General features: G+C 47.6%; 46 protein-coding genes and 1 rRNA gene (2 of these 47 only partly in view). 33 read left to right on the plus strand and 14 right to left on the minus strand.

Features of this window, described 5'->3' with window-relative positions:
• From NYE28_RS04230 to cyoE, 6 genes are all read left to right on the plus strand, one after another.
• Window positions 1-1221, plus strand: partial view of a peptidase G2 autoproteolytic cleavage domain-containing protein gene (locus tag NYE28_RS04230; protein WP_012117098.1) — the 3' portion only. 1107 nt of this gene lie to the left of the window's left edge; the window shows 1221 of its 2328 coding nt (coding positions 1108-2328); its start codon lies beyond the left edge, outside the window; its stop codon occupies window positions 1219-1221.
• Window positions 1222-1516: 295 nt separating this feature from the next.
• Entirely contained in the window at window positions 1517-3250 is a 1734-nt protein-coding gene (locus NYE28_RS04235) for an ABC transporter ATP-binding protein (protein WP_012117099.1), read from the plus strand.
• The gene (locus NYE28_RS04240) at window positions 3231-5048 is read left to right on the plus strand and encodes an ABC transporter ATP-binding protein (RefSeq protein WP_160223430.1); all 1818 of its coding nucleotides are present in this window, start codon (window positions 3231-3233) and stop codon (window positions 5046-5048) included. Before NYE28_RS04235 ends, NYE28_RS04240 begins: the two co-directional genes overlap by 20 nt.
• Before the next feature lie 167 nt (window positions 5049-5215).
• The gene (locus NYE28_RS04245; RefSeq protein WP_012117101.1) at window positions 5216-5620 is read left to right on the plus strand and encodes a DoxX family protein; all 405 of its coding nucleotides are present in this window, start codon (window positions 5216-5218) and stop codon (window positions 5618-5620) included.
• A gap of 16 nt (window positions 5621-5636) precedes the next feature.
• Window positions 5637-6494: a VOC family protein gene (locus NYE28_RS04250; protein WP_072588908.1), complete on the plus strand. Its 858-nt coding sequence runs from the start codon at window positions 5637-5639 to the stop codon at window positions 6492-6494.
• Between the two features lie 365 nt (window positions 6495-6859).
• Entirely contained in the window at window positions 6860-7807 is a 948-nt protein-coding gene (gene cyoE, locus NYE28_RS04255) for a heme o synthase (protein WP_342490312.1), read from the plus strand.
• A 37-nt stretch (window positions 7808-7844) separates the two neighbouring features.
• Here cyoE and NYE28_RS04260 read toward each other — a convergent pair whose 3' ends face one another.
• On the minus strand, window positions 7845-8396 hold the full coding sequence (locus NYE28_RS04260; RefSeq protein ID WP_012117104.1) for a PadR family transcriptional regulator: 552 nt from the start codon (window positions 8394-8396) through the stop codon (window positions 7845-7847).
• A gap of 232 nt (window positions 8397-8628) precedes the next feature.
• Between NYE28_RS04260 and NYE28_RS04265 the strand changes: the two genes are divergently transcribed.
• From NYE28_RS04265 to bstA, 5 genes are all read left to right on the plus strand, one after another.
• Window positions 8629-9231, plus strand: a complete 603-nt coding sequence (locus tag NYE28_RS04265) for an NAD(P)H-dependent oxidoreductase (RefSeq protein WP_012117105.1) — start codon at window positions 8629-8631, stop codon at window positions 9229-9231.
• Complete coding sequence (locus NYE28_RS04270; protein WP_015239419.1) at window positions 9222-10310, plus strand: acyltransferase family protein; 1089 nt, start codon at window positions 9222-9224, stop codon at window positions 10308-10310. Before NYE28_RS04265 ends, NYE28_RS04270 begins: the two co-directional genes overlap by 10 nt.
• 322 nt (window positions 10311-10632) lie before the next feature.
• Complete coding sequence (locus NYE28_RS04275) at window positions 10633-13044, plus strand: PEP/pyruvate-binding domain-containing protein (RefSeq protein WP_043020686.1); 2412 nt, start codon at window positions 10633-10635, stop codon at window positions 13042-13044.
• Window positions 13045-13066: 22 nt separating this feature from the next.
• Window positions 13067-13339, plus strand: coding sequence for a ribonuclease inhibitor Barstar (locus NYE28_RS04280; protein ID WP_007408543.1), 273 nt, complete (start codon window positions 13067-13069; stop codon window positions 13337-13339).
• A gap of 25 nt (window positions 13340-13364) precedes the next feature.
• A complete protein-coding gene (gene bstA, locus NYE28_RS04285) occupies window positions 13365-13907 on the plus strand; it encodes a bacillithiol transferase BstA (RefSeq protein WP_025284442.1) in 543 nt (180 codons plus the stop codon).
• On the opposite strand, the gene NYE28_RS04290 is transcribed toward bstA, so the two are convergent.
• Together NYE28_RS04290 and NYE28_RS04295 are read right to left on the minus strand one after the other, a co-directional pair.
• Entirely contained in the window at window positions 13867-15459 is a 1593-nt protein-coding gene (locus NYE28_RS04290; RefSeq protein ID WP_160222920.1) for an MFS transporter, read from the minus strand. The genes bstA and NYE28_RS04290 overlap by 41 nt on opposite strands.
• A gap of 108 nt (window positions 15460-15567) precedes the next feature.
• Window positions 15568-16050, minus strand: a complete 483-nt coding sequence (locus tag NYE28_RS04295; RefSeq protein WP_160222921.1) for a MarR family transcriptional regulator — start codon at window positions 16048-16050, stop codon at window positions 15568-15570.
• 168 nt (window positions 16051-16218) lie between these two features.
• On the opposite strand from NYE28_RS04295, the gene mprF reads away from it, so the two are divergent.
• The 3 genes from mprF (at window position 16219) to NYE28_RS04310 (ending at window position 20429) form a co-directional block, all read left to right on the plus strand.
• Entirely contained in the window at window positions 16219-18789 is a 2571-nt protein-coding gene (gene mprF, locus NYE28_RS04300) for a bifunctional lysylphosphatidylglycerol flippase/synthetase MprF (RefSeq protein WP_012117111.1), read from the plus strand.
• Window positions 18790-18883: 94 nt separating this feature from the next.
• Window positions 18884-19768 (plus strand): PhzF family phenazine biosynthesis isomerase, encoded by an 885-nt coding sequence (locus tag NYE28_RS04305; protein ID WP_025284444.1) that lies wholly within the window; start codon window positions 18884-18886, stop codon window positions 19766-19768.
• 76 nt (window positions 19769-19844) lie between these two features.
• A complete protein-coding gene (locus NYE28_RS04310) occupies window positions 19845-20429 on the plus strand; it encodes a nitroreductase (RefSeq protein WP_007408549.1) in 585 nt (194 codons plus the stop codon).
• Between the two features lie 40 nt (window positions 20430-20469).
• Here the strand turns inward: NYE28_RS04310 and NYE28_RS04315 are convergent, their stop codons facing one another.
• From NYE28_RS04315 to NYE28_RS04325, 3 genes are all read right to left on the minus strand, one after another.
• Entirely contained in the window at window positions 20470-20661 is a 192-nt protein-coding gene (locus tag NYE28_RS04315; RefSeq protein WP_003155508.1) for a YfhD family protein, read from the minus strand.
• A gap of 70 nt (window positions 20662-20731) precedes the next feature.
• Complete coding sequence (locus tag NYE28_RS04320; RefSeq protein WP_003155504.1) at window positions 20732-20842, minus strand: YfhE family protein; 111 nt, start codon at window positions 20840-20842, stop codon at window positions 20732-20734.
• 57 nt (window positions 20843-20899) lie between these two features.
• Window positions 20900-21799: a TIGR01777 family oxidoreductase gene (locus NYE28_RS04325; protein WP_025284445.1), complete on the minus strand. Its 900-nt coding sequence runs from the start codon at window positions 21797-21799 to the stop codon at window positions 20900-20902.
• A gap of 91 nt (window positions 21800-21890) precedes the next feature.
• Here NYE28_RS04325 and recX point away from each other — a divergent pair, with 91 nt between their 5' ends.
• The 3 genes from recX to NYE28_RS04340 all read left to right on the plus strand — a co-directional run bounded on the left by recX (window position 21891) and on the right by NYE28_RS04340 (window position 24340).
• Window positions 21891-22682 carry a recombination regulator RecX gene (recX, locus tag NYE28_RS04330; RefSeq protein ID WP_342490313.1) on the plus strand — a complete coding sequence of 264 codons (792 nt, stop codon included), beginning with the start codon at window positions 21891-21893 and terminating at the stop codon, window positions 22680-22682.
• 6 nt (window positions 22683-22688) lie between these two features.
• The gene (locus tag NYE28_RS04335; RefSeq protein ID WP_007408553.1) at window positions 22689-23003 is read left to right on the plus strand and encodes a YfhH family protein; all 315 of its coding nucleotides are present in this window, start codon (window positions 22689-22691) and stop codon (window positions 23001-23003) included.
• A 143-nt stretch (window positions 23004-23146) separates the two neighbouring features.
• On the plus strand, window positions 23147-24340 hold the full coding sequence (locus tag NYE28_RS04340) for an MFS transporter (protein ID WP_160223385.1): 1194 nt from the start codon (window positions 23147-23149) through the stop codon (window positions 24338-24340).
• A gap of 39 nt (window positions 24341-24379) precedes the next feature.
• On the opposite strand, the gene NYE28_RS04345 is transcribed toward NYE28_RS04340, so the two are convergent.
• The 3 genes from NYE28_RS04345 to NYE28_RS04355 all read right to left on the minus strand — a co-directional run bounded on the left by NYE28_RS04345 (window position 24380) and on the right by NYE28_RS04355 (window position 25943).
• Window positions 24380-24769, minus strand: a complete 390-nt coding sequence (locus tag NYE28_RS04345; protein ID WP_043020687.1) for a DUF2606 family protein — start codon at window positions 24767-24769, stop codon at window positions 24380-24382.
• Complete coding sequence (locus NYE28_RS04350; protein ID WP_160222922.1) at window positions 24732-25643, minus strand: serine protease; 912 nt, start codon at window positions 25641-25643, stop codon at window positions 24732-24734. The genes NYE28_RS04345 and NYE28_RS04350 overlap by 38 nt, the downstream gene beginning before the upstream one ends.
• Before the next feature lie 147 nt (window positions 25644-25790).
• A complete protein-coding gene (locus NYE28_RS04355) occupies window positions 25791-25943 on the minus strand; it encodes a small, acid-soluble spore protein K (RefSeq protein WP_003155495.1) in 153 nt (50 codons plus the stop codon).
• Between the two features lie 123 nt (window positions 25944-26066).
• Here NYE28_RS04355 and NYE28_RS04360 point away from each other — a divergent pair, with 123 nt between their 5' ends.
• The 6 genes from NYE28_RS04360 to NYE28_RS04385 all read left to right on the plus strand — a co-directional run bounded on the left by NYE28_RS04360 (window position 26067) and on the right by NYE28_RS04385 (window position 32083).
• Window positions 26067-26336: a YfhJ family protein gene (locus tag NYE28_RS04360; protein WP_003155492.1), complete on the plus strand. Its 270-nt coding sequence runs from the start codon at window positions 26067-26069 to the stop codon at window positions 26334-26336.
• Window positions 26337-26468: 132 nt separating this feature from the next.
• Complete coding sequence (locus tag NYE28_RS04365) at window positions 26469-26996, plus strand: SH3 domain-containing protein (RefSeq protein WP_015417063.1); 528 nt, start codon at window positions 26469-26471, stop codon at window positions 26994-26996.
• An 85-nt stretch (window positions 26997-27081) separates the two neighbouring features.
• The gene (locus NYE28_RS04370; RefSeq protein ID WP_043020688.1) at window positions 27082-27417 is read left to right on the plus strand and encodes an SdpI family protein; all 336 of its coding nucleotides are present in this window, start codon (window positions 27082-27084) and stop codon (window positions 27415-27417) included.
• A complete protein-coding gene (locus NYE28_RS04375; RefSeq protein WP_043020689.1) occupies window positions 27410-28270 on the plus strand; it encodes an alpha/beta hydrolase in 861 nt (286 codons plus the stop codon). The genes NYE28_RS04370 and NYE28_RS04375 overlap by 8 nt, the downstream gene beginning before the upstream one ends.
• Window positions 28271-28480: 210 nt before the next feature.
• Window positions 28481-29461, plus strand: coding sequence for a glycosyltransferase family 2 protein (locus NYE28_RS04380; RefSeq protein ID WP_003155484.1), 981 nt, complete (start codon window positions 28481-28483; stop codon window positions 29459-29461).
• 36 nt (window positions 29462-29497) lie between these two features.
• The gene (locus NYE28_RS04385; protein ID WP_136396220.1) at window positions 29498-32083 is read left to right on the plus strand and encodes a YfhO family protein; all 2586 of its coding nucleotides are present in this window, start codon (window positions 29498-29500) and stop codon (window positions 32081-32083) included.
• Here NYE28_RS04385 and NYE28_RS04390 read toward each other — a convergent pair.
• Entirely contained in the window at window positions 32080-33063 is a 984-nt protein-coding gene (locus NYE28_RS04390; protein ID WP_003155481.1) for a metal-dependent hydrolase, read from the minus strand. The two genes, NYE28_RS04385 and NYE28_RS04390, sit on opposite strands and share 4 nt — an antisense overlap.
• A gap of 225 nt (window positions 33064-33288) precedes the next feature.
• Between NYE28_RS04390 and mutY the strand changes: the two genes are divergently transcribed.
• Window positions 33289-34386 (plus strand): A/G-specific adenine glycosylase, encoded by a 1098-nt coding sequence (mutY, locus tag NYE28_RS04395; RefSeq protein WP_043020691.1) that lies wholly within the window; start codon window positions 33289-33291, stop codon window positions 34384-34386.
• Window positions 34387-34392: 6 nt separating this feature from the next.
• Here mutY and NYE28_RS04400 read toward each other — a convergent pair whose 3' ends face one another.
• Window positions 34393-34617 carry a hypothetical protein gene (locus tag NYE28_RS04400; protein WP_122503796.1) on the minus strand — a complete coding sequence of 75 codons (225 nt, stop codon included), beginning with the start codon at window positions 34615-34617 and terminating at the stop codon, window positions 34393-34395.
• A gap of 81 nt (window positions 34618-34698) precedes the next feature.
• Here NYE28_RS04400 and fabL point away from each other — a divergent pair, with 81 nt between their 5' ends.
• The 5 genes from fabL to NYE28_RS04425 all read left to right on the plus strand — a co-directional run bounded on the left by fabL (window position 34699) and on the right by NYE28_RS04425 (window position 38605).
• Window positions 34699-35451 (plus strand): enoyl-[acyl-carrier-protein] reductase FabL, encoded by a 753-nt coding sequence (gene fabL / locus NYE28_RS04405; protein WP_003155478.1) that lies wholly within the window; start codon window positions 34699-34701, stop codon window positions 35449-35451.
• Window positions 35452-35517: 66 nt separating this feature from the next.
• Window positions 35518-35688, plus strand: a complete 171-nt coding sequence (locus tag NYE28_RS04410; protein WP_015417068.1) for a gamma-type small acid-soluble spore protein — start codon at window positions 35518-35520, stop codon at window positions 35686-35688.
• A gap of 160 nt (window positions 35689-35848) precedes the next feature.
• On the plus strand, window positions 35849-36115 hold the full coding sequence (locus NYE28_RS04415) for a YgaB family protein (RefSeq protein WP_003155476.1): 267 nt from the start codon (window positions 35849-35851) through the stop codon (window positions 36113-36115).
• A 135-nt stretch (window positions 36116-36250) separates the two neighbouring features.
• On the plus strand, window positions 36251-36781 hold the full coding sequence (locus NYE28_RS04420; protein WP_003155475.1) for a DUF402 domain-containing protein: 531 nt from the start codon (window positions 36251-36253) through the stop codon (window positions 36779-36781).
• An 81-nt stretch (window positions 36782-36862) separates the two neighbouring features.
• Entirely contained in the window at window positions 36863-38605 is a 1743-nt protein-coding gene (locus tag NYE28_RS04425; protein WP_014417243.1) for an ABC transporter ATP-binding protein, read from the plus strand.
• A gap of 79 nt (window positions 38606-38684) precedes the next feature.
• On the opposite strand, the gene NYE28_RS04430 is transcribed toward NYE28_RS04425, so the two are convergent.
• Both NYE28_RS04430 and NYE28_RS04435 read right to left on the minus strand, forming a co-directional pair.
• Window positions 38685-39749: an aromatic acid exporter family protein gene (locus NYE28_RS04430; RefSeq protein ID WP_007610190.1), complete on the minus strand. Its 1065-nt coding sequence runs from the start codon at window positions 39747-39749 to the stop codon at window positions 38685-38687.
• A gap of 209 nt (window positions 39750-39958) precedes the next feature.
• Complete coding sequence (locus NYE28_RS04435) at window positions 39959-41248, minus strand: glutamate-1-semialdehyde 2,1-aminomutase (RefSeq protein WP_007408567.1); 1290 nt, start codon at window positions 41246-41248, stop codon at window positions 39959-39961.
• Between the two features lie 157 nt (window positions 41249-41405).
• Between NYE28_RS04435 and bcp the strand changes: the two genes are divergently transcribed.
• On the plus strand, window positions 41406-41879 hold the full coding sequence (gene bcp, locus NYE28_RS04440; RefSeq protein WP_003155466.1) for a thioredoxin-dependent thiol peroxidase: 474 nt from the start codon (window positions 41406-41408) through the stop codon (window positions 41877-41879).
• Window positions 41880-42003: 124 nt separating this feature from the next.
• A complete protein-coding gene (gene perR / locus NYE28_RS04445; protein WP_003155465.1) occupies window positions 42004-42441 on the plus strand; it encodes a peroxide-responsive transcriptional repressor PerR in 438 nt (145 codons plus the stop codon).
• Window positions 42442-42475: 34 nt separating this feature from the next.
• Here the strand turns inward: perR and NYE28_RS04450 are convergent, their stop codons facing one another.
• Window positions 42476-42829 (minus strand): YgzB family protein, encoded by a 354-nt coding sequence (locus tag NYE28_RS04450; protein ID WP_007408568.1) that lies wholly within the window; start codon window positions 42827-42829, stop codon window positions 42476-42478.
• A 202-nt stretch (window positions 42830-43031) separates the two neighbouring features.
• Between NYE28_RS04450 and NYE28_RS04455 the strand changes: the two genes are divergently transcribed.
• Both NYE28_RS04455 and NYE28_RS04460 read left to right on the plus strand, forming a co-directional pair.
• The gene (locus NYE28_RS04455) at window positions 43032-43916 is read left to right on the plus strand and encodes a nucleotidyltransferase-like protein (protein ID WP_337681371.1); all 885 of its coding nucleotides are present in this window, start codon (window positions 43032-43034) and stop codon (window positions 43914-43916) included.
• Window positions 43917-44145: 229 nt separating this feature from the next.
• Window positions 44146-44926, plus strand: a 16S ribosomal RNA gene (locus NYE28_RS04460) (it continues 769 nt past the right edge of the window).

Here is a 44926-nt window from a genome sequence, read left to right on the forward strand (position 1 = left end):
AACGCGTTGCAAATCTCCGGATATGATGGTGTGAGTGTTGTGAATTTCCATGCTGTTTGTGATGATAGTTCAATTGATTATAAGGGTAATTCGGTAGTCAGCGTATTTTATAAAGGACGCTTAATTAGCTTAAAGAATATAACCATTCGCGGATTTAAGACTGCAGACAATGATTTATATATTGTCGGCGGGGATAACTCAGTAGGAAAAGTAATGGTGGATGGTGTCACCTTGATTGACTCCGGAAAAAAAGGAGTTGCATTTGGCAGCGGAATGTACGAGTCTGTTGTTAGTAATGTTTGGGGACAGAGATCTCCAAAAAATAATAGCGGGACAGTTGGAATTTATTCCTCAGATCCAGATCTTAATGTATCCAATTGTGATTTTTCAGGTTATGAAACTGACTTTAACATTGGAGGAGCAGTCACTCCTTATTTCTTATTCAAACATAAAGGAAGCGGGGTCATTGGCTCCCGTGAATCTCACGCTACAGGCAATAATAATTTTGTGGCTGGTTCTGTTCGGGGAAGAGCAACCGGAGCGGCTCAATCTTCAGTGCTTTCTTCGTACAATACAATTAATCCGAATTCAGATTCTGTAGCACTTGGCTGGGGTGCCGGCAGCACTCCGTCATCAGCCAACAGAAAGATTGAGCTTCACGCAAAAGAAGGAACAATTAAGGCTACGGGAGGCGTAACAGGTTCCTCGACATTCTCTGACTACGCCGAGTATTTTGAAAGCCTGAGAGGGGAAAAGATTCCGACGGGAACACTTGTCACACTTGAAGGTGATAAGATCAGACCGGCTGAAAAAGGTGACCTCATGCTTGGGGTCATTTCCGAGACCGCCGGAGTGATTCTTGGTGAGTCGAGTTTTCACTGGTCGGGACGATACGTAAAGAATGAATTTGGCGGCTATGTTTATGAAGAACAGAAAGATGCGAATGGCCATACGGTCATGGCGCCAAAGGAAAATCCGGACTTTCGGCCTGAAGAAGACTACGCTTCAAGAGAAGAGAGAGACGAGTGGAACATTGTCGGACTCATCGGCCAGGTATATGTCAGATGCGATGAGACTGTGAAAGCGGGAGATTTTATTCACGCTCATAATGGGATTGCAACAAAATCTGATGCTCCAAACCAGCGCTGGCAGGTCATGAAAGTGATCAATGAGTTTGATGCTGATAAAGGATTCGGGGTCGCTCTCGTTTTTATTCGTTAAATGAAATGACACGGTATGAATGATCATCTGACTAGCGGACGTCTTTTAAAGGCTCCGCTAGTCATTTTAAAATAAAAGGCTCCGGTTCAGGAGCTGGTAAAAAGAAAAGATAAGACAGTCTCCATATATCTGCACGCCTCATTCCCACAATTTTTATCCTCAATGATATTTCCGTTTTTTTTACACAAAGTACATAATAAAAGTGCAGGTTCAAGGGTTAATCCTTTATTCATTTAAGACAAACAAATAAAATAAATATACATACATATTGAACAAAGGATTTGGAGGCTTACACATGTCAAAGGCTTTATCATATGTAAAACCGTATTCTCTTTTGGCGGGAATCGCTCTGTTTTTCATGCTCATCGAGCTTGCGGTAGAGCTGCTACAGCCCCTGCTGATCGGGAAAATCATTGACGAAGGAATTTTAAAGCAGGATCTCGGAACGGTTTGGCTGTGGGGCGGCGTGATGATCGGACTGACCGCTGTTTCATTCGCATCGGGCATTTTAAATTCATTCTACTCCGCCCACATCAGCCAGAGCTATGCGTATGATACGCGAAAAGGGCTTTTTCAAAAAATTCAATCCTTCTCCTATTCGACGTTTGCGCAATTCTCATCCACATCGTTTATCACCCGGCTGACAAACGATGTGACACAGGTTCAGAATATGCTTTTCATGAGTCTCCGGTTTATGCTCCGGGCGCCGTTAATGATTGCGGGGGGCATTATTCTCTCGCTGACCGTCAATGCGAAACTCGGGTTTTTTCTGCTGATCACGGTGCCGATTTTGCTTTTGTTTTTGCTGTGGGTGCTGAAAAGAGGCGGCGCGCTGTTTCGGTCTGTGCAAAAGCGGCTTGATCAGGTCAACACGATCATGCAGGAAAACCTGACGGCGATCAAACTGATTAAAGCGCTCCTCCGTGCAAACCACGAAGTGAAACGTTTTTTGAAATCGAATACGAAGCTGATGGAAAAAACGGTCTCCGCTTTTCGTCTCGTGGAAGCGGCGATGCCGATTTTAATGCTGCTGATGAACATTTGTATTTTGTTTATCTTATGGTTCGGCGCCAAAAGCATTGCTCAGGGCGGAGCGCAGGTCGGCGATGTCGTTTCCGTCATTAACTATGCGACGCGGATTACAGGCGCGCTGTCCGTCCTTCCTTTTCTCATCATGGTATTTTCCCGGGCGAAGGCTTCCGGAGAAAGAATCGGCGAGGTGCTGGAAACAGAAGGCGGCGAGGGAACGGGGCAGGACCCGGCACGGGCGCTTGCAGGCGGGATTGAGTTTCGCGAAGTGTCCTTCCGCTATCCGGGCATGGAAAAAGACGCGCTGCATCACGTGTCCTTTTCAGCCAGCCCGAAAGAAACGGTTGCCATTATGGGCGCGACAGGTTCAGGAAAATCAACGCTTTTTCAGCTGATTCCGCGCCTGTACACGGCTGATTCGGGCAGTATTTTCATAGATGGCAAACCGATCGGTGAATTCTCCGCTTGCGGGCTGCGCAGGGAAATCGGCTATGTTCCGCAGGAAGTGCTTCTGTTTTCGGGCACCATCCGTGAAAATATCGCCTGGGGGCGGGAGGATGCTTCACTAGATGAAGTAATGGAAGCGGCCAAAGACGCGCAAATCCATGACACGATTATGAAGCTGTCAAACGGATACGACACGGTGCTGGGACAGCGGGGCGTCAATTTGTCAGGCGGGCAGAAGCAGCGGATTTCCATCGCGCGCGCTTTTATCAGAAAGCCGTCCCTCCTGCTGTTAGATGACAGTACGAGCGCGCTTGATCTTCAAACGGAAGCGAAGCTTTTACAAGCGATCAGATCCTATGAATGCACGACACTGATTATTACGCAGAAAATAACGACTGCGATGAAGGCTGACACCATCTTATTGCTTGAAGACGGCGAACTGCTGGCTAAAGGCACGCACAAAGAGCTGATGGCACAGTCTCATCTGTACCGGCAGATTTATGAATCACAATTCGGAAAGGAGGGAGCTGACAATGCAAAAAGACATTCGTAAACCTTTCCGATATCCGAAAATACCGCTCAAATCGAATGAAGGCGGCAGAAAACGCGCGAAAGCAAAAGATACAAAAGGCACGCTGCGCAGAATCTGGTCTTATGTAGCCGAGAAAAAAGGGCTTTTAACCCTTGTGATCATCATGGTAGTCATAAGCGCCATATTCGGCCTGCTCGGACCGTTCGTCATCGGGAAAGCGATTGATCATTTTATCGTCGGACAGACGACAGACGGATTGGCGGGGGTGCTGTTCATCCTGTTTGGGATTTACCTCGTGCAATCATTGTCCTTATGGTTTCAAAACTATTGGATGATCAATATCTCGCAAAGCACCGTGTTTAAAATGCGGAGCGAGCTGTTTACCCATCTGCATGAGCTGCCGATTCCGTTTTTTGATAAACAGCGGCTCGGGGACTTAATGAGCCGGGTCACCAATGATATCGAAAATGTCAGCTCCACTTTAAATACATCCGTCATTCAAGTGCTGTCGAGCGTCATTACATTCGTCGGCACAATCTCCGTCATGCTGTACATGAGTCCGCTTTTAACATTGATCACGCTTTTGATTATTCCGATCATGCTTTTGAGCATTAAATGGATCACCAACCGGACGGGATTGCTTTTTAAACAGCAGCAGAAAAACCTCGGCGAGCTGAACGGTTTTATTGAAGAGTCGATATCAGGGGCGAAGGTCATTAAAGCCTATTCGAGGGAAGACCGCGTCATGGAACAATTTTTAGAAAAAAACGCGGCGTTACAATCATCGGGGTTTTGGGCGCAGACGATTTCGGGATTCATTCCGAAAGTAATGAACTCTTTAAACAATTTAAGCTTTACGATTATAGCGGCGGTCGGCGGGCTGTTTGCGCTGAAGGGGTGGATTTCAATCGGTTCCATCGTCGTATTCGCCGAATATTCGCGGCAGTTCACGCGCCCTTTAAATGATTTAGCCAATCAGTTCAATACGATGTTATCGGCCATCGCCGGGGCTGAACGGGTGTTTGACGTGCTGGATGAAAAAGAGGAGCGGGAAGATGAAGAGCATGCGCTGTACCAGCCGATCAAAACGGGAGAGATTGAATTCCGAGATGTCTCCTTCGGCTATCAGGAAGACAGCCCGATCTTAAAACACCTGTCCTTCAGCGTTCCGAAAGGACAGTCCATCGCCTTCGTCGGACCGACCGGAGCGGGTAAAACAACCGTTACGAGCCTGATCGCCCGTTTTTACGAGCCGAATAACGGAAAAATCCTCATTGACGGAACGGATATCAAAAAACTGACGAGATCCAGTCTGAGAAAAAACATGGGGTTTGTCCTGCAGGATTCCTTTCTCTTTCAGGGCACCATCAGGGAAAATATTCGCTACGGCCGGCTGGATGCTTCTGACAAAGAGGTGGAGGAAGCCGCAAAAGCCGCCAATGCCCACGGGTTCATCGAACGGCTCCCGAAAGGCTACGATACCGTTCTTACCCAAAACGGCGCGGGCATCAGCCAAGGACAAAAACAGCTCATTTCCATCGCGAGAGCTGTGCTGGCGGACCCGGTGCTGCTCATTTTGGATGAAGCGACGAGCAACATTGACACAGTGACCGAAGTGAAAATACAAGAAGCGCTCGGCCGTTTAATGACGGGCAGAACAAGCGTCATCATCGCTCACAGGCTGAACACAATTCAAAAAGCCGACCAGATTCTTGTGTTGAAAGACGGCGAAATGGAAGAAAAAGGAACCCACGCCGAACTTCTCAGCCAGAACGGGTTTTACCGGGAATTATATGAAAGCCAGTTCCGGGAATCGTAGATAGGGAAAAAGACCTCCGACAGAGTGCGGAGGTCTTTTTTTCGCGAAGGCAAATAGTACTTTTAAGTTATTTTCGTTAAATGTAACAAAATTACTTGACGTAAATAAGTTATGTATATATACTAGCTTACATAAAGTAAGTGATAATAATTTTCAAGGAGGATTTTATGAATAAATCATTCGAAACAGGAACACTGCTTTTAAGGGTTGTAACAGGTATTATCTTTTTTGTTCACGGTTTATCCAAGTTTCAAGGGTTGGAAGGAACTGCGCAATTTTTCCAGAGCATCGGGATTCCGGCCTTTATGGTCTATGTCATCGCGACGATTGAGCTTGTCGGCGGGGTTCTGATCTTTTTCGGTTTAGCAACGCGCATTATCGGCGTTCTGTTTGCCGTCACATTAGTCGGCGCCATCTTCACGGCGAAGCTTTCCTCACCATTTATGGGCGGATCGGAATTTGATTTCATCTTACTGGTTGCGTCAATTCACTTAGCGCTTTCAGGAAGCCGTCTGCTTTCATTGGATCAGCTCCTTTTCAAATCAAAAAAGGGAGAAACTTTTTCAGCATAAGAAAGAAGGCGTTCAAATGACCGGCATTCATCAAGATACGGCAATCGGTTATGTCAAATTGACCATTAAAAATATGGAACGCTCGCTCGGCTTTTACCGGAATGTAATCGGCCTTCAAGTCATCTCGCAGACAGATCGTTCAGCAAGACTGTCAGCAGACGGAAAACGCGTCCTGTTGGTGCTTGAAGAAAATCCAAGCGCCGTCGTTCTGCCGGAGCGGTCTGTCACCGGCCTTTACCATTTCGCGATACTTTTGCCTGACCGGAAAGAACTCGGCATCGCATTGGCCAGGCTGATTGAAAACGGCATCGCGCTCGGTCAGGGGGATCACGCGGTCAGTGAGGCTCTTTACCTGTCTGATCCGGACGGCAACGGTATTGAAATATACGCCGATCGTCCCCGCAGCACGTGGCGCCGGGATGCAGAGGGCAATTATGTCATGCAAACGGCGCCCGTCGATGTGGACGGGCTTTTGGAAGAAGCCGGAGCTGAACGGAAAAGCCGTCTCCCAGAAGGAACCGTAATCGGTCACATCCATCTTCATGTGACGGATTTACAGGAAGCCAAAGCGTTTTACACCGATATCCTCGGTTTTGACATTGTCGGCAATTACGCGGGCATGTCCGCTCTGTTTGTTTCGGCGGGAGGGTATCACCATCACATCGGTCTGAATATATGGGCCGGAAAACATGCGCCGCCGAAACCGGGAAACGCAAGCGGGCTGGATTATTACACCATCGCGCTGCCGCATCAAGAAGAGCTGTCACGTGTGACAAAAGCGCTGACCGATGCCGGCTTTGAGATCGAAGAAAAAGAAGAGGGCGTATTCGTCAAAGACCCTGTATCAGGGGCGGATATCGCATTTACACTGTAAGAAACAAACCTTGCCGTCTAACCGGCAAGGTTTTTTATTTTTCTGAAGTTTTCTTGGGAAGGTTCGGGAAAGAAGAACGTCGATTTGCAATATACACACGGCTTTTGTGTGACTGAAGAGAGCGAACATCTCAGTGAGGCTCAAAATGACGCGTGGAGCCCGTCATCGCCGGCCCGAGCTCAGAGCATCCGCCGGATTGAAAAAGCTGTATGGGCAGACTTTGAATAGAAAAAGGCAAAAGCCGCATCCGGTCACAAGATGCGGCTTTTTATACACAATTTACAATTGTGTGAAAAATACCCAAAATAAATTGTTCTTCCTGATTCTTCCTGATATGATAAGCCGAAAAAGGAGAACCTGAACAAATGAACTCAAATGCAGCACAGACGGAACAGTCTATGAAGCATAACGGAAACCGGGTGACGGTCAAGGACTTTATCATTCTTGCCAAACCGGGGATTATCATCTCAAATTCACTCGCCGCATTGGGCGGATTTTGGATCGCATGGCTTCAGTCGGAAAGGACGGGCGGAGGGCCCGGTATATTTGCCGCCATGGCGGTTGCTATGATCGGAACGGCGTTGGTCATGGCATCAAGCACTGTTTTTAATAACTTTTTTGACCGCGGCATGGACGCAAAGATGGCGCGAACCCGCACCCGCGCCAGCGTCACGGGGAGAATACCGCCGCCGGTCATGATCCTGTACGGCACATGTCTCGGCGCATGCGGATTCATCATGCTTGCTTCACTTAATGTACTGACCGCCGTTCTTGGCCTGCTTGCATTTTTGCTGTATGCCGTCGTTTATACGCTTTGGTTTAAAAGACAATCCGTCTGGAGCACATTTGTCGGCAGTTTTCCCGGGGCGGCTCCGCCTTTAATCGGTTATTGCGCGCTGACCGGGTACATTGATATGCCCGCGATTTTGTTATACGCGATTATGTTTTTGTGGCAGCCGCCGCATTTCTGGGCGATTGGAATCAGGCGAAAGGAAGAGTATCGTGCCGCCGGCATTCCGCTTTTGCCGATCATAAAAGGCAACCGCGCCACAAAAATAAAAATGCTGCGCTATATCGCCGTTCTGACTGCGGTTTCGCTGCTCGTTCCTCTTTATATAGACGTCAGCCCGTTTTATACCGCGTCCGCTCTCCTGCTCGGAGCCATCTGGCTGTACCGGAGCGTCAAAGGCTTTCAGGCGGCGGATGACACGCAATGGTCGAAGGGGATGTTTTTTTATTCGATTGTGTATTTCAGTCTGCTTTTTCTTATTTTAATCGCTGATTCGTTTATCAATGCGGTTCTCAGAACGTAAACAGGCGGCTTGCAGATACAGAGCCGCCCCGTTTTGTTTATGCTTTTTTGATGAGAGCCAAAATATCTTCAAGCCAGGAAATATAATTCCGTTCCCGCTCAAGCGCTTTTGTCAGCACGAGATAATGGCCGAAATCAGGAGAAGAAAATGAATCCGCCTCCGCGGACGATGTCATCAGTTCTTGATAACTGTTTTCCAGATCGGACAATTTCTCCTTCCGCTTTACGAGCTGATCGGTGAATAGCTCATCCGCTTCTTCCTGCGTCAAAGCTGAGATGAAATAAGCCTTCAGCATAAATTCATCCTTGACCGTTTCCGGAATCGGGTCTTTTTTCGTCAGCCAGGCAGCAAGCTCCAGCTCTCCCTTGTCAGTCAGCGTGTACATTTTTTTCTCAAGCTTCGTTCCTTGAATCGCAGTGCGAAACGTAATAAATCCCTCAGCCGTCAGTTTTTTTAATTCCGGATAAATCTGGCTGTGCTTTGCGCTCCAAAACTGGCCGAGCTCTTCTTTAAAATAGCTCGATATATCATATCCGCTCAATTCGCCTTTTCGCAAAAGCCCTAAAATCGCGTACTTTAAAATTCTCATGTTGCCCTCCAAGCCATTCATTTGACAGCTAGTATACCATACGGCCGCTCAAAAACGCAGAAGTGCCGGATGCTTGTCATTGAATCTGCGGCGGCAAAATCAGCGAAAATATGCAGAAAGGGGTTATCGAAACGGCAGCAGAACTGGAAAAAGCCTTTCTCATGTCTTTGCCTCATTCATATGACAACATGATATAATCATTGTAAAAATTAAGAAATAATGGGAGGGACATATGAAGACGGTGATTGTGTATGCAAACCCGGATGAGAACAGTTTCAATGCGGCTCTCGTAAAATACGTCGTCATGGCTTTAAAGGACAGCGGCAAAAGCTATACGGTCATTGACTTATACGCCGACCAATTTGATCCCGTGCTGAAGTACGGCGGCGAAAAAAAGCGCTCTGACATGAACCGGGACGCTGAAACGAAGAAATACCGGAAACTGATGAAAGAAGCGGATCATCTCATTTTCATCTACCCGCTGTGGTGGGGAGGCGTTCCGGCGATTATGAAAGGCTTTTTTGACAGAGTGCTTGTCGCCGGAGAAGCCTACACATATGAAAACGGCCGCGTAAAAGGACTGCTCCGGGCAGAGACGGCACAGGTCTTTTATACGGCGGATTCCCCGGGCTGGTACTTAAAGTGGTTCCGGAAAAACTCGGACTGGATTACGCTGAAAAAAGGCATTCTGCAATTTTGCGGCATTCAAAAAGCCGAGCGGAACCTTTTTTCTGTCGTCAAAACGAGCACACCCGAGCTGCGGGAAAAATGGCTGCGCCAAGCATACGCTAAAGTCCGGCGCGCTTGTGAAAAAGGAGCGGCCGCATGCAGATAAAAGAAATTTTCGTGATTCGCTGCCTGTCCTGTTTAAGTGTGGTTCTGCTTCACGTAGTTTCAATGGTGCTGATGATTCAGGAAGAGTCCTTAGCCAGTGCCGCCCATACGGTTGATGCTTTTCGGACCCTGTTGATGTTCAGCACGCCGGCGTTTATCTTTATTTCGGAATTTCTGCTTGCCAGGTCATACCCGGGAGGCGTTCCCGCGGGTTTTTTAAAGAAAAGGGGCAAAGTCATTTTCGTGCCGTTTCTGTTTATTGCCGCGGTGGATGCCATTTTAATGAAAAGCGTGGCGGAAGAAGGAGCCGGCTTCGTTTCAGTGATCGGTAAATTTTTAGAAAATGTGTTTTTAGGAAACTTCATCGGCTACTTCATTCTTGTGATCTTTCAATTTTACATTCTCCATATGCTGCTGCACCGCTGGCTGAACAACAAATCTCCCATGTGGGTGCTGTCTGTGTCGTTTATCATCAACGCCGTCTATCTGGCTTACTTTTCCATCTTTCATCCGCCGGCATCATCGGGGCTTGATTCTATTTTTCCGTTCTTTTGGGTTCCGTTTCCGGGCTGGGTGTTTTATTTCTGTCTGGCATTTTATTGCGGAAAGGAATATCCGCGTTTTTTATCGCTAATCAATCAGTACCGTTATGCGGTTTACTTGAGTGCGGCCGTATCGGCACTATTGATTGTGGCCGTTTCATATATCAGCGGCGGCTCCATTTCCTCTAAGCGTCCGGATATTATGATTTACGCGGTCAGTATGATCTTTCTGTGTTTTCATCTGTTTTCAAAGCTCAAAAAAGTGCCCGCGATTGTGATGATGATCAGCAACTATTCGTTTTCAATCTATCTGCTGCACTCCTACTTTTTAATCAGCGGATATCTTCTGGAAGGCTATTTGCGATCAATGCCTTTGCCGGCTGCCATCCTTCTTTTATTTTTGATCTGCACGCTCGGTCCCATTTTCGTATCTTGGGTGTGCAACCATTTCAGATACGGATACCTGTTTGTCGGGAAAGTGTATCAGCCGAAGCAGACCAAAAGAAATACGGCGGCGCATCAAGGCCGCACAGTCTGAAAAAAAGGCGGCGTTTCAGCCGCCTTTTTTGATACGGAAGTTGTACATAACCTGCAAACGAAACCCCCCGCGGCAAGCCGGAAGCGAATGCCAGGCAAGCAGTATCGGGCAGCCTATCTCTAATTTTAATAGCGCTTTCACTGTAAGGCTGAAGACCACGCTGCGGCCGTTTTGACGGATGCATTTATGACAACATAACGCCATCGATTTTCTCCCTTGTGAAGACCGATATATTGTATACTTATAGGAAATACTTTCAAAAAAAGTGAAAAAGAGAAAAACTGTGAGCTTGGATGAACGACTAAAAAGGAGCGGGGACATTATGAATGACTGTGTCAAAACATTCGGAGAACTTCCGGACGAACTTTATTCCTTTGCGGGAGGAAAAGGAAGCATTCTCTCTAAAATGTATCAAAGCGGGTATCCTGTGCCTGAAGGGTTTGTGATTTTGCCGTCTGCCTTTCAGGACGGACAGCTGCGCCATCAGGCGAGAGAGGCTGTTGATCAATATGTGAAATCCATCCGCAGCCGCCATGCATCTGCGTTGTTTGCCGTACGATCATCCGCGCTGAGCGAGGATTCCGCTCAGGCTTCCTTTGCCGGAGAATTCGATACGGTGTTGAATGTCAAAACAGATCAAGACATGTCCAGGGCGATTGATGAAGTCCGCCGATCGGCACAGTCTGAAAGGGTAAAAGCGTACAGCGCCGTTCAGGGAATGGAAGATGAGCATGAAATCGCAATCGTCATCCAGCTGATGATACCGTCTGAGATATCCGGAGTGCTGTTTACCGCAGATCCGATTACGGGGAGCAGGCGGGAGATGACAGGCAATTACGTCTACGGTCTCGGGGAGCAGCTCGTTTCCGGGGAAGCCGATGCTTATTCTTTTAAACTGGCACGGCCCAAGAAAAAATATGACGGCCCCGGGGAATTTCGCAAATATGCGTCAAAGCTCTATAAACTGGCGAAAAAGCTGGAAAAAGATCTTGGAGGGCCGCAGGATATTGAATGGGCCGCCGCGGGCGGGACATTGTATATTCTTCAATCCCGCCCGATTACGACCTTACAAGCCGGAAATCTGGAAACCTATGAATGGAATGATTCTTTCAGCGGGGATTTTTTATGGACAAACACAAATATAGGAGAAGCGATTCCCGATGTGATGACGCCGCTGACATGGTCGCTCCTCCGGAATCTGGATGAAGAGTCGGGCATCATTCCGGGTTATTATGTCTGGTCCGGCAATATTTGCGGAAGAGCCTATAACAATATGAGCCAGCCTCTTTCCGTTCTCGCCGCTTTCGGTCTGAATCCGAAAGGCGGAAAAATAGGAAAAATGATGAGCGATACATTGGGAGAAATCCCGGCGGAAATGAAAATTCCTTTATATCCGTTCTCAAAGTATGAACTTTTGAAGATCATCTCGAAAAAACTGAAACCGTATCTGTCGAAAATGAAGCACGCGAAAAAAAACATGTCCTCCTACTTGGACGAATCGCCGGAGTGGTGCCGGAATATTGAGGAAAAGCTGAAACGGGCCGAAACGGAGCGGACATTATTAGCGATATGGAACAATGAGATCTATCCGTATTTATGCAACGCGTGGTTTGCGTTAATATCCGGCGGGCGTGATTCTGCGCAATCCTCTTCGTCGTTAACCTCTCAATTAACAAAACTCGCAGGGATAGAAGATGCGAATCTCCTGCTGTCCAATCTGAGGGGAAAAGGCGGCCTGGCCAGCCTGGAGCCGATTATCGGCATTGATCAAGTCATGAAAGGCCGTATGAGCGAGGAAGAATATCTCAGGAACCAAGGCCACCGTGGCCCGCATGAATACGAACTTTCCATACCGCATCCGGGAGAAAACCGGGATTGGCTGACGAAGCAGATCAAAGAACACAAAGAGTCGGGTATTGATGCCGAACAACTGCTTTTGAAACAGCAGCGGGCGCATGAACAGGCCTTCCGAAGATTTGAAGAAAAGTTTCCTCATAAGGTCAAATGGCTCAAAGCCAAAATGGAAAAAGCGTCAGAATACGCGAATATTAGAGAAACAACCAGATCCGAATTTGTCAGGGTATACCGGACAGCCAGAGCATTCGCGCTCAGAGCGGCGGAAATGACCGGCATGAAGGACGATATTTTCTTCTTGTATCTGCATGAAATAACCGATCTGCTCGCGGGGAAAGAGCCGGCGGTTGCGTCGATTCAAGCGAGAAAGCAAAACTATGAAACCTATAAAAAACTGCCGCCGTTCCCATCCGTTATTAACGGAAGATTCAATCCGTTTAAATGGGCTGAAGATCCTGACAGAAGAGCGGATTATTACGATGCTTTTATGCCTGCGGAAACTGATGATGCGCATACTTTAAAAGGTTTCGCGGGAGCGGCCGGGAGAGTGGAGGGCATTGTCCGTGTCCTTGATGCTCCGGAAGACGGGGATTCTTTTGCGGCGGGGGAAATTTTAGTGACTTCGACAACCAATGTAGGCTGGACCCCGCTTTTTCCAAGAGCGGCTGCTATCATAACGGACGTCGGCGCCCCTTTGTCCCACGCGGCGATCGTTGCCCGGGAACTGGGAATTCCTGCCGTTGTCGGGTGCGGAAATGCAACGTCAAAACTGAAAACGGGGGACAGGGTGGCCGTTGACGGCGGGCAAGGCATTGTCCAGCTGGAACCGCGGCAGACTCCGGTCACTTCTGAAGAGGAAAATGGTAAACTGATAGAATAAAAACATGGGAAAGGAGCCGCGCATGAATAAAGCAGTTATTAACGGGGAGCAAATCAGAAGTATGAGCGACCTGCACCAGACATTGAAAAAGGAACTTGCTCTTCCTGAATACTACGGTGAAAACCTTGACGCTTTATGGGATTGTCTGACCGGCTGGGTGGAATACCCCCTCGTTTTAGAATGGAGACAGTTTGAACAAAGCAAGCAGCTTACTGAAAATGGCGCCGAGAGTGTGCTTCAGGTCTTTCGTGAAGCGAAAGCGGAAGGCTGCGACATCACCATCATACTTTCATAATACGATCAACGGGAGAGAGACAAAAATGGAAAAACAAATCCTCAGCTATCCGATTGGAGAATATCAGCCGGCTGAATTGATTTCGGCCGGACAGAAACAAGAATGGATCAATACGCTCGAACACGCTCCGGCCAAACTGAAACAAGCTGTCAGAGCGATGTCGGACAGTCAGCTTGATACGCCGTACCGCGAAGGGGGATGGACTGTCCGCCAAGTGGTTCACCATCTGGCGGACAGCCACATGAACGGCTATACCCGGTTTAAATTGAGCTTAACGGAGAATGAACCGGAAATCCGCCCTTATGATGAAAAAGGCTGGGCCGCTCTTCATGATTCCAAAACCGCCGCTTGCGGGGATGCGCTTGAGCTGTTAACGATCCTGCACAGAAGATGGGCCGCTCTTTTGCGATCCATGACGGAAGCCCAATTCAAACGGACATACTTCCATCCTGTATCTAGAGAGACGGTTACGCTGGAACAAGCGCTCGGACTATATGTCTGGCACTCTGAACATCACATCGCCCATATTACTGAGCTTTCCCGGCGGATGGGCTGGCATCTGTCTTAGAGGATGCCGGCTTTCGGAAAAACGCCAAAACAGCCGCAGATACAATCGTGCATAATGAAATGACTGCGGCTGCCGTATAAAGATGGTGGTAGCCGCTGGCAATGCCCGCTTCAATCGCATCAGAAACCGCTTTTTTGACGGCGGGGACGGGGATTCGGCTCACTTGCTCCTGCAACGAAGAAAGTCCGCCGCCGATATCCGGCGTTTGCGCCTGATCAGCGGGAATGCCGCTTTTCGCTAAACGGTTTTTGATGTCATCTCCGATCCGGTCAAAGCCCGCTGTAATGAAGCCGGCATATAAAGCCGGAGCGAGCGTCAGCCCGACCTGCCTTACGAGTGACAGCGTGCCGAGCGCTGTTCCTTTGTTTTGGCCCGCCGTTTCTGATACAAGCACATTCAGCGGAGCCCCGAGCAGAAATCCGAAACCGATCCCCGCAATGACACTCGCTGTGACAAATTCCCATTTATCCGTCACCCATAACGGAAACAGGCTGAAGCCGGCAAATGCGATGGCGCCTGATACAACCGCGGAAAAGACCGGCCCTTTTTTATCCGTGATCGCCCCGCCGAGCCACGCTCCGATGCCTGACGCCAACGCGAGCGGCGTCATCCAATAACCCGCTTTCTCCGCCGATACGTGCAAATATTGCTCCGCATAAGAAGGAATAAAAATGACCGCAGCGAGCAGCCCTCCCGATAAAAATCCGATGACGAGCGTCCATTGAAACACTTTATTTTGCAGCAGCGAGTAGGCGAGAATCGGATCACCCCCTCGGTTTTCAACCCGCTTTTCGACCTTAAGCAGCACCAGAAAGAGAAGTGCAGCTCCCAAAAGATACCCGTATACCTTTACGTCCATTATGCTTTCTGACAGCTTTGCCCCATCGAGATTCGTGATACCGATCATACAAGATAAGATCGCAAGAGACAGCAGCATTGTGCCGGCGAGGTCAAGCCGTTTCGCCTCAGGCTCTTTCGTTTCAGCGATAAACAAACCGCCGCACACAACCAAAGCGGCGGCAATCGGCAGGTTAATCAAGAACAGCCAATGCCACGATCCGGTTACATCAAGCAAAAAGCTCCCGATATTCGGTCCGAGGACGGCCGCCATACCGTTCATCGCCCCTAAAAGCCCGAGAGCTTTCCCTTGTTTCTCCTTCGGAAGCACGGCCAGCACATGCGAACTCCCGATAATAAAAATTCCGCCGCCGCCAAGCGCCTGAATGAGCCGTGCCGCCAAAAACATCGGGAAGCTCTGACTGAGTGCGACAAGCAAAGAGCCGAGTCCGAACAGCCCGACTTCAATCATAAACAGCTTTTTCCGCCCGTATCGGTCCGACAGCTTGCCGACAATCGGCACACTGACACTGAGTCCCAATGTGTAAAGGGTCACTCCCCACGATCCCCATGAAGGAGAAACATCAAAAGAGCCGTTAATCGTCGTCAGAGCAGCGGAAATAATTCCGTTGTCCAGCGCCGCCATGAACACACCGATCGTAAAGAGAGTGATGGCCCGGCTCTGGTTTTTTTCTGTTTGCAATGGCTCCGGCATACTGATCAATCCTCCTGTTTTTAATTCACTTCGAATATATTATTCACTTCAAGTGAATTAAATGTCAAACAAAAAAAGGCCGCCGATACCGGCAGGCCTTTTTCATCTCTATCCCTGTTTGGAAGAATCAAGCGCTCTTGCCAAAATGGCAAGCCCTTGATTGACCGTTCGTTTTTCTTCAGCGGTCAGCGTTTCCAATGAACGCTTCAATTTTACATGTCCTTTTTGATAAAGGCTGCGGAAAATATCTTTCGCGTTTTCCGTTAATTGAACGACGACTGAACGGCGGTCTTCTTCTGACGGAGCGCGTGTAATGAAACATGATTTTTCTAAACGGTCAAGCAGCCCCGTCGTATTTGAAAGGGAAGCGCCCATTTTCTCCGCTATGTCACTCACCTTAAGCGTCCCGTGGTTGTTCAGAAGCATCAGCACTTTCATTTGCGGCATGCTCATATCAAGCTTCATCCACTCCGATACATCGCCGAGCCCCGCCGATGTCATCACTTTCATGTACAGCACCCAAATATCCCGTTCCTCAGGAGAAAAAATATCGCCGCTTAATACTGTTGTATCATGCAGATTATAATCCATCGTCTCACTTCCTCATTTATACTCCTGCATACCATATTACTGATTTTAATCAGAGAAAGAAAGTTGCAGACGAGTTTTGTTTGAATGTGAGGTGGTAGTGTATAATATGTTGGAGATTATTGGGGGAATTATAATAAATAAGCTATTTTATGATGATTGGAGAGAACATTGCTGACTAAAAAGAATGCCTTATCGATATTAAAAGTATTATTTCCTATTGCAGTTTTGCTTTTAGTCATTTATCAGTCCAAAAAGGAATTGACAGACCTTTCTTTTAAACGAACGCTGTACATTATTAACGGGATTGAGCGTTACGATTTATTTATTCTCGTTCTGCTCGGCCTTCTTGCCGTCAGCGCAATGTCCTTTTATGACTTTGTGCTGAAACGGACGCTTCGCCTCAACATTCCGAATTGGAAAGTATTCAGGGTCTCTTTTATCGCCAATTCCTTTAACAATGTCCTTGGATTCGGCGGTCTGGCGGGTGTCGGGCTGCGGACGATGCTTTACAAAGAACATACGAATGACGTAAAACGCCTCGTCGCAGGCATCGCCTGGCTTACGTCCTCAGCGCTGCTCGGGCTGTCCGTCTTCAGTATCCTGACCATCGCCCGGGTTCTGCCGGTTGGAGAGATTACAGGTGAGAAACCGTGGCTGTGGGCTGTTATCGCCGGAGTGGCGCTTATAGTGCCGGCAGCCTTAATCGCCGCTGGGATCAACAATAAAAAAGCTGGCGCAGAAGACGGTGAAGCAAAACCGAGGCATCCGGTTTTTTCTTACATCGGGGCATCGTTTGCCGAATGGTTTGCGGCGGCTGTCGTCATGTATTATTCCCTGTATGTCATGGGAATTCACGCGGATGTCCGCCATGTATTCGGTGTATTTGCCATTGCCGCTATCGGGGGAATCATCAGTCTTGTGCCGGGAGGATTCGGTTCGTTTGACCTTCTGTTTCTGCTCGGCATGCAGAATATGGGCTTTCCGCAGGAGGCGGTTGTGACATCCATCGTCATCTACCGGATTGTGTATTCATTTATTCCGTTTGTGTTCGGGCTGTTCTTTGCGGCTGGCGATTTAACGGAAAATACGCTGAAACGGCTGGAATCAAATCCGAAGATGGCGCCTGCCGTGGAAACGACGAACGTGCTTCTCGTATTCCAGCGCGCTATCTTAATCAGGGTGCTTTACGGTTCGCTGTCGCTTTTGGTTTTCATGGCGGGAGTCGTCGTGCTGGCGTCCGTCGCCCTGCCGATTGACAGGGAGACGGTCATCCCGCATATTCCGCGCCCGGCGCTCCTTGCGTTTAACGCGTTATCGTTAAGCGCGGCTTTGATTCTTTTAATCTTGCCGATTGAATTATACAAACGGACGAAACGTTCTTATTCAATGGCGGTTGCCGCGCTGGTCGGCGGTTTTGTGTTCAGTTTCTTAAAAGGATTGAACATCAGCGCGATCTTTATTCTGCCTGTCGTCATCGTATTGCTTGTGCTGTTAAAGCGGCAGTTTATCAGAGAGCAGGCTTCGTATACGCTCGGCCAGATGATTTTTGCGGCCGCTCTGTTTATTATCGCCTTGTTTAACTACAATCTCATTGCCGGCTTTATTTGGGATAAAATGAATCGGCTGCTGCGCCACGATTATTTCGTCCATAACAATTCGCACATTACATATGCCACGATGACGGCTATTATTGTTGTGCCGCTGTTTTTCCTTTTGTTTACGTTCTTTTATCATAAAAGATCGAAGCCGATCGGAGAAGAGGCCGATCCTGAACGGCTGAAGTCCTTTTTGGCGGAAGAAGGCGGAAATGCGCTCAGCCATCTCGGCTTTCTCGGGGATAAGCGGTTTTATTTCTCAAGCGACGGCAAAGCGCTTTTATTGTTCAGCCAGATTTCCAGAAGGCTTGTCGTGCTCGGTGATCCGTCAGGACAGAGAGACTCTTTTCCGCTTGTGATTGAGGAATTTCTGAATGAAGCGCATAAGCAGGGGCTGAGTGTCATGTTTTATCAGATCGAACGTGAAGATCTGGCGCTGTACCATGACTTCGGCTATAACTTCTTCAAGCTTGGAGAAGAAGCGTTCGTGGATATGGAGGCCTTTACGCTCTCAGGTAAGAAAAAAGCGGGGCTGCGGGCGATTAACAACAAATTTGACCGCGAAGGCTACACATTTCATGTCGGGGAACCGCCGTTTTCCTCCGAGTTTATCGCCAAGCTGAAAGACATTTCGGACGAATGGCTCGGACCGAAAAAAGAGAAAGGTTTTTCTCTCGGTTTCTTCGACCGGGATTATTTGGAACAGGCGCCGATTGCTTACGTGAAAGACGCGGAAGGGGAGATCATCGCTTTTGCCAACCTGATGCCGATGTATCAGGAAGGCGAGATATCCGTCGACTTGATGCGTTATCGGAAAAGCGCGCCGAACGGTATTATGGACGCGCTTTTCATCCGTCTGTTTCTCTGGGCGCAGGAAAAAGGCTATACCACCTTCAATATGGGCATGGCGCCTTTGTCAAACGTAGGAACGGCTTTTACTTCTTTCTGGTCGGAAAGAATCGCGGCCGTCATCTTCAACAACGTCCGGTATATGTACAGCTTCAGCGGGCTGCGGGCCTTTAAAGAAAAATACAAACCGGAGTGGCGCGGGAAATACTTGGCGTACCGCAAAAACAGATCACTGTCCGTCACGATGATCCTCGTCACCCGCCTGATCGGAAAAACCAAAAAAAGACGCCGTTAAAAGGCGTCTTTTTTTTTGAATAATTGACTAAAAATTCTAATTTCACTCTGTTATACTGAATAACATGATCATAAGGTGAAAGGAAGGCTGATGAATGAAACAGGCAACCGTGTTTAAATATGAAGCGTTTTCCGATATTCCGGATTTGGGAAATCCCGCGGGAATCGTCTTTAACGGAGATGATTATTCAGATGAAGAGATGCAGATGATCGCCGAAATGGCAGGGTACAATGAAACCTCATTTCTCTGTAAAAGCGGAGAAGCCGATCTGCGCATCCGCTATTTTACACCCGGCCACGAAATGAATTTATGCGGACATGCTACCGTCGCCTCTCTTTACGCATTAATTGAAAAGGGAAGGCTTCAGGCTGATCAGACATATCAAATTGAAACAAAAGCCGGCATTCTTCCCGCAAAAGCCGCTGAACGAAACGGCCGGGTATACATCACACTCGAACAGGCTCCCCCGCAATTTCTGCCGTTTACGGGTGACAAAGAAAAGCTTGCGGCCTCGCTCGGGATTACGGCTGAGGATTTTCACAGCGGGCTGCCGATTGTTTACGGATCAACGGGGATCTGGACACTGATTGTTCCGCTGAGATCACTTAAAGCATCACGGAATATGGTGCCGGACAACGCACAATTTCCCGCTATTTTGCGCGATCTTCCGAAAGCGAGCGTTCATCCGTTTTCTCTGGAAACCGTCCATCCGGAAAGTGATCTGCACGGACGCCATTTTTCTTCCCCTTTCTCCGGAACGACCGAAGATCCCGTCACGGGAACCGCTTCAGGCGTCATGGCAGCCTATATGCGGCAATACGGAGGCTCCGAAGCCGAATGCCTCACGATTGAACAAGGCCAGGAAATCGGGAAAGACGGAAAAGTGGAAATCAGGATCACGGAGGAAAACGGAGAGATGAACATCAAGATGACGGGAACGGCCGTGTATGCCGAAACAATCAATTTTCAGCTTCCGTAACGGTTTACAAAAGCCGGTCGTATCCGTTATATTATAAATGATAATCATTTTCATTTGGATAGGAAGGTGAATCGGCATGCCGAAAACCGAACAATTACAGCAAAACGAAAGTCTTGCACATACAATCAGAAACAGAAGATCCATCCGGTCGTTTAAACCGGAAACCGTACCTTCTGAAGTCATATTAGATATGCTTGAAACGGCCGTTTACGCACCGAACCACAGACTGACGGAGCCATGGCGTTTTATCTACGCAGCAAGCGAAGCGGGAAAAGCAAAGCTTGCGGACAGCTACGTCTCATTCTTCAAAAAGATAAAAGATGATTTCAACGAGGAAAAAGAGCGGAACATGAGAAAAAATCTCAGCGCCGTTCCGGGATTTTTGCTGGTCGTCTTAAAAGAAGATGAAAATGAATTTACGAGAAACGATGATTTCGCGGCGCTGAGCGGCATGATTCAAAACCTTCAGCTTCTCGCACATGAAAACGGCATCGGCATGGTCTGGAAAAGCGGCCGCATTATGTATGACAAACAGGTGCACCAAGACTTCGGCCTTGCTGACAATGAGCGCTTTGCAGCTATCATTCAAACGGGCTATCCGGATGAACAGCCTAAGGCGAAAGAACGGACGCCGGCAAAAAGCCTGTTTACCGAACTGTAAAAAAAAATCCCCGTCTCTATACAGAGGCGGGGATTTCGTATTAGCGGGTTTTGCTTTTAGCTCTGTTGTCAGCGGCTTTCATCCGCGCCTGCGCTTCACGGTCAGCGGAATCAGCAAGCTCGCTTGAATATTCCTCATATGTGCCGTCTGTTTCGCGTTTCAAAGCATCCGGAACTTGAGGAAGTTTTTGTTTGTTTTTATCACGGTTTTTGTGAGTATGATTTCTGCCCATATCAATCGCCCCCTGAAAAAAGTGATATCAAACAAACATAGTATCTGCCCGGTTCCGGACTTTATTCAGTTTATTTCCGTTTGGCTGCTCTTTCCGCTTTTTTGAATTCACCGGAATAAAGGACTTCCTGCATTTTTTTCAGATTGGCTCCCTGCTGATGTTTTTCGCGCTTCTTTTCCATAAAAGAAGACCCTCCTTCAAAACAGAATACCAATAGGATTGGCTTTTATTTCCGTTTTTATGCAGATAAGAGATCCTTTAAAGCGGAATCAAGTTCTTCATACGTAAATTGAAAACCGGATGTCAGCGCCTGCTTAGGCAGGGCGCGCTGGCCTTTTACGATCAACAGGCTCATTTCTCCCAAGGCCTTCTCCAGAAAAAGTTCCGGTACGGGAATCCAATGGGGGCGGTGCAGGACGCCTGCGATCGTCTTTCCGAATTGCTTCATTTCCACGGGGTTCGGCGATGTTACATTCATGGGACCGGACAAGTCATCATGCTCCGCCGCAAAAGCGATGAGTTCCGCGGCGTCATCCACATGAACCCATGACAGCCACTGCCGTCCAGAGCCGATGGTGCCGCCGGCTAACAGCTTATAAGGGAGAACCATGAGCGGCAGGGCGCCTTTTTCACCGAGCATCACCCCGAATCTGGCATATACCGTCCGGATGCCGAGCGCTTCAATTTTCTGGCCTTCACGTTCCCACATATGAGCCGTATGACTGAGAAAATCTTCATTTGACGTATCTGACTGTTCGGTGAACGTTTTTTCTGTGCTTGTGCCGTAAATGCCGACGGCGCTGGCCTGAATCAAAGCCCGGGGTTTTTTCGGCTGCTGCTTCATAATCCGTCTGACTTCTCTCGTCGCTTCTATTCTGCTTGAGATGATTTGTTCCTTCGTTGTGTCCGTCCAGCGGTCAAAGATGGATTTGCCGGCGAGGTTCACCCATACATCAATAGGGGGAAGCTCGCGCTCAGGCGCCGCGTTTTCGGCCAGCCATTGAACATATGTCACATTTTTTTGTTCGGTTTCTCTCTGTTTTCTTGATAAAATATAGACATGATGTCCCCGGCGGGTAAACACACCTGTCAGATGCCGGCCCAGAAAACCAGTGCCGCCTGTCATCGCGATATTCATATCCATCTCTCCTTACACGTTGATACATATACTGTACCTCATTTGCCAAAAAGAAAAACGCCTGAACATCGGGGCGGGAAAGGAGACCGGGATGCCCTTTATTACAAAAATATCGACCCAAAAGAAAAATACCGAGCGCTTCAACATCTTTCTTGATGAGAAATATGCATTCAGCGTCGACGCCGACGTGCTTGTGCGTTTTGACCTGAAAAAAGGGAAAGAACTGGAGGAGCTTGACATTCTTGAAATCCAGTACGGCGATGACGTGAAAAAAGCCTTTAACCGCGCCGTAGAATTTTTATCATACCGGATGCGCTCTGAAAAAGAAGTCCGGGATCATCTGAAGAAAAAAGAAACACCGGACATGGTCATTTCTGAAGTCATCCATAAACTGTACGATTACAGCTACTTAAATGACAAAGAATTTGCCGAAGCCTATGCGAGCACCCACAAAAAAACAAACGGCAAAGGCCCTGACGTCCTGTTCCGCGAGCTGAAAGCGAAAGGAATAGACGACGATACCATCAAGGAGACGCTCAGTGCGTTTACATTTGATGAGCAGATACAAGAAGCGCTGAAACATATCGGCAAAATCCTGAAAAAAGACAAAAAGCTGTCCACAAAAGAGATCAGACAGCGGGCGCAGATGCAGCTTCAGCGAAAAGGTTTCCCTTTCGACGTCATCAATGCCGCTCTGGAGCAAACGGAGTATGAGAATGACGATGAAGCCGAGATGGAAGCTCTGAAGGCTCATGCGGAAAAAGCGATCAGGAAATACCGTTATGACGGCAGTTATGAAAGCGGAATGAAGGTTAAACAGTACTTATTCAGAAAAGGATTCTCGATTGACGATATTGATCAATTCTTGCAGGAAGAGGAGTAAACTGAAATGGACAAACGATACAGTCAAATGACGCCTCATGAACTACAGACAGAAATTGCGGGACTGACGGAAAAAGCGCGAAAAGCGGAACAGATGGGCATTGTAAATGAACTGGCCGTGCTTGAACGGAAAATTACGATGGCCAAAGCTTACATGCTGAACCCGGAAGACTTTCGGCCCGGCGGGGTGTATCAGATAGAAGGTTCTGATGACACTTTCCGCATTGATTACATCAACGGCGTATTCGCCTGGGGACACAGATCTTCCCCGTCTGACGGGGAAGAAGCACTGCCGATTTCCGTTTTAAAAGAAAAAAAATAACAAAAGAGGCCGGTTCCGGCCTCTTTTTCTTTTCAGGCACATTCGTTTCAACCTTTCAGTAAAAAATGATTGAATTCATTTTTGATATCTTTTAAGATGGAATTCGTTGTTTTTTTATAAAAAGGAGGCGATTTGCGTTGAATATCAAAATGAAACAGCCATCAGTGAAATTAATGATTTTTGTTTTAATGATTTGCACATTTTCCATCGGGTATACGGAATATGCTGTCATGGGTATTCTGACGTCGATTGCCGATGACTTTCATATACATGTATCTTCAGCGGGCATGCTTGTTACGGCGTACGCGGCAAGCGTCTGCCTGACGGGCCCGATCGTAACCATTATTGCGGTTAAGCTGCCGAGAAAGCCGGTGCTGCTAGGGTTGATGGGCATCTTCGTCCTTGCCAACCTGATGAGCGTCTTTGCGCCAAACTTCGCCGTGCTGGCGATTTCCAGAATTTTATCCGCATCCATCCACGGAGCTTTTTTTGCGATCGCCATGGTGTTTGCGAGTGAAATGGTGCCGCCTGAAAAACGTTCCGCCGCCGCGGCTTCCATGAACGGCGGATTAACCGTGGCGCTGATGCTCGGTGTCCCGTTCGGCTCTTATTTAGGGGATGCCCTTAACTGGCGGGCCGTCTTTTTCATTATTTCCGTTTTAGGCATGATCGGGCTGATCGGACTGATGCTGGTCGTACCGAACCGGAAACCGAAAGTGATTCCGATGCTGATGAATGAATGGAGTGTCTTTAAGCATAAGCAAGTGATTTTTTCCTTTGCGATCACCATTCTCGGCTACTCAGGCGTATTTATCGCTTACACGTTTATTGAGCCGATTTTAAGAGATTCAGCGGGGTTCGGCACAGTCGGCATCACAGGCGCATTATTTGCCTACGGTCTCGGCGGAGTGGCGGGGAATTTCTTCGCGGGGAAAGTGCCGCTCAAACTGCTGACACGCATGATGATCGGTGTGATGATCGGCTTGATCGGCGTCTTGGCGATTTTCCCTTATATCGCCGTTTTTCCCGCCGCCGCCGTTTCAGCGACATTTTTGTTCGGCGCATGTGCGTTCGGCACGCCGCCGCTTTTGCAGACCAAGGTTATTTCTTCCTCAGAAAACGGCACGACAATCGCCGCTGCGGTGAGCGTTTCCGCCTTTAACCTGGCAAACGCGCTCGGCGCCTGGATCGGCGGATTGATTCTCGGGGGAACGGGATCTTACTCATGGCTGTTTGCCGGCGGTGCGCTGATGACGGCTCTCGGCCTTGTGCTTTCCACGTTCGCTCATCTGTCTGAGAAGAAAGATGTCTATGAATACCAAGTGCATAAAGGATAACAAAAAGCTTGCAGGGGATATTCCGCCTGCAAGCTTTTTTCAGTGCTTCAATGTAATGCTGATCACCGTATGTTTATCACTCTCAGCTAAGGACATATTCCGGGTTTCCGGTACTCCGTCTTTTTCAAAAACGACGGCATAGGTTCCTTTCGCGCCGCTTTTCCATGCAATCTCGCCGTGGTGATCAGTCTTGCCTATTATCTCTCCGCGGTCTATATTCGGCTGATGATCTGACTCCGCCGCTTTCATCACGGTGACCGTCACACCGGCCGCCGGTGAACCGTCTGCATCCTCAACATGGAGCGTAACGGGCAATGCTTTTTTGGCGGCGGAATCGTCCGCTTTGCCGCATCCGCATAAAACGGCCGCCGCGAGAAAGAAAACAAAAGCTTTATTGATTTGACCAATATTGAATGTTGTCGAATACACTGTTTGTCACCCTTGTTCCCAGATTGTAAGACGACCCGCCGTTTGTATGAATGGCAATGGCGGTCTGGCCGGTGTCGCTGTAATTGCGGTAAACGGGCGATCCGCTCTGGCAGCCGAACGTATCTGTCGTGTAAGTGAGTTTATATGTCTCGGCAGAACGAATCGGCTTGCTGTCCGACCACATGGAACCGGACACTTTGTCGCACGGATATCCTGTCACGGTTGAGGAAAGCCCGGCCGGACTGGAACTGTTGGTCGTCCGGTAGCCGTACCAGCCGACGGTATTCCCGGGCGACCCGTTTACTTTGATTGCGCCGTAGTCGTAGTTTGTGTCACCGTTTTCTGTCCACCCTTTGACACTGTAGAATGTCTTGCCTGAATAAGAGCCGTACGGGTACGATGATCCGTTGCGGCCGGGAGCTGCCGTAATTTTCGATGCCCAGCCGTTTTTCTGGTCATACACGCAATGTCCCGCCGTAACGATCGTGTCGGCATTGACAAAAAAACCGGTGCATCCGTAGGTGCTTGTGCTGCCGCTGTATGTAACGGTCAGCTGTGCTGTCGCTCGATATGGAAATGATGTTGTAGGAGAAATTCTGATTCGTTCGTCTGTCCCAATAATACTGGAAGGCTTTAATGACTTGATGTCAGCTTTGCTGTTTTGTGCAAGCTGTCTTTTGGTGAGGCCCGTTCCTTCATAAGCGGGGGATGTCTGTGTTGTTTGTACAGGCTGATTCTGATGTGCGTCAAACTCCTCACCGCTGTTTGATACAGATGTCTGCGGGCTGCCCGCTGCTTCAGCTGAAACAGCAAATAATGAAACTGACAGTAAGAATGCGGTAAGGCTCAGAAATCGTTTTGAAACTGTCTTCATTTTATAAAACCCCTCCTTTTTTGTCTACCGGCTTTCGTTTTAACATTTAACATATTATGGAATTTATTTAGCGTTATGACCGCAAAAGGATGTTTTTTTCCGCAAAAAAAAAGACCGGGTCATTCCCGGTCTCTTACGGTGTGTGTGTTATCGCCTGCCTGAAGCTCTCATGCGTTCTTGCGGGTGCGAATTAATTGAACCGTCCGCCCGTTTAGAAGCGTAGTCATCCTTTGCCCGCGGTTCGCCTTCAAACTTATTATTGTTCTGATTAGGAAATCCTTTTGCCTTGTTCCGGACCATTTGTTTTCCCCCTCGGCCAATATCAAAAGGTTGCGCCTTCTGGACTGAAGACGTAAAGTTAGTATATGCCTGTGACAAGCTGCGTAAAAGCAGCAGGTTTTCCCAAGGAAAGGAGACAGAGACATGAATACATATATCGACAAACTGACGAATTTGCTGCTTGAGAAAAATGACATGCTCAGCTATTTGCAAGCGCGAACTTGGGTTGAGCTTTTATGGGGAGATTTCGAAGCAACTTACGCAAAAGCCGGCCGCCCGTATCAAGGAGAGCAAATGACGGAACGCGTCGTCAAGGAATGGATCGAATCATACGGCAGCAAGCTCCATATGTTCCAGAGCGTTCGGGAAGACGTTTCTCATTATTTGGATCAAAGCAGGGGTCTCCTGCATTAACATAGCAGTTCGCCCGCCGGATACAAGTCCGGCGGTTTTTACTTTTTATAAAAGAAATAGAAAAATCATGTTTGGCGACCGGCGGAATGTGGAAATGTGTAATAACTTATAAAATAGCGGGGAGGAACCACAATGAACATGAAAAAGGGGTTAACCGCATTTATTCCGGCCGCAGGACTTTGCTTATTTTTAGCCGCAGGCACCGTTTTTTTCGATCCGGCAGCGAATGCCGCAGCAGTTCACCAGACAAAAATAGACACCGCAGCAGATACATATATCGTGAAAGCAGGAGAACTTAACGTCCGCAAAGAACCAAATAAACAAGGGTCGATTATCGGCACGCTTCGTTCAGAGGATTCCGTAAAGGTTAAACGGCTTCAAGGAGCAGATTGGGCTGAGATTGACTACAAAGGGCACAAAGCCTATATCTCCACACATTTTCTGATGAAGCAGCCGGTGAAGGCGGTGACGGCGAAACAAACCGCTTTTTATACGCCGACTTTGGAAACCGGCAAAAAAGGGTCCGTTAAAGCGGGTGAAACCGTCAATGTGCTCGGCTGGGGGTTCAGCCATGACGGAGGATTTGACCGTAAATGGGCGTACGTCACATACGGCGGGAAAGCAGGTTATGTGAAAACGGCCGACTTAACTCAAAAATAAAGATTCAGGCAGGCGAATGAGCCTGCTTTTTTTCTGAAACCTTCCGTCTTTCCTTTCGTAAAAGATGAAAAGGAGAGTGACGGATATGATAATGGTAATCGGCGGCCTTCTGATGGCTGCGGCCGGCATTTCAGTCACATTTTTTCCGCCGAAGTCGATTAACAGTCTGTACGGATATCGGACGAAGCGCTCTATGGCGGATGAGTCGCAGTGGAAAGAAGGCAATCGATTCAGTGCGCTCCTCATGATTTTGTTCGGCCTTATATCGGCGGCAGCTGGATTTGCGGGCAGCCTGCTTATCCGGCTGACTCAGCCGTTCGCCCTGATCGTTCAGGCCGTATTATTGATTGCGATCAGCGTACTGATCATCGTCTTAACAGAAAGAAGATTGAAACAAAAGGGGAGGAGAATCGATGAATGACATTACGTTTCACATGATCGAAACAAACGGAGTGACGCTGCACACGGCTTCAGCCGGTCCGAAAGACGGTCCTTTGGCGGTGCTGCTGCACGGGTTTCCGGAATTCTGGTACGGCTGGAAAAGCCAGATCAAACCGCTGGCGGATGCCGGATACCATGTTGTCGTGCCTGATCAGCGCGGCTATAATCTCAGTGACAAACCGGAGGGCATTGAAAACTATACCATTGATACGCTCAGAGACGACATTATCGGGCTGATCACTCATTTTACAGATGACAAAGCCGTCGTCATCGGACACGATTGGGGAGGAGCCGTGGCCTGGCATTTGGCATCCACGCGGCCGCAATACGTTGAAAAATTGATCACGGTCAATATCCCGCACCCGGCGGTTATGCGGAAGGTCACACCGTTCTACCCGCCGCAGTGGAAGAAAAGCTCTTATATCGCGTTCTTTCAGCTTCCGGAAAAGCCGGAACGGAGATTGTCTGAAGACAATTACCGCGTATTGGATCACGCGATCGGCTTATCCGAACGACCGGCGCTTTTTTCACGGGAAGATGTCGACAGCTACAAAGAAGCATGGGGCAGAAAAGGAGCGCTCACGGCGATGCTGAACTGGTACCGGGCGATCAGAGCCGGCGGTTTAGGCCCTGCCGTTCCGCTTAAAATGCCCGTTCCGTACCGATTAATATGGGGCGTCAATGACCGAGCGCTGAGCAAAAAGCTCGCCAAGGAAACAAAACGGATGATTCCAAACGGCGACTTAATCTTCATAGATGATGCCTCACATTGGGTCATTCACGAAAAGCCGTGCATCGTCAGCCATTTGATTCATGAATACCTTCAGCAATAAAGTCTGTCCCGCGTACAGACTTTTTCTTTTTTTTCTCATATCTGCCGAAAAACATGACAAAATATAAACCATATGCAGAAAAAATTTTCTTTCCCTGTAACAAAAAAAGGGTTTAAACGTCATTAAAAAAAGGAAAAGCCTTACTGAAGTTTTGCGGACAATTCCTTTAAGGCAGTCCTAAAAAAAGAATAATACAAAGAAGGTGCCTTCATGAAACAAAGGTTAATCTCAATTATTATTCCGTCTTACAATGAAGGGAACAACGTCAAGCTCATCCATGAATCTTTAAAAAAAGAGTTTCAGACGATTCATTATGACTATGAAATTTTCTACATCAATGACGGAAGCGCGGATGACACCCTTCAGCAGATTAAAGAACTGGCCGCCAGAAACCATCGCGTCAAATACATATCTTTTTCCCGCAACTTCGGGAAAGAAGCGGCCATTTTGGCAGGATTTGAACACGTGCAGGGCGAAGCGGTAATCGTGATGGACGCCGATCTGCAGCATCCGACCCATCTGCTGAAAGACTTCATTCAAGGCTATGAAGAAGGGTATGACCAAGTCATCGCGCAGCGCAACCGAAAAGGGGACAGCCCCGTGCGTTCTGTGCTTTCTTCCCTGTATTATAAATTTATCAACAAAGCCGTCGAAGTGGACCTGCGTGACGGGGTCGGAGATTTCCGCCTGCTGAGCCGGCAGGCCGTTGATGCCCTTTTGAAGCTGAGTGAAGGGAACCGTTTCTCGAAAGGGCTGTTCTGCTGGATCGGGTTTGACCAGAAAATCGTATTTTATGAAAATGTCGAAAGGAAGAACGGCACGTCCAAATGGTCATTCAGCAATCTGTTCAACTACGGAATGGACGGTGTCGTCTCCTTCAACAACAAGCCCCTTAGGGTATGCTTTTTCACCGGTATTCTGATATTGCTTCTGTCGATGGTTTATATTGTAACGACCTTTGTTCATATTCTGACACACGGCGTGTCCGTACCCGGATACTTCACCATTATTTCCGCCGTGCTGTTTTTAGGGGGCATCCAGCTTTTGAGTCTCGGCATCATCGGAGAATATATCGGCCGGATTTACTATGAAACAAAAAAACGCCCGCACTATTTAATTAAAGAAGCGAATATAACGTACGGAGAACAAAATGAAACGAATTATACAAAAAAGCGCAAGTGGAACCATTAAACAGGCGCCGCTGTGCGCAGGGTCTGGGGACGTTGTATGAAAAAAAATAAATGGATCTTGCCGGCAGCCTGTGTGCTGGCTGCGGCAGCCGCTCATATTTTTTTCTTAAAAGAGTGGTCGGCAGGCCGCTATATGACGGGGTCTGGAGACGGGATCGCCCAAATGGCGGTCTTCAAAAAGCTGCTGTTTGATCAATATATGAACGGCAGGCTGTTTTATAGCTATTCGTTCGGACTGGGCGGGGGCGTGTACAGTCAGCTCGGCTATTATTTCTCTACTTCTTTTCTATTCCTGTTTATCTCCGCCGCTGTCCGCTTTTTGCAGCTTATTCAGCTGACGGGTGAGGCTGATGCGCTGTTTTGGGCGCAGGCCTCCGTTTTTATCAGCATTGCCAAGCAGAGTTTTATCATATTCACGGCGGCGTGTGTGTTCCGTTATTTCGTCAAACGGACGGTGCCTGCTTTTGCCGGCGCCGTGTTGTACGGGGTCTCGATTATTTACTTCCGGCATGAGGTATATTGGGACTTTTTCACTGACAGTATGGTGTGGCTGCCGTTGCTTGTGTTGGGCGCGGAAAAAATCATCCGGGAAAAAAAGCCGGCGTGGTTTATCTTCGCCTGTGCGCTGACATTGATCAACAACTTTTATTTTGCGTATATTAATCTGATTTTCATCGGCATTTATATCTTATTCAGGTGGGTGATCCCCCTTGAAGGCAATGAGGCGAAAAAGCTCACTCAATGCAGGATATTTATTCTGTCGGGCCTTCTCGGGTTCGGCATAAGCGCAGTTTCCTTTATTCCTGTCGTATACGGATACCTTCATAATCTGCGGCCGCCGTATTCAGAGCATATTGCATGGCTTGATTTTTCCGACAACATTTTATTTTCAAGCCGGATTATTATCCTGCCGGCGGCTTTTTTGCTTTTTCTATTTACATTTACTTTATACAAAAACCGCTTGTTCCGGCTGTTTGCGGGAATCAGTCTGCTGTATATTCTGTTTCACTTCAGTCCGTTCGCGGCAAGTGCCTTTAACGGTTTTTCAGCTCCGCAGAACAGGTTTGAATACGTCCTGTGCTTCACGATTGCCGGAACGGTTTCAGCCGGGCTTTCTAAGCTTTCAGACATCAGCATGAAGAGTATGCTGATGTCCGCCGTACTCGTCGTTCTGCTCTATTGGAGCCAGGTGAGGCGGTACAGTCTGGATATTTCTGATCACGCCAACCTGCCCGTCATCCTTCTTCTGGTGCTGAGCATAGCCGCTTTCTTTGCAGCAAAGACAAGATTGAAAGGCGCGGTGCCCGCCGTCTATGCCGTCATTTTGCTTACAGCTGTGCTTACGGCTAATACATATGAAAAATATGCTTTATCAGAAGGCGGGAAGATTTATACGGTATCGCATACCTTTATGACGGGTGCTGACTATAAAGGCAAAGAACAATCGGAGCTCATTCAGCGTCTGAAAGAAAAAGACCCTGATCCGTTTGCCCGTTTAGATTGGATGAACGGTGTTTTCAATAACACCCCGATCATATACGGGTTCAACGGATTCAGCGTATACTCAAGCATACTGAACCGCAATCTGCTGTCCTTTTATTGGCACGACCTCCAGATTGACATGGGCAGAGAAAGCGTCAGCCGCTATGCGACATTAGGAAACAGGGCTAATTTATACAGCCTGCTTTACGGAAAATATTATATGACGGAAAAAACAAACGAGGCCGGCGTGCCGTACGGGTTCAAAAAAATCATGGAATCAACCCATTATGCGGTTTATCAAAATCAATATATGCTTCCGTTCGTACGGACAGCCGATCGCGTATATAACGAGGGCGGCCTGAAAAAAGCGCCCGCCCTTGCCAGGGAACGGGCAATGCTTAACGGGATCGTCATGGAATCAAGCACAACCAACACGAAAAAAGCGCCTGAGGCGAAAAATATGATCCGCCATGCAGAGGTAGCGGCCGAACATGGCGATTATCATAACGGCATCCTGACGGTAAACGAAGACGGCGGCGGCCTGATCATTACGCCGCAAGCCGCTAAGATGGACGGCGGCGATTATTACGTCAGCTTTTATTTGAAGAATAAAGCGAAGGACCAGGGCTTTACATTAAAAGTGAACGATTACACGACAACGAGAAAATCGAATCAATCCATTTACAAAACAGGTGTCAACGATCTTACTGTGAGAGTGCCGAAAACAAAAAACATCCAAATCCGTCTGCCGAAAGGATCGTATCAGCTTGACAGACTGGCGCTTTATGAAGAACGGTACGATACGCTGAAAAGCGCATACCGAAAAGCGGAAAAAGAACCGCGGGCCGATCTCAGCTGGCGCGGAAATACGCTTCATATCTCGTATGATAACAAAACCCGCGCGCCGTATATCATGCTTCCGATTCCATATGAAAAAGGCTGGGAGCTGAAGATAAACGGCAGAAAAGAGCAGATTGAAAAAGCGGATTATTCCTTTATCGGATTTAAAGCGCAAAAAGGAAAAAACGATATTCAATTAACGTATTTCCCGCCGTTTTTTAAACCCGCGGCCGCTCTATCGGTGATCAGCCTCGTGTTTGCGGTTATATATGTGAGAAGACAAAAAAAGCCCGGCTCTTAAACAGAGCCGAGCTTTAATTTTTTCTGCAATTTTTCCTCGCTGAAAATCCAGCCCGTGTAAGAAGAGAGAAGCTCTAAATCATGACTGAGGTGGACGATGGCGACAAAAGGATAGTGGCCTTTGCTCCGGTAGCGTAAATCAATAAAACGCACCTCATAATGATCTTTAAAGGTATCGACCTCCCACCTGTAAACGGGGGAAAATGAAAGAAAGGCTGCAATATTTTCGTCCTGTTTTGCGGCCTTCATCACATCGGTTTCCGGAACGGGCACGCGGTTGAATGTATCCAATATCACGACATGGCCGTCAAGGCTTCTGCCGACATAAAAGGCATGCGCCGTCGTCACGGCGATACGCCACTGCCTGAATTTCATCGTCGGCGAAATAATGATGGTTTCAATCTCCTCTTCAATCATTTCGCGCAGCCTTCGCTTTATCCGCAGCTGCATCAAAAACCGGACGGCGTAATATCCTGCGAGGATGATATAAAGCATCAGAAATGTCACGCCCGGATGACCTCCGATATACCACACGGCAATCGCGGCCAAATGGCTGACGAAAATAAACGGATCAAAGGTATTGATTAAACCGAGAGCGATCCATTTTCTCGAAAACGGGCGGATGGCCTGCGTGCCGTACGCGTTAAAAATGTCAACAAACACATGCAAAACGACAGCGAGAAGCGTCCACAGCCACAGGTGCAAAAAGTTCGCTTCCGGATAAAACATAAACAAAATACCCGGAATCAGAACGGACCAAAATAAAACGGCGGGAATGGAGTGCGTGAACCCTCTATGATTTCGAATATAAACGGCATTATTTTTCAGCTTCAATATGGTATCAATATCAGGTGCCTGAGAGCCGGCAAGAGCGGCGATCATAACTGCCTGAGACATGGGGGTGTGCATGCCGACGGCAGGATCAAGAGTTGCGATTCCGCCAAGCGCGATACCCATGACAACGTGAGTGCCAGTATCCATTGTTGACCTCCTAGCAGGCGTTAACAATCAGTCGCCCGCATATTTCGCATTATAAGATATTCCCCATTTTCTGTTTGCCCAATCATGGCGTTTATCCGCCGTTCTCATATGTTTCCGCTTTTTCTTTATCACTATTTAATGTAACATATTATCGTAACGTGCCCTAAGTTTACACCAAAATACGGTGTCAAGAAAAGCGGAACCCGAAACATCTGAGGAGAAGATATGAACGCACTTGAAGAAAAAATGAAACAAAAAGATATAGACAAATTTCGCGAGGACTTAATTACATGGTTCGAAAGAGAACAGAGAATTCTGCCGTGGAGAGAAAATCAGGACCCATATCGGGTGTGGGTATCAGAGGTGATGCTGCAGCAGACGCGCGTAGAAACCGTTATCCCTTATTTCCGGCGGTTTGTTGAGCAATTTCCGACCGTTTCGGCGCTCGCTGAAGCCGATGAGGAAAAAGTGCTCAAAGCCTGGGAAGGGCTAGGTTATTACTCCCGTGTAAGAAATCTGCAAAGCGCCGTAAAAGAAGTGCATGAGCGGTACGGGGGAGTCGTCCCTGCCGAGGAAAAGGAATTTGGCGGACTGAAAGGCGTCGGCCCTTATACAAAAGGCGCCGTGCTCAGCATCGCATACAACAAACCGATTCCCGCCGTAGACGGCAATGTGATGCGTGTCATGTCGAGAATTCTTTCCATATGGGACGATATCGCAAAACCTAAAACCAGAACCATTTTCGAACAGGCGGTATCCGCTTTCATTTCTCATGAAAAACCATCTGAATTCAATCAGGGTTTAATGGAGCTCGGCGCGATCATCTGCACCCCGAAATCGCCGTCCTGCCTGCTTTGCCCCGTACAAAAGCACTGTTCGGCATTTGCGGAAGGGACAGAGCGGGAGCTGCCCGTTAAAAGCAAAAAGAAAAAGCCCGGAATAAAAACAATGGCAGCCGTTGTGCTGACAGACGATCAAGGCGATGTCTATATTCATAAACGGCCGCCAAAAGGCTTGCTCGCCAACTTGTGGGAGTTTCCGAATACCGAAACCCAGAAAGGAATCAAAACCGAAAGAGAGCAGCTTGAAGCCTATTTAGAAAAAGAGATGGGAACAACCGCTGAAATCGGGGAGCTGGAAGGCATCGTAGAACATGTTTTCACCCATCTCGTCTGGAATATTTCGGTCTTTTTCGGTAAAGTAAAACAAGTGTCGGATACAACGGAATTCATACGGGTCACAAAAGAGGAGCTCGAGGAATACGCATTTCCCGTTTCCCATCAAAAGATATGGAAAATGGCGGAAGAAAACGGCCGCCTGTAAAAAGCGTCAGTCATAGCTGACGCGAGTGCCGCGGCCGTAATCCGCTTCATTCCGTTTCAGTCCGCCGCGGGCTTCGATTTCCTGAATCAGTTCCCGGTATTTGGACTGGCCTTCTTCGTTTAAATACGGCATAATTTGCTGGAAGGCATGATGGAAATAGGCGAGCTCTGAATCTCTCCAATCTTTTTTGGGCATCATGGCCAATTCGCCCATATCACGTCCGACATACATATAAAAGACCCCTTTCAACACATATTGCTTTTATTGTTTGTTGAATGAAAAGAACTATACACAGCAAGGAGCTGAGGAAAAATGGAACAAAATAAATGCGCACTGATCACGGGAAGCAGCCGCGGCGTCGGGAAAGCAGCCGCCATCAGACTCGCGGAAAAAGGATACAACATCGTCATCAATTACGCCCGCAGTAAAAAAGCGGCATTAGAAACCGCCGAAGAAATTGAAAAACTCGGCGTTAAAACGCTCGTCATTAAAGCCAATGTCGGCCAGCCGGCAAAAATCAAAGACATGTTCCGCCAGATTGACGAAACATTCGGCAGACTGGACGTGTTCGTCAATAATGCGGCTTCAGGCGTGCTGAGACCGGTCATGGAACTCGAAGAAACACACTGGGACTGGACGATGAATATCAATGCGAAAGCATTGCTTTTCTGCGCCCAGGAAGCGGCAAAGATGATGGAGAAAAACGGAGGCGGCCACATCGTCAGCATCAGCTCGCTCGGCAGCATCCGCTATCTTGAAAACTATACGACGGTCGGTGTCTCAAAAGCCGCTTTAGAATCGTTAACCCGTTATCTGGCGGTTGAGCTGTCTCCGAAAAATATCATCGTAAACGCGGTGTCAGGCGGAGCGATTGATACGGACGCGCTGAAGCATTTCCCTAACAGAGATGAACTGCTGGAAGATGCCCGCCAAAATACGCCGGCCGGCAGAATGGTCGAAATTAAAGATATGATCGATACGGTGGAGTTTTTAGTTTCTTCAAAAGCGGACATGATCCGCGGCCAGACCATCATTATTGACGGCGGACGTTCTCTGCTTGTATAAGTTTTAAAAAAAGATGAATAGCCTTATCATCTCCTGCGCATTCTAAAGTGCGTGGAGGTGATAACAATGGCAAACTCAAAATACAGCAAAACAGACGTTCAGCAGGTGAAAAAACAAAACCAGCAATCAGCTTCCGGTCAGGGTCAATACGGCACTGAATTCGGCAGTGAAACTGATGCGCAGCAGGTTAGAAAGCAAAACCAATCTGCTGAACAAAACAAACAGCAAAACAGCTAATCACTGAAACGAAAAAGCACTTCATCTTCGGATGGAAGTGCTTTTTTCTGTTGCCAAAACGACAAAACTTGTGATTCCTCTACAGAATGAGTCAAAGGGTTTTCCGGCGTAAAATCGAAATGGTAAGGAGTATCAACCTAAAAGCCTAAGGAGGAACCCGATGTCAGAGTTTGAAAAGCTTGTAAGTGAACAGATGAAAATCATGGATCAGCTTCTCGAGCTGCAGTCAGAACTTGACCGCTGCCGGCAGGTGGAAGCGGAACTCATCAGTCTGGAAAGAGATGCAAAGCTGGACAATGTACAGGACGAAATTGCGACAAAGCGAAAAGACCTGGCCGGCATACAGGAGTTATTCCAAAGGCAGACAGAGCAAGTCATCCAGTCTTATCGCAGCACGGAAAAGCCGTCTTCCTATGTGCAGAAATGAATGTGCCATTCCGGAAGCGGAGTGGTTCTTTTATTTTCATTTTTTAATTCGTAACGTTATAATAGTGAAAAGACTTGTCGGAAAGCAATTGCGGCTGCATTGACTGCAGGGCTTTACAGAAAGTAGGGGAGAAATATGGGATATCCCAAGGAAGGAGAAACCATTCAAATTCACAGCTATAAGCATAACGGGCTGCTTCATCGAATTTGGAATGAAACGACGATTTTAAAAAGTACGGAATTGTGTATCATCGGAGCCAACGACCGGACTATGGTGACGGAATCCGACGGACGGACGTGGGTGACGAGAGAACCGGCGATCTGCTACTTTCATGCCCGTCAGTGGTTTAACGTCATCGGAATGCTGAGAGATGACGGGGTACACTATTATTGCAACATCAGCTCGCCGTTCGCTTATGACGGAGAGGCCATCAAATATATTGATTACGATTTGGATGTCAAGGTGTTTCCGGATATGACGTATAACATTCTTGACGAGGATGAATACGATGACCACCGCAAATCTATGAATTACCCTAAAGAGATCGACAGCATTCTGAAGGAGTATCTGAATACGCTGCTGCACTGGATTCATCAGCGGAAAGGACCGTTTGCTCCGGAATTTGTTGATATGTGGTATGAACGGTATCTGCGCTATACAAAATAAAGATACAATAAAAAACCTGTTGGGGTGTCAACAGGTTTTTCACATGGGCTCACACGCCTTAAAGAGAGAGGGGGATAAAGTGTGGGCGTAATCAGACGCTATATGCAATTTGTAAAACCTTATAAAAAACAAATTTTTATCACAGTGTTAATCGGCATCATAAAATTCTCCATCCCGCTGGCTCTCCCGCTGCTGTTAAAATACGTGGTCGATGACATTATTCAAGGGAGCGGAACGGCAAGCGCTAAAACATCATCGCTATTCACGATAATGGGCATCATGTTCGTGCTGTTTTTAATTCTGCGTCCCCCGGTAGAGTACTATCGGCAATACTTCGCGCAATGGACGGGCAGCCGGGTGCTCTATGATATCAGGGGGGTATTGTTTGATCATATTCAAAAATTGAGCCTGAGGTTTTATGCCAACACGAGAACGGGCGAAGTCATTTCCCGGGTGATAAATGATGTCGAACAGACAAAAGACTTTGTCATAACGGGACTGATGAATATCTGGCTTGATATGATGACGGTGCTGATCGTCATCTGCATTATGTTTACACTCGATGTTAAGCTGACATTGATATCTGTCATTTTGTTTCCGTTATACGGAATTTCAGTGAAATACTTTTACGGCCGCCTCCGAAAACTGACACGGGAGCGTTCTCAGGCACTCGCCCAAGTTCAGGGACATTTGCACGAAAGAGTTCAGGGGATGCCCGTCATCAGAAGTTTTGCCATTGAAGATTATGAACAAGCCAATTTTGATGAAAAAAACGGACATTTTCTGGACAGAGCGATCCGTCATACGAATTGGAACGCAAAAACGTTTGCAGTCGTGAATACCATTACGGATTTGGCGCCGCTGCTCGTTATCGCGTTTGCGGGTTATTTTGTCATAAACGGTCCGCTGACGGTAGGGACGATGGTTGCGTTCGTCGGCTATATTGACAGAATGTACAATCCGGTCAGAAGATTGATCAACTCATCGACGACGCTGACCCAGTCGATCGCTTCAATGGACCGCATATTTGAATTTATCGACGAGCCGTATGAACTGACTGATAAACCGAATGCAGTAAAAGCTGACGGCATTAAGGGCGAAGTTGAATTCCGAAATGTCTCGTTCCGTTATGAGGAAGGAAAAGAAACGATTTTGCAGGACGTTTCCTTAAAGGTGACAAAAGGGGAAACCGTCGCGCTCGTCGGGATGAGCGGCGGCGGTAAATCGACGCTTGTCAGCCTCATACCGCGTTTTTATGATGTATCCGGCGGCAGCCTGCTGATTGACGGCACAGATATTCGCGATTATGAAGCGAGAAGCCTCCGCAATCAAGTCGGAATGGTGCTTCAGGATACGTTTCTGTTCAGTGAGACGATTCGTGAAAATATCGCCATCGGTAAACCGGGAGCGTCTCTGGATGAGGTGGTTGCGGCTGCGAAAGCGGCAAATGCCCATGAATTTATTATGAATTTCCCAGAAGGTTATGAAACCAAAGTCGGCGAACGGGGCGTCAAATTGTCAGGCGGGCAGAAACAGCGGATTTCCATCGCGCGTGTATTCTTAAAAAATCCGCCGCTGTTAATCTTGGATGAAGCGACATCGGCTCTTGATCTTGAAAGTGAACACTACATTCAGGAAGCGATGGAAAAGCTTGCGAAAAACCGGACGACTTTTATCGTCGCCCACAGGCTGTCCACGATTACGCACGCGGATAAAATTGTCGTCATGGAAAACGGCGCCGTCGTCGAAACCGGCACGCACGAGGAATTAATGGCCCAAGGCGGCCAGTACAGACACTTATTTACGATTCAGAATTTGAACTGATACAAAAACTTATGCCGTCCGAATGGGCGGCATAAGTTTTTTTGAATGCAAAAAAACCCGGTTTTACGGAAGCACCGGGTTACTCTTCGTCTGTTTCTAATTCGCTGTCTTTCGGGTGGTATGTCTGAAAACTCGTAATTAATGTATCGAGATGCTCCAGCTGCTCGCGGTATTCCGCAACCGCAGCCATAATGCTGAGCATATTGTAATCAAGCAGTTCATCCTCGCAGTTCTGCTGATTTTTCAAGAAAGACTTCGTCAAAAGCTGTTTATATCTTATGCTTTCTTCAGCATCGTCATCATGCGGTTTGATCTTGCCGACCGTCCGCATCAGAATCCTTTCATGCCAATGAAGCAGATAATCAATTTCTTCTGTCAGCGTCTCCTGAAATTCCTCCGGCATATGATAAATCTCGTTTTCATAGCGGTGCAGCTTTTTCAGCGTATCAAGCGCCCGATTCGCCGTAATAATCGCCTGTCTGAATAAAACAAGCTTGCGCGATTTTACATACGTCGTTTTCTTAAAGTAGCTTCTCTCCTCTTTATAAAGAAGGTACGTATGATCAAGCTTCATCATCTTTTCCTTCAGCTTCTCAATATCCTCTTTCAATATCGAGTGTTCCGTGGACTGACGCATCGTCAGCCTGATCCATTTCATGATCTCATCGGTATATTCAACCGTATGATGAGTCAGCTTCGTTTCGTATTTCGGCGGAAGAAACACAAGGTTCACAATAAAAGAAGACAGCACGCCTAAAATAACGGTGCTTGTTCGTATCAGAGCGAACGTCAGGAAGCTGTTTCCCGGTGTTTCTAAAATTGCGATAACCGTCACGAGCGCAATCGAAATGGTGTGTTCAATTTTCAGTTTTAACATGATCGTGATGACAATCACTGCGGTCAATCCGATCATAATCGGACTCGGTCCGAAAATCAGTCCGAATGCCGTAGCGATGACAGCGCCGATGATATTTGCCTGAACCTGATCAATAATGATAAGAAAAGACCTGTAAATAGAGGGCTGTATGGCAAATATAGCTGCAATCCCGGCAAAGATCGGCGACGGAAGTCCGATCCATGATGCTAAGTAGAGCGCGAGCGTAATCGCAATCCCTGTTTTAAAAATGCGGGCACCAAGTTTCATTGGTTTGTGCGTGCATTCCTTTCTCTAATAAATTATGTGCCGAACGAACGGCTGACACTTACATTTCCCTGTCGGCTGATTTGCTAAACAATAAAGTAATATACAGGGATCATACCAATTATTCAAGGTCTTTTTTTGAAAAAACCATTATCTCACAAATCGGACAAAAAGAAAAAGCGGAAGCCCCGGGCTCCCGCTTGTTTCAGCAGTTATTTTTTCATATGTCTGAACGCATCTTCAACGGCCTGTAAAGTGGCGTCGATATCCTCTTCAGTATGTGCGGTTGTGATAAACCAAGCTTCATACTTCGATGGAGCGAGATTGATGCCGCGCTCAAGCATCAGCTTGAAGAACTTGGCGAATGCTTCTCCGTCCGTATTTTCCGCCTGCTCGTAATTGACGATCTTTTCATCAGTGAAGTAAACCGTGAGCGCGCCTTTTAAACGGTTGACGGTGATGGTAATGCCGTGTGTCTCCGCATGGGCGAGAATGCCTTGCTCAAGTCTGGCGCCGAGCTCATCAAGCCGCTCATAAACGCCTTCTTCCTTCAGCACTTCCAGGCAGGCGATGCCTGATAGGATAGATGCCGGGTTTCCGGCCATTGTGCCGGCTTGATATGCCGGGCCGAGCGGAGCAACCTGCTCCATGATCTCTTTTTTGCCTCCGTAAGCGCCGATCGGCAAGCCGCCCCCGATAATTTTACCGAGCGCCGTTAAATCAGGCTTCACTTGAAGAAGATCCTGCGCGCCTCCGTACATAAAACGGAACGCCGTGATCACTTCATCATAAATGACGAGCGCGCCCGCTTTATGGGTCAATTCATTTACCTGTTCTAAAAATCCTTCTTCAGGTTCAACGATGCCGAAGTTGCCGACGATCGGCTCGACGAGAACCGCTGCAATTTCTGAACCCCATTTATCCAGCGCGGCTTTGTAGCTTTCAATGTCATTGAAAGGAACGGTAATCACCTCATTGGCGATGCTTTTCGGCACGCCGGCGGAATCAGGAGTGCCGAGCGTAGACGGACCGGAACCCGCAGCGACAAGTACGAGATCAGAATGGCCGTGATAGCAGCCGGCGAATTTAATGATTTTTGTCCGGCCTGTATAAGCGCGTGCAACCCGGATCGTTGTCATTACCGCTTCAGTGCCTGAGTTTACGAATCGTACTTTATCAAGTGAAGGAATGGCCTCCTTCAGCATTTTGGCGAAAGTGACCTCATGTTTGGTCGGCGTCCCGTACAGCACGCCGTTTTCAGCCGCTGTTTTAATCGCTTCAGTAATATGCGGATGGGCATGTCCGGTAATAATCGGGCCGTAAGCCGCTAAATAATCGATATACTGATTCCCGTCTACATCCCAGAAATAAGCGCCGTTCGCTTTTTCCATCGCAACGGGTGAACCGCCGCCTACCGCTTTATAGGATCTGGACGGGCTGTTCACGCCTCCAACGATATGCTCTAACGCTTCCTTATGAAGTTCAACTGATTTTGTATACAAAAAATGACCCTCCTAATATCTCCTTACATCATGTTCTATTGTAGCATGCTTCATTGCGAGCACAACGGTTCATGCTTCCAGAAAAGAGCGGGAGGATAACGGTTGTAATCTTAACGTGAATTGGATACGCTTAATAAAAAACCCGGAGGTATAAGAAATGACGATTGAAATCGGACAAACAGCACCGGATATGAAATTGGTGAATGACAGCGGGGAAGAAGTAGCATTGACGGATTTTAAAGGGAAGTACGTCGTTCTCTATTTTTATCCGAAAGACATGACACCCGGATGCACGACGGAAGCATGTGATTTCCGTGATCAGCACGAAAGTTTCGCGGGACTTGATGCCGTTATCATCGGAGTAAGCCCTGACAGCCGTGATAAACATGAAAAATTTAAGCAAAAACACGATCTTCCTTTCCAGCTCCTCGTTGATGATGAGCACAAATTGGCGGAAGCTTTTGATGTGTGGAAGCTGAAGAAGAATTTTGGGAAAGAATATATGGGTATCGAGCGATCCACTTTTTTGTTAGACAAAGAAGGCCGTCTTGTGAAGGAGTGGAGAAAGGTAAAAGTGAAAGATCACGTTGCCGAGGCGCTTCGAGAATTGGAACAAATTGCGTCTAATTAATGGACAAATGCTGAACTCACGGGGTTTTCTTCAGATTACATTTGACAGGAGACCGGAAAAAGATGTACACTAATTATAAACATTATAAAGTAAGAATCTTTTTTAGAAGAGAGGTGCATGACGGATGGCTGCACATGAATTAAAAGAAGCCTTAGACACGTTGAAGGATACGGGAGTCCGGATTACTCCTCAACGTCATGCCATTCTGGAATATCTCGTGGATTCTATGGCACATCCGACAGCGGACGATATATATAAAGCCTTGGAAGGGAAATTCCCTAATATGAGTGTTGCGACAGTGTATAACAATTTGCGTGTATTCCGGGAAGCGGGGCTTGTAAAGGAACTGACGTACGGAGATGCGTCCAGCAGATTTGACTTTGTCACCTCTGACCATTATCACGCCATTTGTGAAAGCTGCGGAAAAATCGTAGATTTCCATTATCCCGGGCTTGACGAAGTGGAACAGCTTGCGGCTCACGTCACGGGGTTTAAGGTAAGCCACCACCGTTTGGAGATTTACGGCGTCTGCCAAGAATGTTCCAAAAAAGAAAACCACTAAACGAAGCTGACCGCTTTGATACGGTCAGCTTCGTTTATTTTACACTGTTTTTTCTGTTATAAGACTCATCGAACGCTTTGCCTTCCAATCCTTTATCCAATGTGAGCGGCTCTCTGCAATGCATGCACATATCCACTCTGCCCAGAATCTTCGTTTCTTTCTCGCAAGCGGGGCACATCACCCGGACCGCTTTTGTGGACAGCATGCCGATCCAAAAATAAACGGCGGTGCTGAGCCCGATCGACAGCAGGCCGAGAATCATAAACAAGCTGGCAAGCAAAACAGACTGCTTAAAGAACAGCCCGATGTACATAATGATAAACCCAACGAAAACCAAACTTAACGCAAACGTTCTGATCTTATTAATTTTGCTTGAGTATTTCGCCATGTCCATCCCCCTCTCGTTTAACTATAGCACAAAACAGATGGCATATTCTTCATGTTTTCGTAAGAAAAGGGAAGAATAAATATGGCACCTGAAAGGAAATTTGTTATAATAGTGCAATGTGTTTAGAAAAAAGGACTTTCATGTTTTATCATAGAAATGTAGAAACAATAGCTAGTGAAACAATCGCATTGGAGGAATCGTAATGGACAATCTTCTCCGTCCAATTTACCAAGAAAGAGCAAGTCATCCCGATACGCTGGCCGTCCTTATGATTGAGAGAAGGAGTAAAGCATCATCCATCACGGATAACTTTGATGCGGTCATGCTTGTCATTGTCAAACAGGCTGATGAACCTCTTTTTATAAAGCATTATGAATTCGAACAAAAAACCGCTTCTTTACATATTGTAACGGATGCTCTGCTTCAGGAATGGATTCTGCTTGGGACCAATAGAAGAGTCATAGATTGGATCATCAACGGCAAAGTACTGTTTGACCGCAATGAATATATATCTGAACTCAATGACCAGCTCAGCACTTTTCCTTTCGCCGAGCGGAAATTAAAGATCGGAATGGAATACGGCAAGCTGATCAGAAGATTTGTAGAAGGAAAAGCGTTTTTTGAAGCTGATCATTTTCTGGATGCATATTATGCGGTAGTGCATGCTCTTCACCACTTGGCCCGCATAGAAGTGATTGACCGGGGGTTTTATCCCGAAACGACAGTCTGGAACCAGGTCCGTCACATTGAGCCGCAGGTATATAAGCTATACTCCGAACTTGTCGAGAGTCACGAAAGTTTGGAGAAAAGGCTCGAATTATTATTCTTAGCAAATGATTTTCTCATCCATTCAAAAGCTGAAATCGGTTCTGCCCACCTTTTTCAAGTGATGAAAGAAAAAGAAATGTGGCAGTTTGGAGAATTGCTTCAGCACCCTGAACTGGTGCACTTCACCCAAGATCTCGGTGTCATGCTTGATTATCTGACGGAAAAAGGCTTTATTGAAGTATCTCAAATAGAGACCAAAGGGCAGGAAGTATATCATCGAGGATATTCTTTCAAAAAAAGTGTTGACGCTGAATCATAGGCATGGTATATTATTAAACGTCGCTGATGCGCTTCAACAAAAAGCTCACAGCGGCGGAGAAATAAAAACAAAAAAACATTTGACAGCAACTCGCTGAAATGTTATACTGAAAAAGTCGCCTCGAGATGAGGCTGAAATGATCTTTGAAAACTAAACAAGACAAAACGCACCTGTTAATTCAAAGTTTTAAATAAATCGCACAGCGATGTGCGTAGTCAGTCAAACTACTTTATCGGAGAGTTTGATCCTGGCTCAGGACGAACGCTGGCGGCGTGCCTAATACATGCAAGTCGAGCGGACAGATGGGAGCTTGCTCCCTGATGTTAGCGGCGGACGGGTGAGTAACACGTGGGTAACCTGCCTGTAAGACTGGGATAACTCCGGGAAACCGGGGCTAATACCGGATGGTTGTCTGAACCGCATGGTTCAGACATAAAAGGTGGCTTCGGCTACCACTTACAGATGGACCCGCGGCGCATTAGCTAGTTGGTGAGGTAACGGCTCACCAAGGCGACGATGCGTAGCCGACCTGAGAGGGTGATCGGCCACACTGGGACTGAGACACGGCCCAGACTCCTACGGGAGGCAGCAGTAGGGAATCTTCCGCAATGGACGAAAGTCTGACGGAGCAACGCCGCGTGAGTGATGAAGGTTTTCGGATCGTAAAGCTCTGTTGTTAGGGAAGAACAAGTGCCGTTCAAATAGGGCGGCACCTTGACGGTACCTAACCAGAAAGCCACGGCTAACTACGTGCCAGCAGCCGCGGTAATACGTAGGTGGCAAGCGTTGTCCGGAATTATTGGGCGTAAAGGGCTCGCAGGCGGTTTCTTAAGTCTGATGTGAAAGCCCCCGGCTCAACCGGGGAGGGTCATTGGAAACTGGGGAACTTGAGTGCAGAAGAGGAGAGTGGAATTCCACGTGTAGCGGTGAAATGCGTAGAGATGTGGAGGAACACCAGTGGCGAAGGCGACTCTCTGGTCTGTAACTGACGCTGAGGAGCGAAAGCGTGG

The sequence above is a fragment of the Bacillus sp. FSL R5-0443 genome, assembly GCF_038608285.1.
GTDB classification, from domain to species: Bacteria; Bacillota; Bacilli; order Bacillales; family Bacillaceae; genus Bacillus; species Bacillus velezensis.

What these genes read in the sequence shown, in the direction of transcription:
- NYE28_RS04370 (WP_043020688.1), top strand. Translation starts at nt 27,082, where the DNA reads ATGATAATGGTAATCGGCGGCCTTCTGATGGCTGCGGCCGGCATTTCA.
- bcp (WP_003155466.1), top strand. Translation starts at nt 41,406, where the DNA reads ATGACGATTGAAATCGGACAAACAGCACCGGATATGAAATTGGTGAAT.
- NYE28_RS04430 (WP_007610190.1), bottom strand. Translation starts at nt 39,749, where the DNA reads ATGAAACTTGGTGCCCGCATTTTTAAAACAGGGATTGCGATTACGCTC.
- NYE28_RS04455 (WP_337681371.1), top strand. Translation starts at nt 43,032, where the DNA reads ATGGACAATCTTCTCCGTCCAATTTACCAAGAAAGAGCAAGTCATCCC.
- NYE28_RS04315 (WP_003155508.1), bottom strand. Translation starts at nt 20,661, where the DNA reads ATGGGCAGAAATCATACTCACAAAAACCGTGATAAAAACAAACAAAAA.
- NYE28_RS04360 (WP_003155492.1), top strand. Translation starts at nt 26,067, where the DNA reads ATGAATACATATATCGACAAACTGACGAATTTGCTGCTTGAGAAAAAT.
- NYE28_RS04390 (WP_003155481.1), bottom strand. Translation starts at nt 33,063, where the DNA reads ATGGATACTGGCACTCACGTTGTCATGGGTATCGCGCTTGGCGGAATC.
- NYE28_RS04280 (WP_007408543.1), top strand. Translation starts at nt 13,067, where the DNA reads ATGAATAAAGCAGTTATTAACGGGGAGCAAATCAGAAGTATGAGCGAC.
- NYE28_RS04250 (WP_072588908.1), top strand. Translation starts at nt 5,637, where the DNA reads ATGACCGGCATTCATCAAGATACGGCAATCGGTTATGTCAAATTGACC.
- NYE28_RS04375 (WP_043020689.1), top strand. Translation starts at nt 27,410, where the DNA reads ATGAATGACATTACGTTTCACATGATCGAAACAAACGGAGTGACGCTG.
- NYE28_RS04240 (WP_160223430.1), top strand. Translation starts at nt 3,231, where the DNA reads ATGCAAAAAGACATTCGTAAACCTTTCCGATATCCGAAAATACCGCTC.
- fabL (WP_003155478.1), top strand. Translation starts at nt 34,699, where the DNA reads ATGGAACAAAATAAATGCGCACTGATCACGGGAAGCAGCCGCGGCGTC.
- NYE28_RS04260 (WP_012117104.1), bottom strand. Translation starts at nt 8,396, where the DNA reads ATGAGAATTTTAAAGTACGCGATTTTAGGGCTTTTGCGAAAAGGCGAA.
- NYE28_RS04275 (WP_043020686.1), top strand. Translation starts at nt 10,633, where the DNA reads ATGAATGACTGTGTCAAAACATTCGGAGAACTTCCGGACGAACTTTAT.
- NYE28_RS04310 (WP_007408549.1), top strand. Translation starts at nt 19,845, where the DNA reads ATGCCGAAAACCGAACAATTACAGCAAAACGAAAGTCTTGCACATACA.
- NYE28_RS04295 (WP_160222921.1), bottom strand. Translation starts at nt 16,050, where the DNA reads ATGGATTATAATCTGCATGATACAACAGTATTAAGCGGCGATATTTTT.
- NYE28_RS04235 (WP_012117099.1), top strand. Translation starts at nt 1,517, where the DNA reads ATGTCAAAGGCTTTATCATATGTAAAACCGTATTCTCTTTTGGCGGGA.
- NYE28_RS04305 (WP_025284444.1), top strand. Translation starts at nt 18,884, where the DNA reads ATGAAACAGGCAACCGTGTTTAAATATGAAGCGTTTTCCGATATTCCG.
- perR (WP_003155465.1), top strand. Translation starts at nt 42,004, where the DNA reads ATGGCTGCACATGAATTAAAAGAAGCCTTAGACACGTTGAAGGATACG.
- NYE28_RS04245 (WP_012117101.1), top strand. Translation starts at nt 5,216, where the DNA reads ATGAATAAATCATTCGAAACAGGAACACTGCTTTTAAGGGTTGTAACA.
- NYE28_RS04335 (WP_007408553.1), top strand. Translation starts at nt 22,689, where the DNA reads ATGGACAAACGATACAGTCAAATGACGCCTCATGAACTACAGACAGAA.
- NYE28_RS04400 (WP_122503796.1), bottom strand. Translation starts at nt 34,617, where the DNA reads ATGTATGTCGGACGTGATATGGGCGAATTGGCCATGATGCCCAAAAAA.
- NYE28_RS04320 (WP_003155504.1), bottom strand. Translation starts at nt 20,842, where the DNA reads ATGGAAAAGAAGCGCGAAAAACATCAGCAGGGAGCCAATCTGAAAAAA.
- NYE28_RS04380 (WP_003155484.1), top strand. Translation starts at nt 28,481, where the DNA reads ATGAAACAAAGGTTAATCTCAATTATTATTCCGTCTTACAATGAAGGG.
- bstA (WP_025284442.1), top strand. Translation starts at nt 13,365, where the DNA reads ATGGAAAAACAAATCCTCAGCTATCCGATTGGAGAATATCAGCCGGCT.
- recX (WP_342490313.1), top strand. Translation starts at nt 21,891, where the DNA reads ATGCCCTTTATTACAAAAATATCGACCCAAAAGAAAAATACCGAGCGC.
- NYE28_RS04265 (WP_012117105.1), top strand. Translation starts at nt 8,629, where the DNA reads ATGAAGACGGTGATTGTGTATGCAAACCCGGATGAGAACAGTTTCAAT.
- NYE28_RS04290 (WP_160222920.1), bottom strand. Translation starts at nt 15,459, where the DNA reads ATGCCGGAGCCATTGCAAACAGAAAAAAACCAGAGCCGGGCCATCACT.
- NYE28_RS04365 (WP_015417063.1), top strand. Translation starts at nt 26,469, where the DNA reads ATGAACATGAAAAAGGGGTTAACCGCATTTATTCCGGCCGCAGGACTT.
- NYE28_RS04325 (WP_025284445.1), bottom strand. Translation starts at nt 21,799, where the DNA reads ATGAATATCGCGATGACAGGCGGCACTGGTTTTCTGGGCCGGCATCTG.
- NYE28_RS04270 (WP_015239419.1), top strand. Translation starts at nt 9,222, where the DNA reads ATGCAGATAAAAGAAATTTTCGTGATTCGCTGCCTGTCCTGTTTAAGT.
- NYE28_RS04350 (WP_160222922.1), bottom strand. Translation starts at nt 25,643, where the DNA reads ATGAAGACAGTTTCAAAACGATTTCTGAGCCTTACCGCATTCTTACTG.
- cyoE (WP_342490312.1), top strand. Translation starts at nt 6,860, where the DNA reads ATGAACTCAAATGCAGCACAGACGGAACAGTCTATGAAGCATAACGGA.
- NYE28_RS04420 (WP_003155475.1), top strand. Translation starts at nt 36,251, where the DNA reads ATGGGATATCCCAAGGAAGGAGAAACCATTCAAATTCACAGCTATAAG.
- mutY (WP_043020691.1), top strand. Translation starts at nt 33,289, where the DNA reads ATGAACGCACTTGAAGAAAAAATGAAACAAAAAGATATAGACAAATTT.
- NYE28_RS04450 (WP_007408568.1), bottom strand. Translation starts at nt 42,829, where the DNA reads ATGGCGAAATACTCAAGCAAAATTAATAAGATCAGAACGTTTGCGTTA.
- NYE28_RS04385 (WP_136396220.1), top strand. Translation starts at nt 29,498, where the DNA reads ATGAAAAAAAATAAATGGATCTTGCCGGCAGCCTGTGTGCTGGCTGCG.
- NYE28_RS04415 (WP_003155476.1), top strand. Translation starts at nt 35,849, where the DNA reads ATGTCAGAGTTTGAAAAGCTTGTAAGTGAACAGATGAAAATCATGGAT.
- NYE28_RS04410 (WP_015417068.1), top strand. Translation starts at nt 35,518, where the DNA reads ATGGCAAACTCAAAATACAGCAAAACAGACGTTCAGCAGGTGAAAAAA.
- NYE28_RS04355 (WP_003155495.1), bottom strand. Translation starts at nt 25,943, where the DNA reads ATGGTCCGGAACAAGGCAAAAGGATTTCCTAATCAGAACAATAATAAG.